The sequence below is a fragment of the Novacetimonas cocois genome (assembly GCF_003311635.1).
GTDB classification, from domain to species: domain Bacteria; phylum Pseudomonadota; class Alphaproteobacteria; order Acetobacterales; family Acetobacteraceae; genus Novacetimonas; species Novacetimonas cocois.
This window is the reverse complement of record NZ_QEXL01000019.1, coordinates 1-55,909: the sequence shown is the minus strand read 5'-3', so window position 1 is coordinate 55,909 and position 55,909 is coordinate 1. Positions and strand designations below refer to the sequence as shown.

General features: G+C 63.9%; 48 protein-coding genes, 1 tRNA gene and 2 pseudogenes (1 of these 51 cut by a window edge). 21 read left to right on the top strand and 30 right to left on the bottom strand.

Annotation, left to right across the window (positions count from 1 at the left end; translation table 11 throughout):
- Positions 1–1,200: the 3' portion of a carbohydrate porin gene (locus tag NJLHNGOC_RS13325; protein ID WP_113596817.1), read on the top strand. 195 nt of this gene lie to the left of the window's left edge; the window shows 1,200 of its 1,395 coding nt (coding positions 196–1,395); its start codon lies beyond the left edge, outside the window; its stop codon occupies positions 1,198–1,200.
- A gap of 168 nt (positions 1,201–1,368) precedes the next feature.
- Positions 1,369–2,598 (top strand): MFS transporter, encoded by a 1,230-nt coding sequence (locus NJLHNGOC_RS13320; RefSeq protein WP_408890931.1) that lies wholly within the window; start codon positions 1,369–1,371, stop codon positions 2,596–2,598.
- Between the two features lie 151 nt (positions 2,599–2,749).
- Here the strand turns inward: NJLHNGOC_RS13320 and NJLHNGOC_RS13315 are convergent, their stop codons facing one another.
- Positions 2,750–3,664: a DMT family transporter gene (locus tag NJLHNGOC_RS13315; protein WP_113596815.1), complete on the bottom strand. Its 915-nt coding sequence runs from the start codon at positions 3,662–3,664 to the stop codon at positions 2,750–2,752.
- A gap of 406 nt (positions 3,665–4,070) precedes the next feature.
- Between NJLHNGOC_RS13315 and NJLHNGOC_RS16695 the strand changes: the two are divergent.
- A pseudogene (locus tag NJLHNGOC_RS16695) lies at positions 4,071–4,441 on the top strand (general stress protein).
- A 143-nt stretch (positions 4,442–4,584) separates the two neighbouring features.
- Here NJLHNGOC_RS16695 and msrQ read toward each other — a convergent pair.
- The 5 genes from msrQ to NJLHNGOC_RS13280 form a co-directional block, all read right to left on the bottom strand.
- Positions 4,585–5,229, bottom strand: a complete 645-nt coding sequence (msrQ, locus tag NJLHNGOC_RS13305; protein ID WP_113596792.1) for a protein-methionine-sulfoxide reductase heme-binding subunit MsrQ — start codon at positions 5,227–5,229, stop codon at positions 4,585–4,587.
- A gap of 1 nt (position 5,230) precedes the next feature.
- Positions 5,231–6,184 carry a protein-methionine-sulfoxide reductase catalytic subunit MsrP gene (gene msrP / locus NJLHNGOC_RS13300; protein ID WP_113596791.1) on the bottom strand — a complete coding sequence of 318 codons (954 nt, stop codon included), beginning with the start codon at positions 6,182–6,184 and terminating at the stop codon, positions 5,231–5,233.
- Positions 6,185–6,502: 318 nt separating this feature from the next.
- Complete coding sequence (locus NJLHNGOC_RS13290; RefSeq protein ID WP_113596789.1) at positions 6,503–7,894, bottom strand: NAD-dependent succinate-semialdehyde dehydrogenase; 1,392 nt, start codon at positions 7,892–7,894, stop codon at positions 6,503–6,505.
- A gap of 352 nt (positions 7,895–8,246) precedes the next feature.
- Positions 8,247–9,302, bottom strand: coding sequence for an NAD(P)-dependent alcohol dehydrogenase (locus NJLHNGOC_RS13285; protein WP_113596814.1), 1,056 nt, complete (start codon positions 9,300–9,302; stop codon positions 8,247–8,249).
- A gap of 243 nt (positions 9,303–9,545) precedes the next feature.
- Positions 9,546–10,829 (bottom strand): B12-binding domain-containing radical SAM protein, encoded by a 1,284-nt coding sequence (locus NJLHNGOC_RS13280; protein ID WP_275399488.1) that lies wholly within the window; start codon positions 10,827–10,829, stop codon positions 9,546–9,548.
- 655 nt (positions 10,830–11,484) lie between these two features.
- On the opposite strand from NJLHNGOC_RS13280, the gene NJLHNGOC_RS13275 reads away from it, so the two are divergent.
- Positions 11,485–13,203, top strand: a complete 1,719-nt coding sequence (locus tag NJLHNGOC_RS13275; protein ID WP_113596813.1) for a SulP family inorganic anion transporter — start codon at positions 11,485–11,487, stop codon at positions 13,201–13,203.
- Positions 13,204–13,366: 163 nt separating this feature from the next.
- On the opposite strand, the gene NJLHNGOC_RS13270 is transcribed toward NJLHNGOC_RS13275, so the two are convergent.
- Positions 13,367–14,632, bottom strand: a complete 1,266-nt coding sequence (locus NJLHNGOC_RS13270) for a 3-phosphoshikimate 1-carboxyvinyltransferase (RefSeq protein ID WP_113596812.1) — start codon at positions 14,630–14,632, stop codon at positions 13,367–13,369.
- Positions 14,633–14,726: 94 nt separating this feature from the next.
- Positions 14,727–15,524: a deaminated glutathione amidase gene (locus NJLHNGOC_RS13265; RefSeq protein WP_113596787.1), complete on the bottom strand. Its 798-nt coding sequence runs from the start codon at positions 15,522–15,524 to the stop codon at positions 14,727–14,729.
- A 460-nt stretch (positions 15,525–15,984) separates the two neighbouring features.
- Here NJLHNGOC_RS13265 and NJLHNGOC_RS13260 point away from each other — a divergent pair, with 460 nt between their 5' ends.
- Positions 15,985–16,425: an Rrf2 family transcriptional regulator gene (locus tag NJLHNGOC_RS13260; protein ID WP_113596786.1), complete on the top strand. Its 441-nt coding sequence runs from the start codon at positions 15,985–15,987 to the stop codon at positions 16,423–16,425.
- A gap of 52 nt (positions 16,426–16,477) precedes the next feature.
- Positions 16,478–16,687 carry a hypothetical protein gene (locus NJLHNGOC_RS13255; protein ID WP_133258753.1) on the top strand — a complete coding sequence of 70 codons (210 nt, stop codon included), beginning with the start codon at positions 16,478–16,480 and terminating at the stop codon, positions 16,685–16,687.
- Between the two features lie 109 nt (positions 16,688–16,796).
- Here NJLHNGOC_RS13255 and NJLHNGOC_RS13250 read toward each other — a convergent pair whose 3' ends face one another.
- The 4 genes from NJLHNGOC_RS13250 to NJLHNGOC_RS13240 all read right to left on the bottom strand — a co-directional run bounded on the left by NJLHNGOC_RS13250 (position 16,797) and on the right by NJLHNGOC_RS13240 (position 21,066).
- A complete protein-coding gene (locus NJLHNGOC_RS13250) occupies positions 16,797–17,942 on the bottom strand; it encodes an SMP-30/gluconolactonase/LRE family protein (RefSeq protein ID WP_113596811.1) in 1,146 nt (381 codons plus the stop codon).
- Positions 17,943–18,166: 224 nt separating this feature from the next.
- Positions 18,167–18,700, bottom strand: coding sequence for a DUF1269 domain-containing protein (locus NJLHNGOC_RS13245; protein ID WP_110559130.1), 534 nt, complete (start codon positions 18,698–18,700; stop codon positions 18,167–18,169).
- Between the two features lie 353 nt (positions 18,701–19,053).
- On the bottom strand, positions 19,054–19,242 hold the full coding sequence (locus NJLHNGOC_RS15750) for a hypothetical protein (RefSeq protein ID WP_133258752.1): 189 nt from the start codon (positions 19,240–19,242) through the stop codon (positions 19,054–19,056).
- A 252-nt stretch (positions 19,243–19,494) separates the two neighbouring features.
- Entirely contained in the window at positions 19,495–21,066 is a 1,572-nt protein-coding gene (locus NJLHNGOC_RS13240) for a carbohydrate porin (RefSeq protein WP_239021534.1), read from the bottom strand.
- Between the two features lie 507 nt (positions 21,067–21,573).
- Here NJLHNGOC_RS13240 and NJLHNGOC_RS13235 point away from each other — a divergent pair.
- Positions 21,574–23,931 carry a TonB-dependent receptor gene (locus NJLHNGOC_RS13235; protein ID WP_113596784.1) on the top strand — a complete coding sequence of 786 codons (2,358 nt, stop codon included), beginning with the start codon at positions 21,574–21,576 and terminating at the stop codon, positions 23,929–23,931.
- Between the two features lie 103 nt (positions 23,932–24,034).
- Positions 24,035–25,483 (top strand): class II fumarate hydratase, encoded by a 1,449-nt coding sequence (gene fumC, locus NJLHNGOC_RS13230; RefSeq protein WP_110559125.1) that lies wholly within the window; start codon positions 24,035–24,037, stop codon positions 25,481–25,483.
- A gap of 173 nt (positions 25,484–25,656) precedes the next feature.
- Here fumC and NJLHNGOC_RS13225 read toward each other — a convergent pair whose 3' ends face one another.
- The 4 genes from NJLHNGOC_RS13225 to NJLHNGOC_RS13210 form a co-directional block, all read right to left on the bottom strand.
- Positions 25,657–26,874: an SMP-30/gluconolactonase/LRE family protein gene (locus NJLHNGOC_RS13225; protein WP_113596809.1), complete on the bottom strand. Its 1,218-nt coding sequence runs from the start codon at positions 26,872–26,874 to the stop codon at positions 25,657–25,659.
- A 115-nt stretch (positions 26,875–26,989) separates the two neighbouring features.
- A complete protein-coding gene (locus tag NJLHNGOC_RS13220; RefSeq protein ID WP_113596783.1) occupies positions 26,990–27,325 on the bottom strand; it encodes an antibiotic biosynthesis monooxygenase family protein in 336 nt (111 codons plus the stop codon).
- Positions 27,326–27,494: 169 nt separating this feature from the next.
- On the bottom strand, positions 27,495–28,256 hold the full coding sequence (locus NJLHNGOC_RS13215; RefSeq protein WP_113596808.1) for an SDR family NAD(P)-dependent oxidoreductase: 762 nt from the start codon (positions 28,254–28,256) through the stop codon (positions 27,495–27,497).
- Between the two features lie 117 nt (positions 28,257–28,373).
- Positions 28,374–28,730: a YidB family protein gene (locus NJLHNGOC_RS13210; protein WP_113596782.1), complete on the bottom strand. Its 357-nt coding sequence runs from the start codon at positions 28,728–28,730 to the stop codon at positions 28,374–28,376.
- 289 nt (positions 28,731–29,019) lie between these two features.
- Here NJLHNGOC_RS13210 and NJLHNGOC_RS16415 point away from each other — a divergent pair, with 289 nt between their 5' ends.
- Positions 29,020–29,355, top strand: coding sequence for a hypothetical protein (locus NJLHNGOC_RS16415; protein ID WP_408890922.1), 336 nt, complete (start codon positions 29,020–29,022; stop codon positions 29,353–29,355).
- 223 nt (positions 29,356–29,578) lie between these two features.
- Here NJLHNGOC_RS16415 and NJLHNGOC_RS13200 read toward each other — a convergent pair whose 3' ends face one another.
- Positions 29,579–29,926 carry a DUF3147 family protein gene (locus NJLHNGOC_RS13200; protein ID WP_110531247.1) on the bottom strand — a complete coding sequence of 116 codons (348 nt, stop codon included), beginning with the start codon at positions 29,924–29,926 and terminating at the stop codon, positions 29,579–29,581.
- A gap of 97 nt (positions 29,927–30,023) precedes the next feature.
- Here NJLHNGOC_RS13200 and NJLHNGOC_RS13195 point away from each other — a divergent pair, with 97 nt between their 5' ends.
- Positions 30,024–31,496: a cryptochrome/photolyase family protein gene (locus NJLHNGOC_RS13195; protein ID WP_113596781.1), complete on the top strand. Its 1,473-nt coding sequence runs from the start codon at positions 30,024–30,026 to the stop codon at positions 31,494–31,496.
- Positions 31,497–31,508: 12 nt separating this feature from the next.
- On the opposite strand, the gene NJLHNGOC_RS13190 is transcribed toward NJLHNGOC_RS13195, so the two are convergent.
- A complete protein-coding gene (locus NJLHNGOC_RS13190) occupies positions 31,509–32,426 on the bottom strand; it encodes an ion channel (protein WP_113596780.1) in 918 nt (305 codons plus the stop codon).
- Here NJLHNGOC_RS13190 and NJLHNGOC_RS16040 point away from each other — a divergent pair.
- The gene (locus tag NJLHNGOC_RS16040) at positions 32,425–32,796 is read left to right on the top strand and encodes a hypothetical protein (protein ID WP_165837939.1); all 372 of its coding nucleotides are present in this window, start codon (positions 32,425–32,427) and stop codon (positions 32,794–32,796) included. The genes NJLHNGOC_RS13190 and NJLHNGOC_RS16040 overlap by 2 nt on opposite strands.
- Here the strand turns inward: NJLHNGOC_RS16040 and NJLHNGOC_RS13180 are convergent.
- On the bottom strand, positions 32,768–33,184 hold the full coding sequence (locus NJLHNGOC_RS13180) for a DUF2501 domain-containing protein (protein ID WP_113596778.1): 417 nt from the start codon (positions 33,182–33,184) through the stop codon (positions 32,768–32,770). The genes NJLHNGOC_RS16040 and NJLHNGOC_RS13180 overlap by 29 nt on opposite strands.
- Before the next feature lie 319 nt (positions 33,185–33,503).
- Here NJLHNGOC_RS13180 and NJLHNGOC_RS13175 point away from each other — a divergent pair, with 319 nt between their 5' ends.
- On the top strand, positions 33,504–33,887 hold the full coding sequence (locus tag NJLHNGOC_RS13175) for an SPFH domain-containing protein (protein ID WP_206059798.1): 384 nt from the start codon (positions 33,504–33,506) through the stop codon (positions 33,885–33,887).
- Positions 33,888–34,159: 272 nt separating this feature from the next.
- Here NJLHNGOC_RS13175 and NJLHNGOC_RS13170 read toward each other — a convergent pair.
- Both NJLHNGOC_RS13170 and NJLHNGOC_RS13165 read right to left on the bottom strand, forming a co-directional pair.
- Positions 34,160–34,236 (bottom strand) — tRNA-Arg (locus NJLHNGOC_RS13170).
- A 57-nt stretch (positions 34,237–34,293) separates the two neighbouring features.
- Positions 34,294–35,379: an alpha/beta fold hydrolase gene (locus NJLHNGOC_RS13165; RefSeq protein ID WP_206059799.1), complete on the bottom strand. Its 1,086-nt coding sequence runs from the start codon at positions 35,377–35,379 to the stop codon at positions 34,294–34,296.
- A 71-nt stretch (positions 35,380–35,450) separates the two neighbouring features.
- On the opposite strand from NJLHNGOC_RS13165, the gene NJLHNGOC_RS13160 reads away from it, so the two are divergent.
- From NJLHNGOC_RS13160 to NJLHNGOC_RS13145, 4 genes are read left to right on the top strand one after another with little or no spacing between them, the layout of a single operon-like run.
- Positions 35,451–35,678 (top strand): zinc-finger domain-containing protein, encoded by a 228-nt coding sequence (locus NJLHNGOC_RS13160; protein ID WP_110531257.1) that lies wholly within the window; start codon positions 35,451–35,453, stop codon positions 35,676–35,678.
- 14 nt (positions 35,679–35,692) lie between these two features.
- Positions 35,693–38,479, top strand: a complete 2,787-nt coding sequence (gene polA, locus NJLHNGOC_RS13155; protein WP_113596777.1) for a DNA polymerase I — start codon at positions 35,693–35,695, stop codon at positions 38,477–38,479.
- On the top strand, positions 38,479–39,099 hold the full coding sequence (locus NJLHNGOC_RS13150; protein WP_110531260.1) for an SCO family protein: 621 nt from the start codon (positions 38,479–38,481) through the stop codon (positions 39,097–39,099). Before polA ends, NJLHNGOC_RS13150 begins: the two co-directional genes overlap by 1 nt.
- The gene (locus NJLHNGOC_RS13145; protein ID WP_408890928.1) at positions 39,099–40,802 is read left to right on the top strand and encodes an ABC transporter substrate-binding protein; all 1,704 of its coding nucleotides are present in this window, start codon (positions 39,099–39,101) and stop codon (positions 40,800–40,802) included. Before NJLHNGOC_RS13150 ends, NJLHNGOC_RS13145 begins: the two co-directional genes overlap by 1 nt.
- A 377-nt stretch (positions 40,803–41,179) precedes the next feature.
- Here NJLHNGOC_RS13145 and NJLHNGOC_RS13140 read toward each other — a convergent pair whose 3' ends face one another.
- The 6 genes and pseudogenes from NJLHNGOC_RS13140 to NJLHNGOC_RS16410 form a co-directional block, all read right to left on the bottom strand.
- Positions 41,180–41,629: a DUF2501 domain-containing protein gene (locus NJLHNGOC_RS13140; RefSeq protein WP_113596776.1), complete on the bottom strand. Its 450-nt coding sequence runs from the start codon at positions 41,627–41,629 to the stop codon at positions 41,180–41,182.
- A gap of 437 nt (positions 41,630–42,066) precedes the next feature.
- A pseudogene (locus tag NJLHNGOC_RS13130) lies at positions 42,067–44,335 on the bottom strand (EAL domain-containing protein).
- Positions 44,336–44,752: 417 nt separating this feature from the next.
- Complete coding sequence (locus tag NJLHNGOC_RS13125; RefSeq protein WP_113596773.1) at positions 44,753–45,670, bottom strand: metal ABC transporter solute-binding protein, Zn/Mn family; 918 nt, start codon at positions 45,668–45,670, stop codon at positions 44,753–44,755.
- A gap of 32 nt (positions 45,671–45,702) precedes the next feature.
- A complete protein-coding gene (locus NJLHNGOC_RS13120) occupies positions 45,703–46,566 on the bottom strand; it encodes a metal ABC transporter permease (protein WP_110531266.1) in 864 nt (287 codons plus the stop codon).
- Positions 46,563–47,378, bottom strand: a complete 816-nt coding sequence (locus NJLHNGOC_RS13115; protein WP_165837942.1) for a metal ABC transporter ATP-binding protein — start codon at positions 47,376–47,378, stop codon at positions 46,563–46,565. The genes NJLHNGOC_RS13120 and NJLHNGOC_RS13115 overlap by 4 nt, the downstream gene beginning before the upstream one ends.
- Positions 47,375–47,527, bottom strand: a complete 153-nt coding sequence (locus NJLHNGOC_RS16410; protein WP_165837941.1) for a hypothetical protein — start codon at positions 47,525–47,527, stop codon at positions 47,375–47,377. The genes NJLHNGOC_RS13115 and NJLHNGOC_RS16410 overlap by 4 nt, the downstream gene beginning before the upstream one ends.
- A gap of 177 nt (positions 47,528–47,704) precedes the next feature.
- On the opposite strand from NJLHNGOC_RS16410, the gene NJLHNGOC_RS13110 reads away from it, so the two are divergent.
- From NJLHNGOC_RS13110 to NJLHNGOC_RS13100, 3 genes are all read left to right on the top strand, one after another.
- A complete protein-coding gene (locus tag NJLHNGOC_RS13110) occupies positions 47,705–47,893 on the top strand; it encodes a YqaE/Pmp3 family membrane protein (protein WP_113596771.1) in 189 nt (62 codons plus the stop codon).
- Between the two features lie 173 nt (positions 47,894–48,066).
- The gene (gene grxB, locus NJLHNGOC_RS13105) at positions 48,067–48,711 is read left to right on the top strand and encodes a glutaredoxin 2 (protein ID WP_113596770.1); all 645 of its coding nucleotides are present in this window, start codon (positions 48,067–48,069) and stop codon (positions 48,709–48,711) included.
- 130 nt (positions 48,712–48,841) lie between these two features.
- Positions 48,842–49,180: a hypothetical protein gene (locus NJLHNGOC_RS13100; protein ID WP_113596769.1), complete on the top strand. Its 339-nt coding sequence runs from the start codon at positions 48,842–48,844 to the stop codon at positions 49,178–49,180.
- Between the two features lie 36 nt (positions 49,181–49,216).
- Here the strand turns inward: NJLHNGOC_RS13100 and NJLHNGOC_RS13095 are convergent, their stop codons facing one another.
- The gene (locus NJLHNGOC_RS13095; RefSeq protein ID WP_239021533.1) at positions 49,217–49,462 is read right to left on the bottom strand and encodes a hypothetical protein; all 246 of its coding nucleotides are present in this window, start codon (positions 49,460–49,462) and stop codon (positions 49,217–49,219) included.
- A 140-nt stretch (positions 49,463–49,602) separates the two neighbouring features.
- Between NJLHNGOC_RS13095 and NJLHNGOC_RS13090 the strand changes: the two genes are divergently transcribed.
- A complete protein-coding gene (locus tag NJLHNGOC_RS13090) occupies positions 49,603–50,442 on the top strand; it encodes an acid phosphatase (protein ID WP_113596768.1) in 840 nt (279 codons plus the stop codon).
- A 158-nt stretch (positions 50,443–50,600) separates the two neighbouring features.
- Here the strand turns inward: NJLHNGOC_RS13090 and NJLHNGOC_RS13085 are convergent, their stop codons facing one another.
- Positions 50,601–52,691 (bottom strand): AAA family ATPase, encoded by a 2,091-nt coding sequence (locus tag NJLHNGOC_RS13085; RefSeq protein WP_239021532.1) that lies wholly within the window; start codon positions 52,689–52,691, stop codon positions 50,601–50,603.
- Between the two features lie 1,161 nt (positions 52,692–53,852).
- Between NJLHNGOC_RS13085 and NJLHNGOC_RS13080 the strand changes: the two genes are divergently transcribed.
- Positions 53,853–54,551, top strand: a complete 699-nt coding sequence (locus tag NJLHNGOC_RS13080; protein ID WP_239021531.1) for a preprotein translocase subunit YajC — start codon at positions 53,853–53,855, stop codon at positions 54,549–54,551.
- 57 nt (positions 54,552–54,608) lie between these two features.
- Here the strand turns inward: NJLHNGOC_RS13080 and NJLHNGOC_RS13075 are convergent, their stop codons facing one another.
- Positions 54,609–55,811 carry an MFS transporter gene (locus tag NJLHNGOC_RS13075; RefSeq protein ID WP_165837940.1) on the bottom strand — a complete coding sequence of 401 codons (1,203 nt, stop codon included), beginning with the start codon at positions 55,809–55,811 and terminating at the stop codon, positions 54,609–54,611.
- Positions 55,812–55,909 lie beyond the last annotated feature (98 nt).

Genomic DNA, 55,909 nt, shown 5'->3' with positions numbered 1-55,909 from the left:
AGGCCGTGGCGCGAATGGCTGGGCAATCGTGGCTTTACCTTTGAGCTGACCTACAAGGGGGAAAGCATGGCCAATGTCGGCGGTGGCCTTTCCAGGGGCGTCGATTACGTCCACGACCTGCGGGTCAGCATGCTGTTCGATCTGGGAAAACTGTTTGGCCTCGATGGCTGGTTCGTGCATGGCATCGTCATGAACCGCGAGGGACGGCAGGTGGGCTGGGACCATGTGGGCGAACGCGATGTCCTGCTGACGGAGGTATGGAGCATCCACGGCCCAGCCGCCGCGCGCCTTGCTGATCTGTATGCGGAAAAGTCGTTCTTCCATCACCGCGTCAACATCAATATCGGCCGTATCGCGCTGACGCATACCTATGGCACGTCGGTCCTGCTGTGTACGTTCATGATGCAGTGTTCCGCGCCGATGGCCATTCGCGAACCGCCGGGATGGAGCGTCTATCCCAAGACCTCGTGGGGGGGGACCGTGCGCTTTCGCCCCACGCGCGACCTGACATTGCGGACCGGCATCTATAAAATCGGGCCAAAGGCGCAGGACAATACGGGTTGGGCATGGGGGAGCGAGACCACGACCGGCATCCAGACCCCGATTGAACTGACGTGGGAACCGTTTTTCGGCCCGCGCAAGCTTGCCGGTCATTACAAGCTTGGCTTCGGGCATGACACGTCGCCCTATCCCGACCTGATCGGCGACATTCCGCCGGCCTATCGCGCCATCGCGCATGCGCATCGGGAAAAACCGCGCGACACGTTCTATATCGAGGCGGACCAGATGGTGTATCGCAAGCATGGCGAACATCAGATGGCGGGCGGCTATCTTCTGGCGGGGTTCATCCACAATACGCCCGGCATCTCCACCTTTGCGGACGAATTCTATTTCGGCGCCTCGCTTCTGGGGCTGATCCCGCATCGCCCCTATGACCGTTTCGGCGTGATGTATTCCTATTACCAGATGAGCCCGCGCCTGACCTATGGACAGGCCCTGCGGCAGATGGCGGGCCTGCCGATGGGGGATTTCGTCACGGCGCCGCAGACCCATTCCGCCGTGCTGGAGGCATATTACGGCATTCCCGTAACACCCGGCTTGGTACTGACGCCGGAGTTTGAATACATGATGCGTCCTGGCGAAAACTCCGTCATACCCAATGCCATGCTGGTGGGGCTGAAGGTCATCGCGAACCTGTAATTTCCGCCGGGTATCTCACGCAATATTTTAAGGCATATCCGTTTCGTGATGGGTGGCCGGCATGGCCGCCATTTCCCCTTCATGCGACATTCCCCCAAAAACGGTCAGGAACGGGTGGTACAGGCCATGGACAATACGACGGATGCTTTCGCGGCGCGATCGCCGCAGATGACGCCGGATCATGACGTGGCCACCGCGCGTCATGTGGTTGCGGCGTCGCTGCTGGCATGGATGCTTGATGCCTGTGACTTTTTCATCGTGCTGTTCACGCTGGATGATGTCGCGCGCAGTTTTGGCGTTTCGCTTGAAAGCGTGCTTCTGGCGCCGACGCTGACGCTGCTGACGCGTCCCATCGGGGCGTTCATCTGCGGGCGCGCGGCGGACCGCTATGGCCGAAAGCCGGTGATGATCACCACGATCATCGTCTATTCCGTGATCGAGGTCCTGTCGGCCTTTGCCCCCACCCTTGCGACCTTCCTGTTCCTGCGGACGCTGTTCGGCATCGCGCTGGGCGGGGAATGGGGGGTCGGGACGTCGCTGATCATGGAAAGCGTGCCGGTATCATGGCGGGGCATGGCGTCGGGCATCCTGCAGGCGGGATATCCGGCGGGGTATCTTCTGGCGTCGCTGGTCTTTCTGCTGCTGCCGGTGCTGGGGTGGCGCGGCCTGTTCATCCTTGGCGGCAGCGCGCTGTTTTCGGCGCTGTATATCTGGATCCGTGTGCCCGAAAGCCCGGAATGGCTGGCGCGGCAACGCCATGGCGGGGCGACGGCCCCCGCGACTGCGGGCCTGTGGCCTGTCATCCGAGGCAATGTGGCGCTGTGTGTCTTTGCCGTGACCCTGATGGCGGCGTTCAATTTCATGAGCCACGGTTCCCAGGATCTGTATCCCAAGGTGTTCCTGGGGCTTGAACGCAGGCTGTCCCATCCGTCGATCACGCTGATCGTCGTGCTGTACAATATCGCGGCCATCGTGGGGGGCCTGTTCTTTGGCATGCTGTCGCAACGGATCGGCCGCCAGTACAGCATCGCGCTGGCAGCGTTGCTGACGCTGCCGCTGCTGCCGTTATGGACCCTGCCGCATTCCACCGTGTGGCTGACGGTGGGCGCTGTGTGCATCCAGTTCTGCATACAGGGCGCATGGGGCGTCGTCCCGGCGTATCTGAGCGAGCTTTCGCCGCCTTCGGTGCGGGCGACGTTTCCGGGGCTGGCGTATCAGTGCGGCAACCTGATCGCCGCCAGCAACGCCCTGCTGCAGGCGTCCGTGGCGTCGTTTCTGGGAACCGGGCTGGCGCCCGCGCTCATGCTGACGGTGGGGGGCGGGGCTGTCGTGGTCCTGACCCTGACGCTGCTGAATGCGCGACGGCATCGCGGGGCTGAAGCGTCCAGCGTGCCATAGGGATGTTTGAAAAAGCAGGCTTGACAATATAGTAAAATTACAAAAGTTTTTGGTGAAGATTTTTTCAAAAAGCTTCGCAGGAACATTGACTTTTTGAAAAAACTCGGCACCCGGAAACGTCGGCTATTTTCAGAAATTCCGCATGGCGGCGTTACTGTCCGCTCGCCGTATCCGCCACCTGACGTCGGGGACGCCATTCGCCAACGATGACGCCTGCGATGATGAACAGCGCGCCAGCCAGCGCCAGCGGGGGCAGGCGTTCGCCCGCGATGCGCCCGAGAATGCCCGCCCATACCGGCTCGCCCGCGTAAATGACGGTGGCGCGTGTTGGTGAAACCGCCTTCTGCGCCCAGTTCATCGTCAACTGGATCAGCGCGCTGGCAACGCCCAGCCCCCCGGCGGACGCCGCCCATATCCATGAAAAGCGCGGCAGGCTTTCCCCGTCCAGCGGCATGGCCGTCAGGGCCAGCACGCCTGCGACCACAAGCTGCACCACGGTCACGCGCCTGCTGTCCACCTGCGTGGCAAAGCGGCTGATGAGGATGATTTCGCTTGCGATCGCGACCGTCCCCAGCAGGGTCGCGATTTCGCCACCGTTGAACGCCCCCGTTCCGGCATCCGGTCCCGCCAGCAGGATCAGCCCCACGAAGGCAAGGCCGATGCCAAGCCAGCTCATCAGATGGGGCAGGCGGCGCAGCACGACCCATTGCAGCAGCGGCACCATCGGCACGTACATCGCGGTGATGAAGGCGGACTGGCTGCTGGTGATGCTTTGCAGGCCATAGGTCTGCAGGCTGTAGCCCAGGAAGATGCTGGCCCCGATGGCCGCCCCCGCCCCGCATTCGGTCAGGGTAAGGGCGCGCATGGCCCTGTGGAACACCAGCAGGCTGACGCCCCCGGCCGCGAGGAACCGCACCGCGACAAAGAACAGGGGCCCGCATGAGCGCATCGCAAGATGCACGATCAGGAAGGTGGCGCCCCAGATCATGGTAACGCCGACAAGTGCCATCTCCTGACGGGAAAGGCGCAGCGGGGAGGGTTCGGATGTGGATCTGACGTGCGACATGGGGACCTGTCTATACACGGACTGTTCCCCCGCGCCACCCATGCTGCGTCTTGTACATGAAGATTGTGTGAAACATTGCAGATGGCGGAAGGATGTTTCGGAATCGCAATGCAGGGGCAGGTTCCGGCGCGCCCGGCATGTATCGGGCGATGGAATTCGTACGGATGTTGTTGTGTTATTACTTATGAATTTCATTTTTCATACGATATATATTTAAGTGTCGAATCATGGAATGGAATTTTTATTTTTTGGATTCTTTGTGCATGTCAGGAACCACTATGGGGATGCGCCGTTGAATGGTCCACAGCGGCCCCGGCGGGATTGCTTCCTTTTCCCGGATTTCATGACGGGAACAGGGAAAAACAAGGATCCCTTATGGCCGCTGCGATCTCTGAAGGAGATGACTATGGTCTATCGTTCTTACAGTATCCGTAATACCGGCATTCCTGCCATGGCGCCCGCGGACAGTCACGGCGGTGGCGGCGCCCAGAACAATCCCGGTAATTTTGCCAATGATCCCAAGCGCGCGGCCGAAGCGGGCCACAAGNGGCGGACAGCACAGTTCGGGGAACTTTGCCAACGACCCGGAACGCGCGGCCGAGGCAGGTCACAAGGGCGGACAGCACAGTTCCGGCAACTTTGCCAATGATCCCAAACGCGCGGCCGAGGCGGGCCACAAGGGTGGGCAGCACAGTTCCGGCNAACTTTGCCAACGACCCGGAACGCGCGGCCGAAGCGGGACGCAAAGGCGGCCTGCACAGCCATGACAAGTCATGAGCTGACATGACGCCAAAAGGACGGGGCCCGGAAACGGGCCCCGTTTCTTTTTTTGATGATGCCTGAAAACAGAAAAAGTTCTTGGTGAAGCTTTTTGCAAAAAAGGCGACACCCGGAAACTTCTGTTATTTCAAAACGGTCTTTTAACGCGCCCCATCCTGACGGCCCCGTTTCCTGACACGCCACAGGGCATGCCAGCCGCGCCACAGGACCAGCCCGCACAGGGCGGCGGCGTATCCGACACTGGTGGGGGTATAGGTCTTGAACGCCATCAGGAAATGGACGGACGCCAGCACGGCGACGACATAAACCAGACGATGCAGCGTCTGCCATCGCCGGCCCAGCCTGCGTATCGCCCATGCGCCGGAGGTCAGCGCCAGCGGCACCAGCAGGCAGAACGTGCAGAACCCGATCATCAGGAAGGGACGCCGCGTCATGTCCCGCCACAGGACGGGCATGTCAAAACGCTGGTCCAGCCCGACATAAACCGCGACATGCATGCACGCGTACCAGAATGTCAGCAGCCCGAACGTGCGGCGATAGCGCAGCAGGTTGTAGCCCGTCATGACGCGCAGGGGCGTGATGCACAATGTCAGGACCAGAAAGCGCACGGCCCACAGGCCCAGCCAGCGTTCAAAGACATTGACCGGGTCGGCCCCCAGCTGGTCATGCGCGCCGTACCAGAAATAAAGCGCCGCCGGGACCAGCCCGATAAGGGTCAGGGCCCATGTCTCGAACCGCCACGGCACGACCGTCCGGTTGCGTCCGCTCCCGCTCAGGTAAGGCATGTCAGAAATAGGTCCGCAGGTCCATCTGGCTGTAAAGCCCGGCCACCTGTTCGCCATATCCGTTGAACATCAGCGTCCTTTTCCGGCCGCCGCCAAAAAATCCGCCCCCGCCGATCACGCGTTCCGTCGCCTGGCTCCATCGCGGGTGATCGACGTCCGGATTGACGTTGGCGAAAAAGCCGTATTCCAACGCGTTCATCCGGTTCCATGTCGTGGGCGGCATCTTTTCCACCAGCCGTATGCGCGTGATCGACTTGATCCCCTTGAACCCGTATTTCCATGGCACCACCAGCCGTACCGGCGCGCCATTCTGGTTCGGCAGCGTCTGTCCATACAGTCCCACCGCAAGGAAGGTCAGCGGGTGCATGGCCTCGTCAATGCGCAGCCCTTCCACATACGGCCACGGCAGGGAATCAAGGCCCGGTTGCTGTCCCGGCATCTGTTCGGGTCGCAGGACCGATTCAAACGCCACGTAACGTGCATTGCCCAGCGGTTCCGCCAGTTTCAGCAGGTTCGCCAGCGCGAAACCGTCCCATGGAAAGACCATCGACCAGGCCTCCACGCAGCGCATGCGATACAGCCTTTCCTCCAGCGTCATCGCGGCCATCAGCCGGTCGATGTCCCATACGCGCGGATGCGCCACCAGCCCCTCCACCGACAGTGTCCACGGGCGCGGCCTAAAAGCGCTGGCATAGGTGGACGGGTCGCTTTTCCCCAGCCCGAATTCATAGAAATTGTTGTAATGCGTCACGTCCGTCAGCGGCGTCGGCTTTTCTTCCGCCTGAAAGGGACCGGGCCGGGTCTGCAGCCCTTCCGCCATGGCGGGCCGGACGCCCTGTCCCATCATGCCCCCCATCGCGACGGACGACGCTGCCAGGAACCGGCGGCGCGACATCCATGCCCGATGGGACGTGATTTCCGTGGGGGAGGGACGGGGATAGGACCAGCGCGCCATGATACGGCCTCTTGGGTGGTGTGACATCCGGGGGGACTGCCGCCGTGTCTCCCGGACAGTGGGCGCTCCATTGCGTGGATGCAAGGCTGTCCTTTGGTGAAGCTGCCGCCTGGTCCCTGCGTCAGTGCGTGGATATGGGCAGGGGATAAAAATGACAGAAGTTCCGAGTGTCGCCTTTTTTCAAAAAGATGATGTCTTTCGAAGCTTTTTGCAAAAAGCTTCACCAAAAACTTTTTGAGATTATTGCATCGGCCTTCCCAAACGCATACGGACCTGCGGAGGTATCCCGCAGGCCCGTATCGTTCCGTCAGCCTTCCGTCAGGCGGCGGCGTCGATGGGCACCACGTCGATCAGCTTCTTGTTGACGAATTCCTGTATGCCAAGCGACGAAAGCTCCCGCCCGTAACCCGACCGCTTGATCCCGCCAAATGGCAGGTCGGCGCGGGTCCATGTCGGGTGGTTGACGAACACCATGCCGGTTTCGATCCGCCGCGCCACCTCGGTCCCGTGATCGGTATCGCGGGTGAAGACCGAACCGCCAAGGCCGAACGGGCTGTCATTGGCAATGCGGATGGCCTCGTCCTCGTCACGCGCGCGAAAGAACATGGCGACGGGACCGAACAGTTCCTGATGATAGACGGGGTTGTCCGGCGTCACGTCCGTCAGGATCGTCGTCTGGACGAATGCGCCGCGTTCGGGCGGGGGCGGGCCGACACGGATCGCCTTTGCCCCGTGTTCGACCGCGACGCGCACCTGTTCATTCAGCTGGTCCGCCGCCGCCTGCGACGACATTGGCGGCAGGCCCGTCGCCGCGTCCATGGGGTCCCCCGGCCTGAGCTGTCCCAGGGCCCCGGAAAAACGGGCAAGGAAGTCGTCGGCGATGTCGTCCATGACGATGATGCGCTTGGAGGCCACGCAGCACTGTCCCCCGTTGTTCATGCGGCCCCAGACCGCCCATCTGACCGCATGTTCCATGTCGGCGTCCGACAGCACGATGAACGCGTCGCTGCCGCCCAGTTCCATGGTCGTTTTCTTCAGGTTCTGGCCCGCCCGCGCGGCGATGCGCGCGCCCGCGCCCTCACTGCCCGTCAGGGCGACGCCGACGATGCGCGGATCATCGATCAGCTCCTCCAGCTGCTTGTGCGTGGCATACATGTTGGTATACAGCCCCTCCGGCGCGCCAGCGTCCTGGAACAGCCGCGCAAAGGCGGCCGCCGACTGCGGCACGTTGGATGCGTGCTTGACCATTACCACGTTGCCGGCCATGAACTGCGGCCCCACGACCCGGGCCAGCTGGTAATAGGGGAAATTCCACGGCTCGATCGCCAGGATCACCCCCATGGGCTGGCTGATGACCATGGCGCGGTCGCCGCGTCCCGCCTCGTCCGGGACGGGCTGCGGGGCAAGGAATTCCTCCGCCCGATCGGCGTAGTAATCGAGGATATCGGCGCACAGCGTGACTTCCTGCTGGCTTTCGCGAAACAGCTTGCCCATTTCCAGCGTCAGCAGTTCCGCGTAATGGTCCGTGCGGTCACGCAGTTGCGCCGCGGCCTTGTGAAGGATCGCGCGACGGTGGGCAAAATCGGTCTGCGACCATGTGGCATAGGTCGCCTGCGCCGTTGCGATGGCCTGTTCCAGCTCATCCTCGCGCAGGTCGGGGAATGTCGCGACCAGTTCGTTGGTGTAGGGATTTACGGTCTTGTAAGCCATGGGTGCCTCCCTTGAAAAGGGGAGCGAGCGTCCATGTACGTGAGGCTGGGTACGTGCCATTGATGGGCCGACGGGACCCCGCGACGCTCGTTCCTGGATATGGCGTGCCCCTATCCAACATGCCGGCCTGCGAAAGGTTCGACGCGGGATGATTTTTTATCGTGTCAGTCCTGCCGCCGCAGGGAATGCAAAACGCCGTCAGCGATGTTCCCGTGAAGACGGCAGGTGTCGCAGTTTCCTGAAATCATAAAGGTTTTTTGGTGAAGCTTTTTGCAAAAAGCTTCAAAAGAACGCCGCCTTTTTGAAAAAAGGCGGCACCCAAAAACTTTTGTTTTTTATCAGCAGGTTGTTTTCAGACGGATTCCGGCATCGTCGCCATGTCGATGACGAAGCGGTATTTCACGTCCGAACGCAGCATCCGGGCATAGGCGTCCTCGATCTGGTCCATGCGGATCATCTCGATATCGGCGGTGATGTCATGTTCGCCGCAGAAATCCAGCATTTCCTGCGTTTCGGGAATCCCCCCGATCAGTGATCCGCTGAAATTGCGGCGCTTCATCAGCAGGCTGAAGACCGAAACCGGCAGCGGCGTCTCCGGCGCGCCGACCTGCACCAGCGTGCCATCGCGCTTCAGCAGGTCGAGATAGGCATTGATGTCATGGTTGGCGGCGACCGCGTCGAGGATGAAGTCAAAGCGCCCGCGTTCCTTTGCCATGGCCCCGGCGTCCTTTGACAGGACGACCTCATGCGCGCCAAGGCGCAGCCCGTCGGAGACCTTGCTGGCGGATGTGGTGAACAGCACGACCTCCGCCCCGAAGGCGCGGGCGAATTTCACGCCCATATGGCCCAGACCGCCCAGTCCCACGATCCCGACCCGCTGCCCCGGTCCCACCTTCCAGTGGCGCAGCGGGGAATAGGTGGTGATCCCCGCGCACAGCAGCGGGGCGACAGCAGCGGGGTCGAGCTTTTCAGGGACCTTCAGCACGAATGCCTGATCGACGACAACGGCGCGTGAATACCCGCCAAAGGTAATGCCGCCGCCCTGGCGTTCCTCGCCATTATAGGTGGGGACGAAGCCCACTTCGCAATACTGCTCGAAGCCCTCGCGGCAGCTGGGACATTCGCGGCAGGAATCGACCATGCAGCCAACCCCCACCAGGTCGCCCGCGTGAAAGCGCGTGACGGAGGCGCCCACCTTTGCCACCCGTCCCACGATTTCATGGCCGGGGACGCAGGGGAAGATGGTGTTCTGCCATTCGTTGCGCGCCTGGTGAAGGTCGGAATGGCAGACGCCGCAGTACAGGATGTCGATCTGGACATCGTCAGGCCCGGGATCGCGACGATCCAGCTTGATGGGGCCAAGACGTGCATCGGCGGCCGTGGCCGCGTATCCTACGCATGAAAACATGATTGCCCTTCGGGGTCTGGTTGGATTTCGGATGACGGGGACAAGCATATCGCCTGCCCGCCCGCCATGCGACCCCGCGACGCGCGGACGACGCGTTTTCCCGAAACCGTGAAAACGCGCGCCATCACGACCTGTCCGGAAATCGCGGACGGCCGGGATGGGCGCGCCTGCCGGGGCATGGCGCATGATGCCCGGCCGCGCGGCGGTGGCGTCCGGGCAGGCAGGGGCCCGGCGCCGCCTTCGTCAGTAGATATCGAAGTCGTTGTTCCCGGTGGAGGAAAACGCCATCCGGCGTTCGGTCATGTTCAGGATCCACGACGCCATGTCGGAACGCGACTTGGGGAAAGGCAGGCGGTGGATGATCGAGCGCATGCTGTAGAATGATTTGTACATCCGCTGGATGCGCTGTTCCATCTGTCCGGGGGTGCAGTCGCGCGGCCAGATATGGCAGACCTGCCCCGGCCAGCGGTCGATATCCTCCGGATCGATGATCCGCCCGGCCTTGAGCATCTTGTTGAACAGGGCCGTCCCCTTGGTCGGGGTCAGGATGTTGAAATACGCCGCCGGCACCTTGTGTTCCTCAAGGAAACGCAGGGTGTTGCGATAGACGTCCGGGTCCTCGTCATCATAGCCGAAGATGAAGTTGAGGGAGTAGCTGATGTCGCGGCGGCGCATGTTCTCGAACATCTCGCCATAGCGGGTGGTCTTGTTCCAGCCCTTTTTCATGTCGGCCAGCGTCTCGGCATCGATGCTTTCGATGCCGATATTGACGTGCATGACGCCGCTTTTCTGCGCAAGGTCGAGGAAGTCGGTGTCAAGGCACAGGTTGGACGACCACAGCGTGGACCAGCGGATCTTGAGCGGAACCAGCCCTTCCATCAGTTCCATGGCGCGGCTTTTCTTGCCGCCGAAATTGCTTTCGCCGAAGAAGAAGTGCGATCCCTTGTTCTGGATCCGCCTGATTTCATCGACCATTTCATTGACCGGCCGCCAGCGGTACCGCCCGCCAAGGTAGAAGCGTTCGGAACAGAAATCGCATACGAACGGACATCCGCGCGACGACTGCACCGCGAATGTCCGGAACGGCCCGAATTTCTTCAGGTCCAGCAGGTCGTAGCGTGGTGGCGGAAGATGGTCGAGATCCTTGAGCGGCGTTGCGCGGTAAATCTTCTTCAGCCTGCCGGCCGCCGCGTCCTCCAGCATGGTTTTCCAGATGGGCTCCGCCTCTCCCACGCCGACGGCGTCGCAGTATTCGGCAGCTTCGTCGGCATAGAAAAAGACATGCGGGCCGCCCATGATGACGGTCACGCCGCGACGGCGGAATTCGGTCGCGATGTCATAGGCGCGCGGCGAATGCAGCGTCCACGCCGTCAGCGCGACCACATCGACCGGCGTATCGAAATCGATGTCTTCAAGCTGCTCGTCCAGCAGGGTGACAGACCATTCCCGCGGGGTCAGCGCCGCCAGGTACGGCAGCGCGAGGGGTACCATCTGTCGTCGTCGGGTCTTGAAAATCGTCCGATCCATCTTCGATCGGTAATGGGAGGGCTGGATAATAAGCAGTTTCGGGTGGCTGAGAGACATAACCGGAATCTATGGCTGATGGGGGAACGTTTTTTTCGTGATAATCCTATTGTCAGACAGGATAGGCAGCCCTTCCGTGCTGTCCATACTGAATATATCTATATGTTATATATCCGTATCATGGTTCAATACACATAGTATACGCACAGCGCATACCGGATCTGCTAAAATATATGCGTTCATATCAATATTAAATATAAATACGCGATAATTTAATGTTGTTAAATACTTTTATATTTCTATAAATATAAAAACCAAAAAAATAATTATGGTCATAAAACAAATTCGAAACGTTATTTGTTTTATTTTTGATTGTGTATTCAGGGGAATATTTATGATGCCTCGACCTATGCTACAAAATTGTATGCCTGATATTGCAATGGTGAATATGCACGCATGCGCATGATGGCGGCGATACGGGGCGTGGTCTGCGGCGCCGCGTGCCCGCGTTCCCATGTTCCGACGCCGTGACGGCGTGGGCCGGTGCTATTGTCATCTTCTTCATATTTTACGATATGATCGGCGATATCTGCCACCTTCGGGTGGTGTGGCCCGGATTTCTGGTCCGGCAGGCTGGATGATGGGCAGTATCGGGATCATGGCGACACAGACAGGCGGGACACGATCGTCCGGCGGCGCGCGGCCGGGTGGGGACGCGGGTTGGCGCGGGCGGGTGCGCGATATCCTTGCCGGGCTGTCGCTTGCGTCGATGAACATCCCGCAGGTGCTTGGCTATACCCGCATTGCCGCCATGCCTGCCGTGACGGGGCTGTACACCGTGCTGCTGCCGCTGGTGGCGTTCGCGTGTTTCGGGGCGTCGCGGCACCTGGTCGTGGCGGCGGATTCCGCGACCGCCGCCATATTTTCGAGCGCGCTGGAAAAGATGGCCCCGCCGGGAAGCCCGCATTACATGGCGCTGGTCAGCATGGTCGCGTTGCTGAGCGCGGGATTCCTGCTGGTCGCGCGTCTGTTCCGCCTTGGCTTCCTTGCGGATTTCCTGTCGCGCACCGTGCTGGTGGGGTTCATGGCCGGGGTGGGGATACAGGTGGCGCTTGCCATGATGCGCGACATGCTGGGCATTGCCACGACCGCGCATAATTCCGTGCTTCAGCTGACGCAGATGCTGTCGCGCCTGCCGCAGGCCAGCGTGCCGACCATCGTGCTGTCGGCCTGCGTCGTCGGGCTGATCCTGACGGGCGACCGGCTGGCGCCGCGCCTGCCGCTGGGGCTGGTGACGGTGGTGGGATCGATCATCGCCAGCATGGCGCTGGGGTTTTCGCGTTTCGGCATCGCGACGATCGGCCCGATCGAAAGCGGCCTGCCACGCCTGCGCCTGCCGGATGTGTCATGGAACGACATGCTGGCGCTGCTGCCGGTCGCCACGTCGTGCGTGTTCGTCATCATCGCGCAGAGTGCCGCGACCTCCCGCGCCTTTGCCGTGCGGTTTCATGATCCCGTCGATGACAATGCGGACATACTGGGCCTGTGCGCGGCCAATGCGGTGGCGGGGCTCAGCGGGACCTTCACCGTCAATGGCAGCCCGACCCAGACCGCGATGGCCGCGCGCGCGGGCGCACGCACCCAGCTGGCGCAGCTGACATTCGCGGCGGTGACGATGGTGGTGCTGGTGTTCCTGACGGGGCCGCTGCGCTACCTGCCGCGCTGCGTGCTGGCCTCCATCGTCTTTACGGTGGCGGTGGGGATGATCGACCTGCGCGCCATCCGGGCCATCCGGCGTGAAAGCCCCGGCGAATGCGGGCTGGCGCTGGTGACGGCCGCCGCGGTGGTCGGCATCGGGGTGGAACAGGGGATCTTCCTTGCCATCGCGCTGTCGCTGTTTCGCCATGTGCGCCACAGCTATGAACCGCATACGATGATCCTGCAGTACGACGGCCATTCCGGCCTGCTGGAACCGCATGATGTCGCCGCCGGGCGGCAGACCCTGCCGGGGCTGGTTGTCTATCGCTTCTGCGCGGACCTGTTCTATGCCAATTCTGCGCGGTTCGGGGCGGATGTCCGCCTGATGGTCGACAGGGCGCCGGTGCCGGTGGCCTGCATCGTCATCGATGCCAGCGCCATTACCGATATCGACTTTTCCGCCGCCAGCGACCTGCGCGACCTGTTCCGCGCGCTGCGGACGCGTAATGTCACCGTGATTTTCGGCCGGGTCAGTCCCTATCTGCGGGCCGACATGGACCGTCATCGCATTACCCCGGTGGTTGGGGCCGCCAACATCCATGCACAGCTTCATACCGCCATCGCGGCGGCGCGGGCGCTTCTGCCCCGGTCGGATGCGACGCAGCAACCAGCTGTTTGAAAACAGTCTGCTGACAAATAAAAGTTTTTGGTGAAGCTTTTTGCAAAAAGCTTTGAAAGACACCGCCTTTCTGAAAAAAGGCGGCACCCAAAAACCTTTATGATTTTGCAGGGTAATATTCGGGGTTAATTTTCAAAAATATTCAGGAAGCGCGCCTTTCCCCTCAGTCGCCGGGGTGGATCCGCACCCCCAGTGCCCGCAGCGTGTCCCAGTACGCCGGAAAGGTCTTGGCCACGCATCCGGGATTGAGGATCGACAGGCCCGGGATTTTCAGCGCGGCAAGGGCGAAGGACATGGCGATGCGGTGATCGTCATAGGTTTCGATCCGCACGTTTTTCGCGGTGGCGGAGGGATCGGGATCAGGAAAGACGAGGAGGTCATCGCCCTCTTCGCGCGCATATCCGGGGTTGATGCGCTGCATCTGGGTCGCCAGCGCGTGCGTGCGGTCGCATTCCTTGACCCGCAGGTTGGCAATCCCGACAAAGCGCACGGGCGTTGCGTTGAACATCGCCATGACCGCCAGCGTGGGGATGGCGTCCTGCATCTGCGAACCATCGATGACGGCGGGCATGTGGGGAAAGGACCGGATCACGCGCCATGCGGCGGCATCGGGTTGGGTGAAATCTGCGATGGGAAATCCGATATCGATATCGCCGCCCGACAGGGCCTGCGCCGCCCACAGATAGGTCGCGGCGGAGGCATCGGGTTCGATCCGGAAATCGGTGGCCGTGTACCCGCCGGGCGCGACGGTCCATGACGTGTCATCCGTGCTGGCGACACTGGCGCCAAAGGCCTTCATCGCCGCGATCGTCAGGCCGATATAGCCCTGTGCCCCGATATGGGGACCCGACAGGCTGATGCGCACGGGCCTGCGGCTGCATCCCGCCATCATCAGCAGGGCGGAGACGTACTGGCTCGACAGGCTGGCGTCGATTTCCACTTCCCCGCCATCCAGCAGGCCGGTACCGTGGATGGTGACGGGCGGGCAGCCGCTGGGCGCGGTGGCGTCGATTCCCAGCCGTTGCAGGGCGGCGACCAGCGGGGCGATGGGACGCCGTGCCATGTTGGCGTCGCCACCCACCACCACGGTGCCGCGCACCAGCGCGCTGGCGGCGGTCAGGAAACGGACCGCCGTTCCCGCATTGCCCAGGAACAGCGGCGCGTCGGGGGCCTGCAGCGCCCCGGTGGAACGCACGATGAAGCTGGTCGCGTCGGGCTGTTCCACGCTGACGCCCATCTGCCGCAGGGCCTGCGCCATGTACAGCGTATCATCGCTTTTCAGCGCGCCCGTCAGCCGCGACGTCCCCCGCGCCAGTCCCGCAAGCAGCAGCACGCGGTTGGTCACGGATTTGGAGCCTGGCAGGACCACCTTCCCCTTCAGCGGCGCGGTGATGGGTTCAATGCTTAGGGACTGGAGGGGGGCGTTCATGAAAGGCTGGTCTTCCGTCAGCAGGGGTAGGGCAATGGCGCCCCCGGCCACCGGGGGCGGGGACGTATGGCGGGACAGGGAACGGTGCGAACGTTCAGTCGGGCTGAAGTTCCGGCCGGGCAAAGCGGCGGTTGGCAAGGACCGGCAGCACCCTGCGCGCATGTTCGAGGCGGTCGCGCGACACGGTGGCAAAGACGAGGTTCGGTGCCTCCCCCGCCTGCACGATCGGCACGCCGAGGGGATCGACCACCATGCTGCACCCGATGTTGCGCGGCCCGCACTCGCTGACCGCAACCATGTAGCAGGTGTTTTCCAGTGCCCGCGCCGTGACCAGCACCCGCCAGTGATCTTCCTTGGCCGGTCCGCGCACCCATGCGGCGGGCATGACCAGGACCTCCGCCCCGTCAAGGACCAGCCTGCGCGCCAGTTCGGGAAAGCGCACGTCGTAACAGGTCATCAGCCCCACCCTGAACCCGCCGATGGCGATCACGGGCGGTACCTCGGCCCCCGGCGTGACGTTGCGCGATTCCTGTATGGAAAATGCGTCATACAGGTGCAGCTTGCGGTATCGGGCGATGATCGCGCCATTGCTGATGACCAGCAGCGTGTTGTGGTGGCGTCCCGCCCCGTCGGGCACATGCAGGCATCCCGCGATGGCCAGTCCCGGCTGCGCGCGGCTGGCCTCCAGCAGGGCGGAGACGAACGGCCCCGACAGGGGCTGCGCCGTGCGGGCGATGATGTCCGGGTCCGCGATGTCGTGCGCCAGCATGCCTTCGGGCAGGACCAGCAGGGCCGCCTGCTCATCCCCGGCCGCGCGCATCAGGTCCACGATACGTGACAGGTTGTCTTCCCATCGTGGGGCGACAGCAAACTGGCCCAGGGCGACTTTCATCGGGCAACTTTCATCGGGCGGCTTTCCATCTCTGATGGGGCAGGGGGCGACATTCGGGCGGCGATATTACCATCGCGCGCGGGCTTTGACCAATGATTGTGCCATTTTCACGCCCCCGTCCGCGGATTGCCGGCAGGGACGGCGAGACCGGAAGGGACATTTCCCGCCCTGCGGGGCATTGCCGGGATGGTGTCGCCGATGCGGCATGGCGGCGGGGGCATGTCACGCGTATTTTACCATTCTGCCGACATGAAACGCATCCGGTCTCATGGGGCGTCCGTGCTGCCTCAATCCTGCCCTGTTGTGACGTTACCCGTTGTTCATCCCTGGGCGCGACGGGGCGGCGCGGGCCATAAGAGACTGGTCTAATGTGTTGTCTGGTTGCAGATTTTATGTAAAAATGAAACCTCTGACGTTATGCGTCATGGGCTCAGTCATTGCGTGCGAGATGCAAAAGTAGATGCAGCTTTCCCTACACACCGATCAGGCCGTGAAATTCCTCATCTGCATGACGCAGCATTCCAGCGGCTGCGCCTCCGCGCGGGACATATCGGACATGTGCGGACTGACCGCCGACGAGGTTGCGGGCATTGTGCATGACCTCGACCGTTGTGGCCTGATCGAGCGTTCCTCCGACGGAAGCGACGGGCTGCGCCTGCGTCATGATCCCGCGTGGGTCAGGGTCGGCGATGTCATCCGCAGTATCGAGGCCGTGCGCGTGCATCCCGCGCCCGCCCATCAGCCTGCATTTACGGAAATGTTCGACCTTGCCCACGCCGCGTTCATGGCGGCGCTGAACGATTACTCCCTGTCCGATATCGCGGGGACCGCCGCCCGAAACGTCAGCGGTGGCGCGGCGTCTTACGGGGCGTCAGGCGTTGCGGTGATGGTGCCCTCATAGGGCGTTCCCATTTCCCCGTTCCGTTCAGGCGGGGATTCTTTGCGATATCCGGATGCTGGCAGTTGCCGCCGGTTGGATGGCGGGTTTCGGGCGCAGAAGGCCGTCTGAAAACAATCTGCTGAAAAATAAAAAGTTTTTGGTGAAGCTTTTTGAAAAAAGCTTTGAAAGACACCGCCTTTTTGAAAAAAGGCGGCACCCAAAAACTTTTGTTACTTTTTCATCAGAAAATTGGTTTCAGATATTATCCAAGGGTTTTGCCTGAATTCATCAGGTAAAAATAGGAATGATTAATCGGAAAGAGACCGGCATTTGTCTCAGGCGTCGTATCGCAACCGGATACGCCCGCTGCGCGCCTGCATTCATATCCGCACCTAGCGCACGGGTCTGAGGTGCAGGTCCATGCGATAGATCGCGACCGGCAGTTGCAGGTGTGATTTGCCGTCGCGTTCGAATGTCGCCGTCCGGTTCAGCTGGACCGCCGGGATCCACAATGACCCGTCATGGGCGATCCACATGGCATCGGCCCAGACCAGACGCCGGTCCGCCACCAGCGTCGTGGCCTGTCCGGCGGGCGTGATGCGCAGGATGCGCAGGCGGTTGGTATCGGACACATACAGGTTGCCATCCCCGTCGATGGCCGTGCCGCCGGTGGTCGGCGTGTCGTAAAAGAAGCGGACCTGCTTCTCCAGCGCGTCGGGCGACAGGCCCGCATCCTCCAGCGCGGCGGTGGGGGCAACCCACATCGGCCCGGAACTGGGCTGGAAATACAGCTTCGTGCCGTCGGGGGAGACCTCCAGCTGATCGGCATGGACGCGCGCGGGCCTGCCGTTGCTGATCAGCAGGTGCCCCTCCGCATACATCGGGCGTTCATCGGTGGTGGAGCGCGCATGTTCCAGCACGCGGCGCTGCTGCCCGGTCTTCATGTCCACCACCACCAGCCCCGGATCGCCTGCATCCGTCAGGAACAGGGTGGAACCGTGGAAGCGCAGATCATCGATATAGGTGTGGGGCGTGCTGGCGGCGGCAAGGCTGATGGTGCGCTCCACCTGTCCCGTTGCGATGTTGATGACCACCAGCTTGGCCTTTGCGCCTTCTGGCGGGTTGGGGCTGCCGCCCACATTGGCCTCGCCTGAATCCACGACCCACAGCCTGCCATCCGGGCCGAAACGGATGGCGTTGACGCGCACGAAGGCATGGTCGCTGTCATGCGTGCGGGCCCAGTCGTTCCATTTTTCATCCGGGTAGGGACGGGGCGAACCGTCATGGTCCAGTTCGGCCACCGCGGGACCCGGCGTGTCGCCCCCGCCCCAATAGGGGAACGAGACAAAGACGCGCCCGTCATCCGATACGCTGACCGCGTTCATCACGCGCTGCGACGTATAGGCGGTCTGCAGCGGGGGCGTCGCGGCCCCGGCCGTCGTCAGGCCAGACAGGAACAGGGACGCGCCCGCAAGCGCGGGAAGAAGGGTCCGGCCACCGATGGGGGGGAATCTGAACGGGGATCTGAACAGGCGCATGCGGTTTCCTCGGGCGGGATGCGGACGGTCTTGGACCACAAGACATCCTATCATCCCGTGCGCCGCGTCTTCATCAACGATGTGCGCGCAAAGGTCATCGGGCGCATGCAGGGCCATCACGTCACGGTGATACGGGCCCGGTATCGACGCCGGGGCGCGACAGATGCACCCTGGCGTCGTCAGGCGACCCCGCCGGGGCCGCCATCATGCAGGTCAGGGTGTGATCAGGCCGTGGCGGTCTTGGCCGCATCGCCAAGGGCGGCGCGCAGCTTTGCCTCGTCCTCGGGCGACAGGGAGGTCTGCAGCACGCGGGCATGGCCCTTGAACTGCTTCAGGTCGGCCAGCACCTTTTCCGGCTGCGACTTGCGCACCAGAACGAACAGGGCGGAGGTGTTGACCGGGATCGTAGCGCCCAGCGACTTGATGAACTTGTCATCAATGCCGTAATCCGTCATCGACCCCGCCAGCGCGCCCGCGCCCGCGCCGACGACGCTGCCCGCGACAAATCCCGCGAGCGGGTTGAGGAACAGAAGCCCCACCAGCGCACCCCAGAACCCGCCGGAAAACAGGCCATAGGACGCGCCAACCTTTTCCAGGTTCACGCTCTGCTGCAGATGGATCTTGCCTGCGGCGTCACGGACGACCACCACGGCGTCCTCGAGGTCGAGCAGGTATTCCTTTTCCAGCGCCTTGCATTCCGTCAGGGCGGCGGTGGCTTCGTCAATCGCGTCAAAGCCTATGACAATCAGGTCGGACATAAAGGTTTTTCCTTGTCATTGCATACGGACATCCAATGGATGCAATGTTGTAACACTACTGTATAACCTCAAGACCCCGTGACATTTTTTAGAATGGGAGCCCCCGTCTGGATGCAGGTCTTCCTTTCCGCATGTGACCGGCCACGCCACCCTCGGAACCCGTTTGAAAAATCGCCCCGGAATATCCGGCAATCATAAAGAAGTTTTTGGTGAAGCTTTTTGCAAAAAGCTTCGAAGAACGCTGCCTTGCTGAAAAAACGTCAGCACCCGGAAACGTTGGTTATTTCCATCAGTACTTGATTCCCGACCAATCTTTTAAAGGTCCCCCACGGACCGACAGGCGGGATACGACGTCAGTTCGGCATGCCCTGATCGTATCCGCCGTCGCTCAGGCCGCCCTGCCGGGTGGATTGCTGTCCCGTGTTGGACAGGGGGGATGCGGACGGATTTGCCCTGTCGGGCGGAATACGGGGGTCAGGCTGCGTGCATGCGGCCAGCATGGCAAGGCATGGCAGACAGAGCATGAGGTGACGGGCAGGCATGGCTGTTCCTTGGTTGCGTGGCGGCGGCATCCGCGCCCCTTGGCCGGGGGATGGCGGCCTGTCGGTTCTTTGCCGCATGGGCCGGGACGCGTGATGGGCGGGGCGCGACTGGCGCGGGGCGATTGCAGGCGCGCGATTCCGGCACGCGGTCTGTTCCGGCATGGGTCTGTCGCCCAAACGTGCGGACACGCGCGGGGTTGCGACCCGCGTCATCCGGCCCCGGCGTCATCGGGCCACGGCAGGGGTGGCTTTTCAGAAAACGAGCGCGGTTTCGAAATCGAGGATGAAGGCGTTGCGGTAACGGTTGGTGCCCCCCGGATGCCACAGGTACTGCAGGCCCGGACGGATGGTGGCCCACGGCGTCGCCCGCCAGCCATAGTTGAGTTCGAAGGCATTTTCCTGCGACGGCTTGTAGGCGTCCTGCCCCTGCGACTGAAGCTCGCGGGCATAGTCCGTCAGCTTGGGGTTGACCACCAGGAACTTGCCGCCGACGCTGACGGTATCGTTGGGACGGTTGGCGAACGTGCCCTTGCGGATGATGCCCCATGTCGCGAAATACGGCGCGAACGCCGTGCGCGGGTCGCCCCAGATGAAGCTGCCGAAGATGACGGTGCCGCACGAACTGCCGGGCGCGTCGCGCTGGACCATCTGGTCGGCCTCGACCCAGCCACCGTAACGGCCACGGATGGAATTCTGCGGCAGGTCCGTCAGGACCACGTTGGCGGGTTCGAACGTGGCAATGTGCGAGGCGATGACGTTCTTGACCTCCGACGTGTCCCAGTATCCGCCGATCTGTATGTTGCCCGGCAGGATGCCATGTTCGTCGGTGCCGCCGTTATGCCAGCCCAGCTGCCACGGCAGATAGGTGCCGGTGCTGTCATCCAGGCCCAGCTTGAACCCGTTATGGGTGTTGGAAATGGTGTTGTCGACGTTATACACCCCCGCCGACACCAGCAGCCGTTCATCCCCCAGCGGATACAGCTTCAGATACGCCCCCGGATGCGCCGTGGGATACCAGCCATAGCCGGAGTTCATCGCCAGCGACTGCGGCATGCCGCAGATGGCGTTGGTCTGGAACTGGCAGTAGATGGACATGCCCCAGTGCTTGGTGGACTGGGCAAAGTCGTTTTCGGTGTTCACCCAGCCCGCTTCCATATCGACATACCGGGTGAAATGCCGTTCCAGCGACAGGCGCGTCAGGCGCACCGTCTCGCCCGAACCGAAAATCTGCTGCACCGAATCCAGCGCCGGCAGGATGGAGGAACTGAGGCCAAGGCCCGCGCGCTCGGTAATCAGCCCGTGCAGGATGCCGATGTCGTGGCCCGTCAGCTTCTTGAAATTGATGTCGACGCCGATGCCGAATTCATGCGCGTACCTGACACCCTGTGCCTTGCCGCCCACCGGGTTGCCTGACGAATCCTCAAGGTAATGGCCCGAGATATCGACGCCCTTGGCCGCAAGGCGGCTGCGTATCCCGCCCCAGTCGCCCGTCATGGTGTCCTGATGGATCCATGACTGGTAGCTGGTGGGAAAATACCGGCGCAGCCCCCACCAGGCATCGGGATCATACCCGCCCGGGGTCCCGGACGCCGTTGCGTCGGCGGATGGGGCGGCGGCGGTGGTCATGGTGGGCGTGGCGGTGGTGGCTGGCGCGCGCACCTGGGCGGCGGGGGGGACGTCCCACACGCTGCCTGCCGTGCCGGCCCGCGCCTTTGCCGATGGCCACGGTATGGCGATCGCGCCCGCGCATATCAGGCCCAGCGCGGCGACATCGCGCCTGGACCCCGTCCCCTTTGCGATGGGGGCGGATATGTTGCGAAACATGTCACGGAAAAATGGAAATGGCTTTGGCGTGGCATGCATATGAAATGATGACCCCCGGTATCATCGAACGGTCATGCGTCAGGATGACCGGGCAAATGGAAATGGAACTGCAGGTGTAAAACAGAACGCCTTTTGGGGCTTATAACGACATGAATGGGCCGCCTGCGGGCACTTTTGACTGTTTGGCGGGGTGTTCGTCAACCATGAAGGCGGCTTTGTACTATGTGGAAGCAAAATCGCCTCTGTGCGCGAAGTTGTGATTGAACGGGCGATCGGAAAACCGTGTGTCTTTACTGCAACGGTTTGTGGTTCCGGAACCGATGGAAGGTAATACCGAACAATAGAAAGAAACGTTTGATACGGCTGATGAAATTCAATTTCCCACTGCAGGATGGATCATCCGTCCCCGTGCAGAAAAGTGACATGTATATACAAACGGACATAGACATCTCGCAATCGCGATTATATACGGCAGAACATCTTTCAATCATAATTTAAGGTAGCGGCATGTGCCCGGTTAAAAGGACGGCGATTTATGTTGTTTCGGCGGGGTTGGGCCTGTCGCCGCTGGGCGTGCCGGCCATGGCCGCCGCCCCCGCGTCGGGAACTTCCGACGTGTCGTCCAAGGGAAATACGTCCGCCACCACGACGAAGGCGGCGCACGACAATGCCCCCGCGCAGCCCACCGCGACGCAGAACGCCGTTGCCTCCACCAACGCGGAGGACATGACGGTGATCGGCCACCGGCGCATGGCGTCGGGTGCCGCGGCCAATTATAACAAGAAGATGGCGAACCTCGGCCCGCTGGGCACGCGGCGCACGCTTGACACGCCAATGTCGATCATGACCGTCCCGCACGACGTGATCGTCAACCAGCAGGCGCGCAACGTCAACGACCTGATGCAGTACATGCCGTCGGTCCAGCTTGAAACCCGCGCCGATCCCGGCACCAGCCGCCCGCAGTCACGCGGGTTCGAGGCCGACGTCATTTCCAACAGCCGCATCGACGGGCTGAACGCCTTTACCGTCACCCCCTATGCCGCGGAACAGTTCGACAACGTGCAGGTCCTCAACGGGCTGGCGGGCGCGCTGTATGGACCGCAGAACCCGGCGGGCACGTTCGAATACGGGCTGAAGCGCCCGACCGACGAACGGATCAACCGTCTGGCGGTGGGCGTGGATTCCATCGGCACGCTGATGGAAAATGTCGATTCGTCGGGACGCATCGGCAAGCATGGCTGGTTCGGCTACCGCATCAACCTGCTGCATGGCGACGGCACGTCGTACGTGCAGGACAGCTGGATCCGCCGTAACCTCGTCAGCGCGGATTTCGACATCCATATCGACCGTGACACGGTTCTGGAAATCGATGCCAGCCATTACACGTTCGACGAACGCGGCATGCCCGCGGGCATCAACCTTGCCGGCCACGCACTGCCGACGGCCCCCGACCTGGGCAAGCCGCACATGGGGCAGGACAATGCGGGCTTCAATTCCGAAAACAACGTGTTCCTTGCCAAGCTGAAACACCGGATCAACGATAACTGGAGCTTCGTCATCGGCGGGCTGTACCAGGATTCCGGCCGTCAGGTGTTCGAGGCGGCAGATACCCTGATCGACAACAAGGGCGATTACAAGCAGGCCATGTCGGCCGCCACCACGGTCAACGATTTCAAGGTCGGCAGTAACATGGCCTATATCAACGGGCATGTGCATACCGGCTTCATCGCGCATGACCTCGTGATCGGCACCAACGGCTACATGGAAGGCGGCTACAACCCGCTGAGCGGGCAGAGCTATACGGACATCACGTCGGCCTCGCTCTACAACCCGGTGGGCCGCAACGTGCCGCAGCCCTATTACCATGGCAAGTATGAGTCGCAGTACGTACGTTACCAGTCGATGATCCTTGGCGATACGGTGCATTTCAACAAACACTGGTCGGCAAGCGGCACGCTGGCGTGGAGCTGGCTGGACGAGGATACGACCGGGACGATCGCGGGCAAGCCGACCACTTCGGACATTGATGGCTATACCGTCACGACCACGCACCTGACCAAGGGCGCGACCAAGCATGCGCCCGACGTGGACGCGGCGTTCAGCCCGACCGCCAGCCTTGTGTACAAGCCGACGGAAAACCAGACGGCCTATTTCACCTATGGCCGTTCGCTGCAGGCGGGCACGTCGGTGTCGGCGGGCGCGCTGAACGACAACCAGTTCACCTCCCCCGTCCGCAGCGAGGAGTTCGAGGTCGGCTACAAGTACATGTATCGCAACGTCCAGTTCAACGTGGCGGGCTTCCGCGCGACGCGCAGCTATTCCTTCATCGATCCCAAGACGGATATCTATGGCAACTATGGCACCCAGCGTAACTATGGTGTCGAATTCCAGGTCATGGGCCATATCACGCCCCGCCTGTCCGTCATCGGCGGCATGACGTGGATCGATGCGGAGGTGCTGAATACCGGGACGGCCGCGACCTCCAACAAGGAAGCCGTGGGCGTCGCCCCGCTGCAGGCCAACATGCTGATGGATTACCGCATTCCCTTCGCGCAGGGCTTCGCGCTGAACGGGCTGGCGGTCAACGCGAACGTCCATTACACGGGCCGCCGCGCGGCGGACGTCTACAATTCCACCTATGCCGGGTCCTATGTGACGCTGGACATGGGCGTGCGTTATCCGTTCCGTGCCGCGAAACATCCGTGGATGGCCCGTTTCGGCGTGACCAACGTGGCGAATGAACGGTACTGGTCGTCGGTCTATAACGGCACGGCCGAAGGCACGGCCGTGACGGCGGCGGGCACCAGCGCCGCCTATGCCGGCATGCCGCGTGCCTATCACTTCACGCTGGAAGCAGATTTCTGATCCGCTGTTTTTCCCCGCGCACCGGCTTGTGATGGCGCGCGGGGGCGCATACGGCATGGGGCGTTCCCATATTTCCTGAAAACCACAGGAAGGAACGCCACCCATGACCCAGCCGCCGAAACTGACCGACTGTCCCATCGGCATCAAGGCCACCGGCCTGCGTCGCGAACGCGATTCGATGGGCGACATCGACGTCCCCGCCGATCATTACTGGGGCGCGCAGACGCAGCGCAGCCTGGTGCATTTTTCCATCGGCCGCGACCACATGCCCATCGAGGTCTGCCATGCCTATGGCATCGTCAAGAAGGCGGCGGCCCAGGTGAACGCCGCCGATGGACGCCTGCCGCAATGGAAGGCCGATGCCATCTGCCGCGCGGCGGACGAGGTCGCCAGCGGCGCGCTGGATTCCGAATTTCCCCTGTTCGTATGGCAGACGGGTTCGGGCACGCAGACCAACATGAACGTCAACGAGGTGATCGCCAACCGCGCGATCCAGCTTCTGGGGGGTGTGCTGGGGTCCAAGACGCCGGTCCATCCCAATGATGACGTGAACATGGGACAGTCGAGCAACGATTCCTTTCCCACCGCGATGCATGTCGCGACCCTGCTGGAAATCGACGACCGGCTGATGCCGCGCGTGGAGGAACTGATCGCCGCCCTGCGTGCCAAGGCAGAGGAATGGCATGACGTGGTCAAGATCGGGCGCACCCACCTGCAGGACGCGGTGCCGCTGACGGTGGGGCAGGAATGGTCCGGCTGGGCCTGTCAGCTGGAGGATGCGCTGGATGCGGTCAAGGCCGCGCGTGGCGGCGTGCTGCAGCTGGCGGCGGGCGGGACGGCAGTCGGCACGGGCCTGAACGCGCCGCCGGGATTCAGCCGCGCCATCGCCGAACGCATCGCCGCCCTGACGGGACGGAAATTCGTCACCGCACCCAACAAGTTCGCAGCCCTTGGCGGGCTGGACGCCATGGTGCGCGTGTCCGCCGCCCTGCGCGGAGTGGCGGTCGCGCTGATGAAGATCGCCAATGACATGCGCTGGCTCGGCTCCGGGCCGCGCTGCGGGCTGGGTGAGCTTCACCTGCCGGAAAACGAACCCGGTTCCTCCATCATGCCCGGCAAGGTCAACCCGACCCAGTGCGAGGCAATGGTCATGATCTGCACGCAGGTGATGGGCAATGACGCCACCGTCGCCTTCGCCGGCAGCCAGGGGCAGCTTGACCTCAACGTGATGCGCCCGGTGATCGTCGCCAACGTGATCCACGCGATCCGCATCCTTGCCGATGGCTGCCACAATTTCCGTGTCTTCTCGGTTGAGGGGACGCGCCTGAACCTCAAGCGCATCCGCCAGTATGTCGAAGGCTCCGTCATGCTGGTCACCGCGCTCAGCCCCGAAATCGGCTATGACAATGCCTCCGCCATCGCGCATCGGGCGATGGAACAGGACATCACACTGCGCGAGGCCGCGCTGGCGTCGGGACTGGTGGACGGGCCGACATTTGACCGACTGGTCAACCCGATGGCGATGGTGGGACATGGCGTCGGGGGCGCATAGGCAGAAGGTCAGGGCGCTGCCCTGAAACCCGGCAAAGGGCATTGCCCTTTGCAAACCATCTGTTGAAAACAATAAAAGTTTTTGGGTGCCGCCTTTTTTCAAAAAGGCGGTATTCTTTTGAAGCTTTTAAAAAAGCTTCACCAAAAATTTCCTTACGGTTTCAGGGCGCGGGGTCAGGACAGGCCCGCGCCCTGCGTATTGACCACCAGCGTGAACAGCGCGTCTGCAGCGCACATGAACAGCGTATCGCGCTTTGGCCCGCCAAAGGTCAGGTTCGACACCGCGCGCGGCAGGCGCAGCCGCCCGATCATGCGTCCCGCGGGGCTGTAGACCACGACCCCGCACAGGCCCAGCGGGCCGCCCGCGCCACACCACAGGTTGCCAAAGATGTCGGCGCGCATGCCGTCCGGCCCCATCTGGTGTCCATCCAGCATCATGTCCGCGAATACCCGTCCGTTGCGCAGTTCCCCGTCATGCAGGTCAAAGGCATGGATGCGCTGGTCCCCGCCGGGACCGTCCTGTCCCGGTCCCGGCCCGCTGGAGATGACGTAAAGGATCGTCCCGTCGGGTGAAAAACACAGCCCGTTCGGGCCCGCCAGCTGCTGTTGCGTCAGGACGGCGCGGAGTTCGCCGCTGTGCGGGTCAATGCGGAAAACATGGTCGTCCTGTCGTGCGTGGCCTGCGTACTGGGCCACGATTTCCCCATCTTCCGTCCAGCGTTCGCGGCCCATGCGGTTGGCCCGCCCGCCGGGCGCGTCGGGATGTCCCTCCACAATGGTGTCGCCATAGCCGGGATCGGTGAACCAGATGCTGCCATCGGGATGGACCACCACGTCATTGGGGGAATTGAGCGGCGCGTCATGGTACCGGTCGGCCAGCACGGAACATGACCCGTCATGTTCCCACCGCACGACCCGGCGCATGCCATGTTCGCAACTGATGAGGCGACCTTCGGCGTCGAAGGTATTGCCGTTGCTGTTATAGGAATAGGGACGGAAGACCGAAACCGTGCCCGTTTCCCACAGATAGCGGTACTGCCGCGCGCGGATCGTGTCACTCAGCAGTAAAAAGCGTCCCTCCGTGCTCCATGCCGGTCCCTCCAGCCAGTCGCCGCCGCGCCATGCAAGCCGCAGGTTGGCGTTGCCATAGACAAGATTGCTGAAGCACGGATCGATCGCGATGATGTCCGGATCCGGCAGGTAGGGGGGCGGCGCATCCGGTCCCCACTGGCGCGCCGGGATGCTGACGACGCTGGGTGGCTGCGCCAGCGGGGCGGCGGCGCGGGCGCGTGTGCCAGTTGTGGCCATGCCGACCCCCGCCATGACGCCGCCCATGATGATTTCGCGACGGGAAAGGGGGGCTGGGGGCATGGCAGCGGACTCCGGCATCATATGAAAGGTGGAGCCCGTGGCCCCGCGAACGGGGCGATCATAAAATATGTCATCCGGCATGGAAACGTAACAATCCGTCCAGCCTGCGCAAACGTGACGGGCCGGACGGTTGGGATCAGACCTCGCCCTCGGGCATGCGGGCGACAATGTTCTGCACCACGTCGAACCCTTCAAAGACGGGCGGGCCAAGCATCAGCGGCTTTTTCGTGCCTGCGCTGGCATGGGCTGCGCGGAATTCGTCCGACCGGGTCCAGTTTTCGAACGCGGCCCGGGACTGCCACACCGTGTGGGAGGCATAAAGAATGTGATCGTCGTGCCGCGGACCGGCCAGCAGCTGGAAACTGATGAAGCCGGGCACCGTATGCAGATGGACCTCGCGTCCCAGCCAGCGTTCGCGGAACGCTTCCTCGTTTTCGGGGGGAATGCGGAAACGGTTCATGGCGATATACATGCGACGCTGATCTCCTGTTGCAGGTAATCCAAATAACATACTGAAATCATAAAAGTTTTTTGTGAAGCTTTTTGCAAAAAGCTTCAAAGAGCGTCACCTTTGCCGAAAAAAGGCGGCCCCCGGAAACCTTTGTTGTTCCTTATCAAGGTATTGCCTTCAGGCAGCGCTGTCAGCGCCCGCCCGAAACCGTCATGACGCTGCCGGTCATGTAGGACGATGCGGGCGAAAGCAGGAACAGCACCGCCTGCGCGATTTCGTCGGGGCGGCCCGTGCGGCCCATCGGCACGACCCTGTCCACCAGGGCCTCGGTTTCGGGGGGGACCATGTCGGTGGCCGTCAGGCCGGGGGCGACGGCGTTGACGCGCACGCCCTCGCGCGCGACCTCGTTGGCAAGGCCACGGGTAAATGTCTCGATCGCCGCCTTGGTCGCGGCATAGGGCACCAGCCCCGGCAGTCCGCCCAGACGCGCCGCGACGGAGGACAGGTTGACGATGCTGCCGCCGTGCCCGCCATGACGGGTGGACATGCGGCGCACCGCCTCGCCCGCCACCAGCATGCTGCCGCGCACGTTGATGTCGAACAGCGCGTCGAGGGTTTCGGCAGTCTGTTCATCCACCCGGACCTTGGTGCCGGTGACGCCCGCATTGTTGACCACCCCCGTTATGGGGCCGAGTTCCGCCACCGCGCGGTCGAACAGGGGGGTGATCTGCGCGGGGTCGGCGACGTTTGCCGCGATGGCCACCGCATGGCCGCCACTTGCGCGGATCTGGCGGGCCAAGTCCTCCGCCGGGGCGGCGCTGTGACTGTAATTGATTGCCACGCGGTACCCCTCGCGCGCCAGAAGCTGGCATATGGCGTGGCCGATGCCACGGCTGCCGCCCGTGACGATGACGCTGCCTGTGGCGTTGGCGGGGGTCTCCTCGGGGGTCATGATCGCGTCCTTTGTGCGTCGGGGTTTCGGATGACGCATACGGTCGCGTCAATCCATCGCCCGCGCAAGGGGGCGGCGCGCATCCCACCTTCCCCCATGCAGTTCGCCGCGCGGCGTTCAGCCATCAAGGCGCGACATGTGCGGCAGCAGATCGCCAAGTCCCGCGATGGTCGCCGTGCGCGACAGCCCCGTCTGGCGGGAGAAATGGTCGATGACGTCGGCCGGCAGCAGCCGCGTCACCACGTCTTCGCCGACAGGGGCGGGGGATGTTCCGTCCTCCCACTTCTGCACCATCGGTTCCAGCCCCGCGTCGCGGGCGCGTTCATGCACGGTGCGGCGGCCGGGGCTGCGCGGGGCGCCCATATATTCGATCATCGCGCTCATCAGGCCCGACGTATCGGTTTTCGCGCCCGTCAGGACGTCCGCAACCTTGCCTGCCGCATCGCCCATCCGCGTTGTGGTATCGTTTGCCATGAGACTTCTCCTTTTCGGTGTCGTGTCAGGGTGTCCGTCCTCAACGCAGGCAGGCGGCGATCCGTATCATCACAGATAAATGATGATTTTTCCTAGGGTTTTCCGTAATAATGGCGCAACTTGTCAATGCGTGGCGCGTTACGGCGACAGCCCTTATCCCCGGACTTCCGCCTGTCGGGGGAGTTTTCAGGGCGCGCGATTCCACGCGCCACTGATGGCCACTGACGATGGGTCGTGTCCAGATGTCGTCTGGCACCCATGCCCATCCAGCATGATGGAGGATCGAGAAATGTTGCGTCATTACCGGACCGGACCACACGCCCTGCGCATAATGGCATGCGCGGCCGTCGCGATGGTCGGGGGAATGACGCAGTTGCCTCTGGCCCATGCCGCCGGGCGGGAGGACCAGACCTCGGCCTGCAAGAAGGACGTCTTCCGGCTGTGTTTCATGGACATTCCCAATGAACAGCTGATGGAGGAATGTCTTGAAAGCAAGCTCGACAAGCTGTCCCCGAAATGCCGCGCCATGTTCGAAGAACCCGACAATGCCGCCGACCGGACGCCCGCGCCACAGGAAACGCGCAGCACCACGTCCGATCCCGCGCCCAGCCCGCCAGCGCGGTAACTGCCGGACGTTCTGGCAGGGTCTTTTGTCTGAAAAGATGTGAAGAGGCCGTTTGAAAATAATCCGTTGATAAAAAATAATAAGAGTTTTTGGTGAAGCTTTTTGCAAAAAGCTTCATGAAGACGTCACCTTTCCGAAAAAAAGGCGACACCCCAAAACTTTTATCGGCATTTATAAATAACTTATTTTCATACCGTCTTTACATACGATCGGGCGGATGCGGTCACAGGTTGATGCCCATGCGTGCCGCGCACCATGTCATGAGCAGGTAAAGCGCTGCCGTCAGCACGCATCCCGCCAGCAGGGCCGGGTAAAAGCCGACGCCGTGGCGCATCAGGTACGGGATCAGCAGGAACATCGGCAGGGAAGGGATCACGTACCAGAACGTGGCCTCCACATGGGTTTCCATGCGTACCGGATCCTTCGTTTCCGCCCACAGCCACAGCATCCCGAACACCGAAATCAGCGGGAGGGAGGCCACAAGCGCCCCGAACGCCGGATAGCGCCGGGCGATGGTTGAGACGAGGGCGATGATAAGTCCAGACAGGACGGTCTTGATGATAAAGAACATTCAGGTGTGACGTTCATTCAGTGAGGGGAAGGTTTCGCTTGCAACGGTTCATGGCGGTATAGCACATCAGGGGGCCCGCCATCAGTCTGGAACAGATATGCCCCCATCGTCTTCGTCCCCCGCTTCGGTTTCTGCCTCCGCGTCCGGTGCCGCGCCGGTCATCGTCTGGTTTCGCGATGACCTGCGGCTGGCCGATCATCCGGCCCTGTCGCATGCCGTGGCGTCGTCGGGGGCGCCGGTCCTGTGCCTGTTCGTGCATGATCCGCGCACGGCCCCGTCCGGCGCGGCGCAATGGTGGCTTCATGGGGGGTTGTGCGCCCTGCGCGATGACCTGTCGCGCATGGGGGCGACGCTGCATGTCGTGCGCGGGGATGCGACGGTCCTTGTCCCGCGCCTTGCGCAACAGGCACATGCGGCGCAGGTGGTATGGAACCGGCGTTACGATCCGCAGGGGCGTGAAACCGACACCACGATCAAGGCGGCCCTGAAACAGGATGGCGTTGCCGCGCGCAGCTTTGCCGCCAGCGTCATGCATGAACCCTGGACGGTCCGCACCCGCGCGGGCGATGCGTTCCGGGTCTATACCGCATGGTGGCGCGCCGCGCGTGCGATGGGGGACCCGCCACCGCCCCTGCCGGCGCCAGGGCAGATCGCGGGCGCCGGCACGCCCGATGGCTGGCGGGCGGAATGCGTGGGGATCGATGCGCTCGGCCTTTTGCCGGTCGCGCCGGACTGGGCCGCGGGCCTGCGCGCGACATGGCACCCGGGCGAGGCTGCGGCGCGTGCGCGGCTGCATGAATTCGTGCATGACGACATGGCGGGATACGCCACCGCGCGCGACAGGCCGGACCTGCCGGCGACATCGCTGCTGTCGCCCGCCCTGCATTTTGGCCATGTCTCGCCCCGGCAGGTGTGGCATGCGGCGGTGTGTGATGGCGACGGCGCGGCGGGGACGGAGGATCACGCGAAATTCCTTGCCGAACTGGGTTGGCGGGATTTCGCGGTGTCGCTGCTTTATGAGCAGCCGGAACTGGTGCGCAGCAATTTTCGGACGGAATTCGACGCCATGCCGTGGCGCGACGATGCGCGCGACCTGCGTGCGTGGCAGCAGGGACGCACGGGGTATCCCATCGTGGATGCGGGCATGCGGCAGCTGTGGCAGACGGGGTGGATGCATAACCGCGTCCGCATGATCGTGGCGTCTTTCCTGACGAAGCACCTGCTGATGGACTGGCGCGTGGGGGAAGGCTGGTTTCGCGATACGCTGGTGGATGCCGACATCGCCAGCAATGTCGTCAACTGGCAGTGGGTCGCCGGATGCGGTGTGGATGCCGCGCCCTATTTCCGCGTGTTCAATCCTGTCCTGCAGGGGAAGAAATTCGATCCCGATGGCACGTATGTGCGGCGATGGGTGCCGGAACTGGCGCATCTGCCCGCATCGCGCATCCATTGTCCGTGGACCTGCGGCCCGGCGGAGGCACCGCGCGGATATCCGGCCCCGATTGTCGGGCTGGACGAAGGCCGGGCGCGTGCCCTTTCGGCATGGCGCGGCCTGTCCGGTGCGACGTAAGGGCCGGGTGGCTCAGGGCTGTTTTTCCATCTGGTCGAACCGCGTGTAATCGACCGTGATGCTGCCGTCTGGATTGGTGTTGATGATATCGACGAAATGATGGTCGTACAGCATGCGGTCGAACCCGTAGGCCGTGCGGGCAAAGACCGTCTGTCCCGATGCTTCGTCCGTGCCGGTGATCGTGACGATGATTTCCGCCTCCTCCGATTTCAGCATGTCCAGCGTGACGCCATGCAGGGGGCTGTTTTCGTCGATGACATGCACCGGCAGGCACGCGAAACGCAGCACCGGCATGTGCGACTGACGCAGTGGAAGGGAGTCGAACTGCCGTGTGACATGCCCGTCAGGCTGCGGGATCAGGCGGGCGAGGGAGAATTCGATATCCGCGCTCAGGATCGGGCTGCGCCGGCAGTTGGCGATGCGGACGTCCAGGTGGGGCTGCGCCTGGTTCTTTACGATGACGGCGCGCTTGCTGAACATGATGCGGGCGCGGGGACGCGAAAACCGCGCAAAGACCAGGCCCGTCGCGACGGCGTTGATCATCATGCCGCCCAGAACCTCTGTCGTCGCCAGCAGGTTCGCCACCCGCCCCACGGGGGCCATGACGCCATATCCCACGGTGGACAGGGTCTGCACGCTGAAGAAGAAGTAATCGAGGAAATCACCCGCCCGCGCGCCCGATACCTGCGTCCCCACCGCCATGTAGGCCAGCGCGAAGACAACATTGATGATGATGTAGAACGCGATCGACCAGTAAAAGAAGACCCCCCACGGCGCGATCAGGGCATGGTGGTAGAAATCGGACCAGATGCGGTCCGCCTGCCCCACGCGCACGACGGCATCGTGGCCCTTGTCCTCCAGCACATGGGGATGGCGCAGGACCGGGGCGGCAGGTGCCTCGGCGGGGACGGGACGGGAGGGCTGGGGCATGGGATGGGTTACCGCGACAGAAACATTACGTAATGTGTCATGTCTGCCGGCATCACACCAGCCAGCGCCGATGCCGGGGTCCCATGCAAATATTGCGGTACGGATTGCTTCTGCCACATTCCCGGGGAATGTTGAAGACAACCGGAAGTTTCTGGGTGCCGCCTTTTTTCAAAAAGACGGCGTTCTTTCGAAGCCTTTTGGAAAAAGCTTCACCAGAAACTTCTTTGACGGGATGTCTCAAGGCAGTTCTTTCGGGCGTCTGCTAAAAAGACCGTGCGGTTGTGGTCTGTCGCATATCCTGCCCGATGTCCGTGATGTTCATGGATCTTGCATGGAGGGGATCATGTGGCGGATGCGGCCTTTTTCCTGACCTGCTGGCACAGTTCACGCCGCTGCGGGATGTCGAGGTCCGTCAGACGCGGGCTGTTCCGGTTTTCGGGATGGAGAAGTCCCACCGTGCCATAAACGTAATCCATGTCGCCCGTATGGTCCTTTGACACAGCCTTTGTCTGGGCGATGAGATGGTCGAGCACGGGGGTCGCGTCCTCATACGACAGCAGATGATTGCTGATGCAGAAATTCAGGTATCCGGCAAGACGCGCGCCCGGTGCGCCCTCGATGGCGCCTGCCGTCGCCGACATCGCGGGCGGAGGCGGGGCGGCATGTGCCTGCGACGTGCCCGTCAGCAGGAAACCAGCCAGAAGGGGAAATACTGTCAGAATCAGCGGCGGAACCAGCCGTAGCGAAGGGGAGCGCATTGTTCTTCATCCTTCCGGGAGGTGTCAGCAGTGTCGTGCCGGATTTTCGCGGCCATCCGGGGGATATTTTTCCCGCTTTCCCAAGTGCATGCGCGAGGGGAAGTTGCATGGATGCGGACGTGAAATTTCAGTGGCGGTGCCGCTGCCGGCGCGACGAACGCAACAGGCCCCGCCCACGAAGCATCCCGCAAGGACGTTTCCGGGGGCTTTCGCTGTCCTGATCCCGGGCAACCAGGTCCCGCACCTGCCCGTCGATACGGGTTGCGCACATTATGTTTCGGTTCCAACATGATTGTGCCGTCATCATGGAGTTCAGGCAGTGAAGACCAGTTTCTCGACGAAAGAACTTCTGGCGATCGGGATTGTCGCTGTCGCCGTTATCGGGGCGGCGGCCTATGCCCTTCCGCAATATCAGGTCTATTCCGCCAAAATGCATGGTGAGGCCGAACTGGCGCGTGCCACGCAGAACCGGCAGGTGCTTGTGCAGACCGCGCAGGCCGAGCGCGATGCGGAAATCCTGCGCGCCGAAGGCACCGCCAAGGCCAACAAGATCATCGGTGAAAGCCTGAAGGAAAACTCGGAATACCTGCGTTGGCTCTGGATCAGCAGGCTGGATAACCAGACCAACAAGACGGTGGTTTACGTGCCGACCGACGGCATGGTTCCCCAACTTGAAACAGGCCGCATCGGGGAGGGAAAATGACCGGTTCCTTTTCTGGCATCCGCGCCTTTGGGGACCGTGGTCAGGTGCACATGCCGTATGACGATTGGCTGAGGCGGGATGCACAACGCATCGGATCGCCGTCATCACTGAACACGGCACATTGTCCGGGACCAAGCGTTATACGCATGTCGTTGAGCAGGTGAAATTGGCTGGCGGTGCCATGCGGAGATTGGAGCAGATTGGCAAACTTCGGGAAGAAATTGTCAAACTTCCAAATAACCGACTGATATTGCGCGATTTCATATGGGAAATGGCGGACTCGAAAGGATTCGAACCTTCGACCTTCGCCTTCGGAGGGCGACGCTCTATCCAGCTGAGCTACGAGTCCACAGCCGCCTGCATACCCTGTCACGGGCGCAAACGCTACCCCTGAAATGATGCAATCTTACTTGCGCACCAGGCTGTCCATCTGCGCGGGCAGGAAGAAGGGCACCTTCATCTGCCCCGCCGGCGCGTCCCTCCACGTGGCTGCGGCGATATCCCCGCCGGAGGGGAGGAAGGCATCAGGCCGTTCGATCCACGAGATGATGTCGCGCGTGACCTTCTCCGCCTCACGTCCGCGCAGCAGCAGATGGTATCCGGCGGGAATGAAGTCGCGTCGCGCGTCCTGCGGCAGGTGACGCCATGCCCGCGTCATGGCGCGCGCGGGCACCAGCTGGTCCCTGCCGCCATAGACCGCCAGCACCGGGCCGTGCATGCGCCCGACCTCGTGCGCCGCGCGGTGCATCAGCTCCGCCAGTCCCGCCAGCGCCGGCATGCGCGTGGCGCGCAGCGTCAGCGGGTCGTAATACAGCCGCGCCAGCGCCAGCATGTCATCGGACGCCGTGACATGCACCGGCAGTTCGCGGCCCGTCACCCGCCACCGGGGCGCGATGGCGGCCATGGCGTTAAGGGTCGTATCCGTGCCCGCCCCCAGATCCCAGACGGCGGGCGCCAGCAGGATATAGCCCGCGACATCGGGCATGCCGCCTTCCGCCGACATGCAGACAGCCAGCGCGCCGCCCATGCTTTCGCCCATGACGTATAGCGGGACGCCCGGATTTTCATCGTGGATCATCGTGGCCTCCGCCCGCGCGGCGGCGACCATGCCGTCCGTCCCGCGCCAGCCGCCCCTGTCGGGCATCGCGCCGAATCCCGGCTGGTCCGGGGCGTAAACGGTAATGCCGCGCGCCGCCAGCACGGGGCCGGGACGTTCCCACGCGTCGCGGCTGTCGTTGAAGCCATGCAGCGCAAGCACGACTGCCTTCTGCCCGCCCGCCGGCGCGTGCCATATGCGCATGGGCACCGGGCCGGTGCCGGGCACGTCCATCACCCGGTCGGGCGGGACGACGCGGCCAAGTTCGGCATGGCGTGGCGGCGGGACGGGGGTGGGGGCGTCATGTGTCGCGCATCCGGCCAGAAGCATGAGGAACGCCGGATAAAGCAGGCGTGACAGGCGAAGGTTTGAAAGCACGGCAATCCTGCGTATCATCATCATTCGACGCCGCGGGTCCGCCGGGGCATCGCAATCCATGCCGGACAACAAGCCCGAGGTTCACCGAAATGCAAGCCCTGACCAAAAACCCGACAAATCCGACGCCCCATCCCGTCCTTGGCCTGGTCGAGACGATCGTCGTCGATTCGCGCGTCCTGTCATGCGACGGCGGGCTGGGCGCGCTGGGCCATCCGCGCGTTTTCCTGCGCATCCGCGACCACCAGACATTCTGCCCCTACTGCTCGCGGCTGTTCGTGCTCAACCCCGAGGCCTCATCACACGGTGACGCGCACTGAAACCCTAAATCCCGATGCACACCGACGCGCAGGTCCGCCTGATCCTCGTGGATGGGTCCGGTTTCATTTTCCGTGCCTTCCACGCCCTGCCCCCCATGACCAGCCCGGACGGAACGCCCGTCAATGCGGTATTCGGATTTACCAACATGCTTGCGCGGCTGCTGCGCGAACATGCGGGAACCCATCTGGCGGTCATCTTCGACGCGGGACGCCACACGTTCCGCAACGATCTGTATGACCAGTACAAGGCCCACCGTCCCGAACCGCCGGAGGACCTGCGCCCGCAGTTCGCGCTGGTGCGCGACGCGACCGCGGCCTTCAGCGTGCCCGCGATCGAGGAGGCCGGGTGGGAGGCCGATGACCTGATCGCCGCCTATGCCCGGCAGGCGACGGACGCGGGTGGGACATGCACCATCATTTCCTCCGACAAGGATCTGATGCAGCTGGTCCGTCCAGGGGTGCAGATGATGGACCCGATCAAGCAGAAACCTATTGGCGAGGCGGAGGTCAGGGCCAAGTTCGGCGTCGATCCCGTCCATGTGGCCGAGGTGCAGGCCCTGATCGGCGATCCGGTGGACAACGTGCCCGGCGTGCCGGGAATCGGGCCAAAGACGGCGGCGGCCCTGATGGCGGAATACGGCTCGCTCGACGCGATCCTTGACGCGGCGGAGGGGATGAAGCCGTCAAAGCGGCGTGACAACCTGATCGCCCATGCCGACATGGCCCGCCTGTCGCACACGCTTGTCACCCTGCGGGAGGACGCGCCGTGTCCCGTGCCGCTGGCGGAACTGGCCTGCTGCGACGTGGATGAGGCGCGACTCGGCCCCTGGCTGGAGGAGATGGGCTTCCGTTCCCTGCTGCAGCGCATCGGCATGAAGGCCGCCGCGACCCCACGCCGCCCGACGCCGCCCCTTCCTGGCGCGGGCACGGCCGCAGCGCCGGCGGAACAGACCCCGGCCATGGCCGTCCCCGACGCCGCCTATGGCCCCTATGAAACCGTCAGCGACGTCGATGCGCTGCGGCGTTGGGTGGCGGAGGCCCGGGCCGCGGGCGTGTGCGCGGTGGACACGGAAACCGATGGCCTCGACTCGCTGCGCGCGGGGCTGGTGGGGATTTCGCTGGCGACCGCGCCGGGCCGCGCCTGCTACATCCCGCTGGCGCATGAGGGCGACCTGATGGACAGCGCGTCGGTGGCGCAGATGGATGTTGGCGTGGCGCTGGAATGCCTGTCGGACCTGCTGGTGGATCCGTCGGTGCTCAAGGTGTTCCAGAACGCCAAGTTCGATCTAGAGGTACTGGTGCGCGCGGGCGCGCCACAGCCCACGCCCATCGACGACACGATGCTGATTTCCTATGCCCAGTTCGCGGGCAAGCATACGCAGGGCATGGATGAACTCTCGCGCCTGTATCTGGACCATACCCCCATCCCCTATGACGAGGTGACGGGCACCGGGCGCAACCGCGTCCCCTTCGCGCGGGTCGATATCGCGCGCGCCACCGCCTATGCGGCCGAGGACGCGGACGTGACCCTGCGGCTGTGGCAGGTACTGCGCCCGCAGCTGCGCCCCAACCATGCGCTGGCGCTGTATGAGGAGCTGGAGCGTCCGCTGGTGGACATACTGGCGGACATGGAGCGCGAGGGCATCGCCGTCGACGCGGACGACCTGCGGGCGATATCGGTGGAATTCGCCGGGCGCATGTCCACGATCGAGGCACGCATCCACGCCCTTGCGGGGCGGGAGTTCAATGTCGGCTCCCCCAAGCAGCTGGGCGAGATCCTGTTCGATGAAATGGGCATCGCCGGGGGCAAGCGCATGAAATCCGGCGCGTGGGGGACGGATTCGTCCGTGCTGCAGGACCTTGCGGACAAGGGGCACGACCTTCCGGCCGAAGTGCTGGCGTGGCGGCAGCTCGCCAAGCTCAAGAGCACCTATGCCGATGCCCTGGTCAATCAGGTCGATCCCGCGACGGGACGGGTACACACCTCGTTCCAGATGGCGGTGACGACCACGGGCCGCCTGTCGTCTAACGACCCCAACCTGCAGAACATCCCCGTCCGGACGGAAGAGGGCGGGCGCATCCGCCGCGCGTTCATCGCGCCGCCGGGCCGGCTGCTGCTGTCGGCGGACTATTCCCAGATCGAGCTGCGGCTGCTGGCGCACGTGGCGGACATCCCCGCGCTGAAGGAGGCATTCGCGCTGGGGCAGGACATCCACGCCCGCACGGCGTCCGAAGTGTTCGGCATCCCGATCGAGGGCATGGATCCCCTGACGCGCCGCCGGGCCAAGGCGATCAATTTCGGCATCATCTATGGCATCAGCGCCTTCGGGCTGGGACGCCAGCTTGGCATCCCGCCGGGGGAGGCGCGGGGCTATATCGATGCCTATTTCGCGCGGTATCCCGGCATCCGCGATTACATGGAGCGGATGCGCGAACAGGCCCGCAGGCACGGATATGTCGTCACGCCGTTCGGGCGGCGGTGCTGGGTGCCCGAAATCGGCGGGCGCAACGCCGCGCGGCGCAATTACGCGGAACGCCAGGCCATCAACGCCCCCCTTCAGGGGGGGGCGGCCGACATCATCAAGCGCGCGATGGTGCGGATTCCTCACGAAATGCGTGAGGCAGGGCTTGACGGACGCATGCTGCTTCAGGTCCATGACGAACTTCTGTTCGAGGTGCGGCATGAGGAGGCGGATCGTCTCGCCGCCCTTGTAAAGCAGGTCATGGAATCCGCAGCGACCCTTTCCGTGCCGCTGGTCGTGGAGACCGGGACCGGAACGAATTGGGCGGACGCACACTGATGCTGAGTAAACGCGACAGGTTCATCCTTATCGTCACGCTGGTGATCGTGGTGATTTCATCGTTGGTGGGATATGTGGGGTACCGGATTTTCGACCGGATGGCCCCGCCGCTGACCACCTATGGCAACGAGGTCGGCGGGTCCTTCCGGCTGGTCAACGGCGCGGACGGGTCGGTGCTCGACAGCGATTTCCGGGGACGGTGGATGCTGGTCTATTTCGGATCGACCCATTGCCCCGACACGCTGTGCGGCGCGACGATGGAATCGATGGCCAAGGCGATGGATATCCTTGGCCGGGCCAAGGCGCGCTATGTCGCGCCCATCTTCATCTCGGTCGATCCGATGCGCGATACGTCCGATGTCCTGCGCACCTATACCCTGCGTTTCGGGCCGCGGCTGTTCAGCATGACGGGTTCGCCCAAGATGGTGGAGGCCGTGGCGCATGAATATCATGCCCCCTATGTCCGCAAGCCGCTGGAGAACGGGGATTACATGATGGAACCCGCGTCGCAGATCGTCATCATGTCGCCGACCGAACGTTATGTCGGCACCATCCCGGCCTCTGCCTCGGCGCAGGAAATCGCCGATCGCATCGAACAGCTGATGGCGGAACAAAAATGATGCCACGTGCGTCGTGGCTTGCACTTGTCGCGGTGGGGATAACATGCCTGCCTGGCATGCGGCACGACGCGCGCGCGGCGGATCCGATTGCAGATCCGATTGCGGACCATGCGGCGAATCATCGCGGGGGGACATTGCGGCTGACGGCCCATGTCTCCGCAGGGACGCTCGATCCGCAGATCGACTATACCACCATGTACATGCAGCTTTTCAGCGTGGTCTATGACGGGCTGCTGAACTTTCGCAAGGCCGAGGGGGCGGCGGGCAACGAACTGGTGCCCGACCTTGCCGAATCCCTGCCGCAGACGCCCGACGGGGGGCGGACGTGGATATTCACCCTGCGGCGCGGCGTCCGGTTTTCCAACGGCGCGGAGGTGGGGCTGGAGGATGTCGTGGCGTCGCTGCGGCGGATTTTCATCGTCGGCAGCCCCACCGCCGGGTCGTTCTATGGCGGGATCCTGGGCGCGGATGAATGCCTGCGCGATGCGGCGCACTGCACGCTGTCCGACGGGGTGCAGGTCGATCCCGCGACGCGGCGCATCACCATCCGGCTGAAGGAACCGGACGCCGAATTCCCGCAGAAAATCGCCTTTCCCCATGCCTCCATCCTGCCGGCGGATACGCCCGCGCATGACGTGGGCAACACTCCCATTGCCGCGACCGGCCCCTATCGCATCGTGTCGTACGATCCGCAGCGTCACATGCGGCTGGAACGCAATCCCTATTTCCATGTCTGGAATGCCGAGGCACAGCCCGACGGCTATGTCGATGCCATTTCCTATGATTTCGGCCTGTCGGACGAGGATGCGGTGACGGCGGTCGAAAACGGGCAGTACGACTGGGCGTTCGGGAACAAGCCGCTGGACCGGCTGGGGGAACTGGGCGCGCGCTATACGGCGCAGGTGCATGTGCAGCCGCTGTATGGCCTGTATTTCCTGCCGATGAACGTCAATATTGCCCCGTTCAGCAACCTGCAGGCGCGACAGGCGGTCAATTACGCGCTTGACCGTCGCGCCATGATGATCCTTGCCGGGGGCAGCGCGCTGGCCTCGCCGTTATGCAGCATGGTACCGCCCGGCCTGCTGCCCGATGACGGGCGGTGTGCCTATACCCGCGACGCGACGCCGGACCATCCCGCGCCCGCATGGCGTGGCGCGGATCTGGATCGCGCGCGCCAGCTTGTGCGCGACAGCGGCACGGCGGGGCAGGACGTGACGCTGGTGGTTGCGGCCAATGCCGTGGACATCAGCATGGGCACCTATGTGCGCGGCATATTGCAGTCCATCGGGTACCAGGCCCACCTGCGCACCGTGTCGCAGACCATCCATCCCGGATATATCGAAAATACCGACAACCATGTGCAGATCAGCATGCGTGAATGGTATGCCGATTATCCGTCGCCCTCGAACTTCCTCGACACCCTGTTCGGGTGCGAGAATTTTCGTCCGCATTCCGACAGTTCGATCAATATCTCGGGCTTCTGCGACGCCAGCATCCAGCAGGTGATGGACCGCGCGCGCCAGGATGTCGATCCGCAGTCCGCCCGCACGCTGTGGGCGCAGGCCAACGACATGATCACCCGGCAGTCCCCTGCCGTGCCGATGATCCACATGAGCTATGTCGATGTGGTATCAAAGCGGCTGGGACATTATTTCTATACCAGCCTGTATCACATGATTTTCTCACAGGTCTGGGTGCGGTAGCAGGCCCTGATCCCTTGAGATATCCTTTAAATCATGAAGAAGTTTTTGGTGAAGCTTTTTTCAAAAAGCTTCAGGGAACGTCGCCTTTTTGAAAAAAGGCGACACCCAAAAAACTTTTGTCAGTTTTATCGCCGGGCTGTTTACAGGCAATTTTTCACGCATGAAGACCACATGGTAGTGCTGCGTTACTGGCTGGTGACAGTATTTCAGCCATGTCCCTCGCTGCCGGGAAATCCGCGCCTGCTGGCGTGCCGCCTTTATCCCATGAAAAAACCCCGGCCAGGGCCGGGGTCTGGTCCTGCTTCCGCCGCGATATCAGGCCACGGAAGCAATAATTCCCCACGCATGGGCGGACCCATGCACGGGAATGGACGCGATCAGAGCAGCGACTTGGCGCGGGCCTCGACCTTCGCGCAGGCGGCGCGGCGGATGTCGGTGGACGCGTCTTCCAGCGAGATCGGCGCCTTGCCACCCACCTTCAGCAGGCCGGTCGAGCCGTCGGCATAGGACATGTTGCCCTTGCTGTTGGACGGGACGTCGTTGGTCTTCTTGTTCAGGGCCGCGAGCACGGGCCATGCCTCGGACGCGGTCAGGTAGTTGGACTGGATGCAGTAATTGAGGATGCCGCCCAGATCAGCGGGCTTGGCCGAGGCCACGGCCGACATCACCGTCTTTTCCGACAGCGATCCCATCTTGATCTGTTCGACCTGATTCGCAACGCCCGCGCCCGTCGGGGGGGAGGTTTCGGCATGCGCCAGCACGGGTGCGGCAGCCAGCAGGGTGGTAACGGTACCGACGGAAAGGATGCGACCGAGACACGAGATCATTTTGTTCACCTTTATTCAATTATTGCGCGACCAGACGCAACGGCGTGCCTGGCTTGCGTATTTCAGTTTGTGTCATGCTATCATGGCTTGTCCGCCCCGGCTCATTGCAGGGCATATGCCAGACATTCGTCTTTTGGATATATGGCAGTAATGCCGCAGACGCAGGTCACACGGCCCGGCCCCGGGGTGCGGGAAAATTCCTTTCGGGGTCAGGACTTTTCCCATGGCGGGTCACTCAGGCCCCGCGCCGCGCTGCCGTGAGGCCGGGAATGGCGGCGGCAAGTTCAACATTATGTGACGAGCGCGGGCCATCGACGGACCACGGCCCCGGCAGTCCCCGAAAGTATATTTTCAGTAAACATCGGCGACCGGGCGGTTCCGACGGCCATTTCCGCAGGCAGGGACGATGGCCCGGTGCGGGACCGGACGGGGCGTTGTCAGGCGCGCGCGCGGATCCATTTCTCCAGTTCGTCCGCGGGCAGCGGCCTGGCGAACAGGTATCCCTGCATCACGTCGCACTTCAGGTCTTCCAGCAGCTGGCGCTGCTGTTCGGTCTCCACCCCTTCGGTCACGACCGTCATGCCCAGCCGGTTGCCGATGCCGATAACCGCCGTCGTCACCGCCTGTNGCGTTGGTGTCATGTTCGAAATCGTTGATGAAGCTGCGGNTCGATCTTGATTTCCGTCAGCGGCAGGCGCGTCAGCCGCGACAGCGAGGAATAACCCGTGCCGAAATCATCCATCGACAGGCCAACGCCAAGGTTGCGGATGGCCTGCAGCACGTCATGCGTGGTCTGGCCGCTTTCCATCATGACGTTTTCCGTGATTTCCACCGTCAGGCGATCCGGCGTCAGGTCGTATGTCCGCAACAGCCCCGCGATGTATTCGGGCACGCTGTGATCGCCGAAATGCGCGGCCGACAGGTTGACCGCCACGGTGGGAACGCGGATGCCGTCGCGGTCCCACTGTCCCATCTGGCGGCATGCCTCGCGCAGGGACCACCGGCCGATGGCCGCGATCTGCCCGGTTTCCTCCGCCACCGCGATGAAGCGGGAGGGGAAGATGTTGCCCAGATGCGGATGGTGCCACCGCGCCAGTGCCTCCACCCCGTATAGCGCGCCCGTCATCGTGTCGATCTGGGGCTGGTAATTCAGGTGCAGCTGCCCCTTGGACACGGTTTCATGCAGCGCGCTGCCCAGCAGCAGGCGGTCCTGCGCCAGGCGGTTCTTGTTCGAATCCGCGAATTTGTAGGTGCCGCGCCCTTCGCTCTTAGCCTGCTGCAGGGCGACGTCGGCATGGCCCAGCAGGGATTCCCCGTCTGGCCCGTCATCGGGATAGCACGCGATCCCGATCGACACCGACAGCGTGATGGTGCTGTCGTCGACTTCGATGGGATCGGCAACGGCGCGGATGATCCGCGTGGCCTGGTTCATCGCCAGCGCGCGCGGACAGTCGGGGATAAGGACGATGAACTCGTCGCCGCTGCTGCGGCTGATGATGAAATGCCCCCCCGACAGCGCCTCCAGGCGTTTCGCCACCACGCGCAGGAAGTTGTCGGCGTGGATATGGCCCAGCGCGTTGTTGATGTCGCGGAAGCTGTCGATATTGAGGACCATGACTGTGAACGCGGCGTCCTGGCGGTCCGATGTCATGCCCTCGATATACCGGTTGAGCGAGGAGCGGTTCAGCAGCCCCGTCAGGGTGTCGCGCTCCGACAGTTCGGAAATGCGCTGCCGCGCCGCGTCGCGGCCCAGCGCCAGCGTGCAGAACGGAAGGGCGGCCTTCACCACCGCGCGGGCCCATTCCACCTGGCTGGCGTCGCGCAGGTAGATCGCAAGGATGCCCGCCGGGGTGCCGTCATGGGTGGCGACGGGCGCTGCCTCGCACCCGATGAAGCCGAACGCGTGCGCCAGCGTGGCATGGCGCGTCCATGCAAGGTCCAGCGCCATGGCCGGATTGTCCTTCATGGCGGCGATTTCGGCGGGGCCGGGGACGCCGGCCGCCAGCGCGTTGCGCATGCGCCGTGGCAGCGTGGTGGTGGCGGTGATATCCATCCGCCCGTCATGCCCGCCCGGATGCAGCAGCACGGCGCAGCAGTCGGTAATGGTGTTTTCGATCCGGCGGCACAGGAACTGCCCGCTCTGGTCAAGGGGCAGCTTTTCGGACACCAGGCTGCGCATCAGGTCATTGCGAAGCTGCAGGATGCTTTCGGACAGGTAATCCTGCGTCACATCGGTCATGATGCCCATGTAACAGGTGCCCGCCTGCCCCGGACGCACCACCTGCGACAGCGACAGCCGCCCGCGCCGCGTCTCCCCGCCCGCGGTGACGAACTCCACGTCGCGGGTGGTGCCGACGGTGTGGTCCTTCCCGGACTGCCGGTGGCGGGCGATGAAACCGTCATGGTCGGCGCGATAGGGCGGCGGCACAAGGCAGCGGACGTTGCGGCCCATGACCTCCGCCCGCGGGATGCCCCAGAGCTTCTGCGCCGCGTCATTATAGAAAACGATGTCGTTGCGGTCGTTGATCAGGACCACCGCCTCGGGGATGTGCTGGAGGACGAGGTCGGAATGCTGCAGGACCGGAGAATGCGTATTGGCTGTCATATCATCGTTTTCTTCTGCAATCCGCTACCGGCGCGGGAACGTCCGGGCCAGAAACGGCAGTGACCGCCCTGTCCCGCAATGGCGCACGCGGCAGGCGCCAATGTGCATTCGCGTCACACAGGGTCATTCAACCGGTTTCCTGTCTTCCGTTTATCCCGTTGGCGGTATTCATACAAGAACGCAACAACCATCGCGTGTCCTGAAACAGGCGGCATCCTGCATGATCGACGATGCAGGGGCGGCCCGTCGCGGCGGTCCCGTCCCTAGGATATATCAGGGCAGACGCGGATGCTGCGCGTTTTTCACGCCCGCGTGAACCGGTGGTCTCGGCCTGCCTTTTCCCATCGGGAGATCCGGATTCCGACGTGCCGTGTTCCTCAGGCCATGCCGCCCGGGCCATGTCCCTTCGGCCATGCGGGGATCATCCGTCCCCATTATCCGGCACAGGGCGCTGCGGGGATGGCCTCCGGGGCATGTTTTTGTCTCCGCCCAGCCCCTCCCGTGCGGAGACGTCTCGCCTATGGCGGTGGCTCATGCGATGTCATCATCGCCGGGACCATCAGGTCCACGTCATGGCGGATCATCGACAGGTAATCGGGTGCCGGCCCCCCGGGAGGGGAGAGGGATTCCACATACATCGTGCCGCCCGCACGGGTGCCCGTCGCGCGGGCGACCTGCTGTACCAGTCGCGGGTCCGCCGTGTTTTCCACGAAATAGGTGCTGACGCCCGATGCGCGGATCTGGCGGATCAGGGCGGCGATGTCGGCGGCGGCGGGTTCGGTTTCGGTCGACAGGCCCTGCGGCGCGATGAACGTCACGCCATATTCACGCCCGAAATAGCCAAAGCCGGTATGCCCCGTCAGTACCCTGCGGCGGTCGGGCGGGACGGTGGTGATCCGTTCGCGCACGTAATGGTCCAGCGCCTGCAGGCGCCCCAGATAGGCGGCGGCGCTGGCGCGGAAGGCATCGGCGTCGTCCGGGTCCGCGCGGATCAGCGCGTCGCGGATGTTGCGTGTCCAGATTTCCACGTTGGGCACGCTGTTCCACACATGCGGGTCGGTCACGTCGCGCCCGTTCTCGCGCATGTCGCGCGTCACGATCCCGTCGGATGTGATGACGGGCGTGCCATGATATCCCGCCGCGCGGGCCAGACGGACGAACCATGTCTCCAGCCCGTCGCCGCTGAGGAAGATGAGGTCCGCGTCCTGCAGCCTGCGCGCGTCGGCGGGGGCGGGTTCGAATTCGTGCGGGTCGCCATCGGGCGGCACCAGCGATGTCACGTCCACGTGCGCGCCGCCCACCTGCCGCACCACGTCGGCCAGCACGCTGAAACTGGCGACGGCGCGCAGCGTGCGGGCCGCGGCGGCAGGGACGTGGCCCATGACGGCAAGGCACGCGCAGCAGCACGCGACAAGGGACAGCAGACGGGATTTCATCGCGTGGCGGAGCCTTTGCCGGAAAAAAGGCGTCATGGCCGCGAGGCCAGCAGGCGCCGTGCCACCCCGGCCGGGCCCAGCAGCAGCGACAGGATGTAGAACAGGCTGCACGTCAGGATGATCGTCGGCCCCGACGCCATGCGGTAATGGAACGACACCAGCAGCCCGCCCAGTCCCGACAGCGTCGCCACGGCCGACGCCATGCCCATCATCGTCCACAGCCGCCGCGTCCACAGGCGCGCCGTGGCGGCGGGCAGCATCATCATCCCCACCGCCATCAGCGTGCCCAGCGCCTCGAACCCGGAGACGAGGTTGATGACCACCAGAAACAGGAACAGCATATGGCACGCCGCGCCATGCCCCCCCACCAGCCGCATGTAGCCCGGATCGACGCATTCCATCACCAGCGGCCGCCACACGACTGCAAGCACGCACAGCGTCAGCGTCGTCACCCCGCCCATCAGGCACAGGGTCGGCGTGTCGATCGCAAGGATGGTGCCGAACAGTACATGCAGAAGGTCGATGTTCGACCCGTGGGAGGAGACGATCAGCACCCCCAGCGCGAGGGAGGTGAGGTAGAAGCTGGCGAAGCTGGCATCTTCCGACAGGCGGGTATGGCGGCTGACCAGGCCCGACAGCAGCGCCACGCCCAGCCCCGCGACAATGCCGCCCAGCCCCATCGCCATCATCGACAGGCCACCGGCCAGCAGGAAGCCGATGGCAGCCCCCGGCAGGATCGCGTGGCTCATCGCGTCGCCCACAAGGCTCATGCGGCGCAGCTGCAGCAGCACGCCGACCGGCCCCGCCCCCAGCCCCAGCGCGGCGGACGCCACGAGCGCGCGGCGCATGAACCCGAAATCCGCGAACGGGGCGATGAACAGGTCGTACGGGTTCATGACCACGCGTCCGCTGCAGCACCGTCGGGCCGCGCCCCGTCGTCCGGGCCCATGGGGCAGGCGAACATCGCATTCGCGCCATAGGCCTGTTCCAGCAGGGGCGGCGTCAGGATGTCACGCGTCGGCCCCCAGTGCGCGGCCCCCCGCGCCAGCAGGACGACGCTGGGGAAATGCTGCGTGATCTGGCGCAGGTCATGCAGCACCGCGATGACGGTCCGTCCCTCGTCACGCCAGTGATCGACAAGGTGCAGCAGGTCGCGCGTCGTGGGCGCGTCCAGCGCGGTAAAGGGTTCGTCCAGGATGATGACCCGCGCGTCCTGCATCAGCAGCCGCGCGAACAGCAGGCGCTGGAACTGCCCGGCCGACAGGTCGCCGATCGCACGTTCCTCCATCCCCGACAGGCGCACATGTTTCAGGCACCGCGCCGCGCGTTCGCGCAGGGCGACGTCCACCGCCCCGAACGCCCCGGTCACGCGCCACGCGCCCGACAGCACAAGGTCCGCCACGCACATGGGAAATCCGCGATCGATGTCGCGCGCCTGCGGCAGGTAGCCGAAGTCACGGGGCCGCTGGCCGCCGTAATCGATATGCCCCTCGCGCAGCGGCACCTCCCCCAGCAGGGCGCGCACCAGCGTGGACTTGCCCGCCCCGTTCGCCCCGGCGATCGCCGTCAGGCTGCCGGGGGCGAAGCTGCCGCTGACATGCCGCCACACCGCCGCGCGGCCATAGCCCGCGGCGATGTCATGCAGCCGGATCGGCCCGGCCCGGCCTGCCGCGCATGTGGTGCCGGATGTGGCATCAGGGCCGGTCATGGCAGGCGCGCCGCCCAGAGGATCGCCAGCCACAGCAGGCCGACGGGCACCCCCATCCACGTCAGGCGCCATGCCCATGACCGGGCCATCCAGGTCTGCAACGCGGGCGCCGGTGGGGACGGGGGCCGTGCCCCGGACTGTCGTGTCATGGCCTGTTTCATTCCGCGCGGGGGTGCGCGATCCGTAATGTTGTTATATTATAACGTTTCCTCATTATACCCCCTGTCTTCCCCCGGTCAAGGCGCCCGCGCCCCTGCGAAGTCCTGTGGCATGCGCGACGCGGCCGCGCTAGGATCATGTTTCCCACAGTCACAGGAGGCGTGAAAATGCGCCTTGTCCTTGCATTGCTGCTGCCATGGCTGCAGTTCTTTACCATCGGGCGTCCCTTTGCGGGGATCACCTGCCTCGTGCTCCAGCTGACGGTGATCGGGTGGCTTCCCGCCGCGATATGGTCGGTCTATGCGCTGGGGCAGTACAAGACGGACCGCAAGATCGCGCGCATGGCCGGCCGATGAAACGCAACAGGCCGCGCAGTCTGCAAAGCGTTTCATAATAACGCACTGAAGGAAATGACAGAAGTTTCCGGACGCCGTCTTTTTCAGAAGATAGGGCGGCGTTCCCTGAAACTTCGCCACGACGCGCAGGACGCCGCGTGGGGAAGGTTTGAAACAGCCATCAAAGGGTAAGGATGCGACTCTACAGCTACGACCACTGTCCCTTCTGCGTGAAGGCGCGGATGATTTTCGGACTGAAGGACATTCCGGTGGAGGTTGTCACGCTGCTCAATGACGACGTGGCGACGCCCACGCGCATGATCGGCGCCAAGATGGTGCCCATCCTGGAACAGGACGGGCGGTTCATGGGCGAAAGCATGGATATCGTTGACCATGTGGACGGCATGGATGGCCATCGCATCCTGACCGGCGCGGCCAGCCCGGCGGTTGGCGCATGGATCGGCAATGCCGGTGCGGTGGCCTTCCGGCTGATCCTGCCGCGCGTCGCGGCCGCCCCGCTGGAGGAATTCGCCACGACCGGGGCGCGGGCCTATTTCATCCGCAACAAGGAAAAGATGGTCGGCCCCTTTGGCGCGCTTCTCGACGACAGCGCCGTGATGATCGCGCAGATCGATGCGCTGCTGCGTGAACTCGCGCCGCTGGTCCGCAGCCCGCACGCTGTCAATGGCGAACTCTCCAGCGACGATATCCACCTGTTCGCCCTGCTGCGCAGCCTGAGCATCGTGGCGGGCATCGACTGGCCTGCCCCGGTGGACGCTTATTGCCGGACGATGGCGCGGGCGTCGGGGGTGCCGCTGCTTGATGGCGTCAGCGCATAGGCGCCCTGCGCTGCAAAGTGACCCATGTCATTGAACCGTCACGCGTGGCGGGGGTTTGTGGGTATGTCACGACCCCCGCCGCGCATGGCCGCGCGTCCGGGGGCAGTCACCGAGTAAGCAGGAGGCCACGATGTCGCGTTTCATGAATGATGACGACCGTCCCGACGACGCGGGGGAGGGCAGGCATGCCACCGCCCGCAGCCTGGCGGAGGCGGGAATCCGCGCCGAACAGGCCGGTGATCAGGCACGTGCCGACGCGCTGTTCGATCAGGCCGAACGCACGGACCCCGAGGCACTAGAAAACGTACTGATGGAAAATCCCGTCCCGCGCAGGCGCGTGTCGGGCCGGGGATTCGGCGATGATGCCGCCGTCGCCCGCGCCACGCGGGAGGTGGAGCCGGGATCCGACGCCCCGTCGCGCGCGGGCATTACCGATAATGGCAGCGGGGCCGATTCCGAACGCCGCTGACCGCCACGACAGGCGCGGAACGACGGACCCCGGGGGCTAAAGCGATGGCCCCCACATGCCCAGCAGGAACAGGATCGCGCCCAGCGCCATCATGACGATGTGGAACATCACGTCGCCGGGCATCGCCGTCAGCGGGTTCATGTGCAGCGACCGCACGAACTGCGCCACCACCAGGATCGCGCCACCGACGCACAGGGCGATTCGAAGGGGGCTGATATTCCCCGGCAGCAGCGATGGTTTGCGGTTCATGTCGTATCCATTGGGAAATGTCAGTTCCACCATGCCATAGAAAATCCCGTCTTTGAACCGGTTGCAACGACATGGCCGCATGCGCGCGCGTGACGGGGCGGATTTCATGCGACCTGTTATTGAGAATGTGAAATAAAGTCCGCTCGTCGATTCTGAAGGAATGATGGAACAGCATGGGCAGGGGATTTCCGCATGGGCGCGCGTGGCGCGGCGGTACGCGCGGCATCGTGGGCGCGTGTGTTCTGATGGGGGGAATCATGGCGGGTGCGTCGCCGGGATGGGCGCATCGCGAGGCACCACCCCCACCCGGTCCCGCCCTGCCGGACGGCCGCATTTTCCTGCCGCCCCCGCCGCCTGCCGAAACCGCCGGCAGCGCCGCCGACGCCAGCATCTTTGCCGATACGCGCGTGCTGGAAAACAGCGAACGGTGGAAACTGGCGCAGCGTGATGCCCGCCACGGGGTGGGCCACATGCTCACGGCCTTTTCCTGCGCCGCCGGATTTACGCTGACGCCTGCCCACCTGCCCCATCTGGAGGCATTGCTGAGCCGCATGGAAGCACGGGTCGAGCCCGTGATCGAACAGGAAAAGGCGCAGTGGAAGCGCCCGCGTCCCTATTCCGCGATCGAACTGCCCCTGTGCGTGGCCGAACGGGGGGAGGTGGCGCGAACGCCGTCCTACCCCTCCGCCTATGCCACGCTGGGCTGGATCACGGGATCGGTGCTGTCGGACATCCTGCCCGCGCGGACGGCGCAGATCATGCAGCGCGCCCGTGTCTATGGCGAAAGCCGGGTGATCTGTGGCGTCCACTGGCGCAGCGATGTCACGGCGGGATGGATGAACGGGGCGGTGCTGTACACCGCGATGCGGCAGGAAGCGGATTTCGCCCGCGAACTCGACGCCGCGCGGACGGAGGTCGCGAACCTGCGCGATCACCCGCCCGCCCATGTCACGCCGCCCGATCCGGGGGAATGCGCGCAGGAAGAGGACGCCGCCGCCCACACGCCCCAGTAACGGCAGCCTTTAACTTATAAAAGTTTTTGGTGAAGCTTTTTTCAAAAAGCTTCGAAGAACACCGCCTTTTTGAAAAAAGGCGGCACCCAAAAACTTTTCACTATTATTGTGGCGTGTCCTGCGAACGATTCCAGGACCCGACCGCCCGGAGCGGGGACTTACATGGAAAAGCCGATGGTCTGGCTGCCTTCGCGCCCCTGACATTCCGCCGCCAGCAGATCAAGCATCGCCTGCGGGGTGGCAGGCGTGTCCAGCAGCGCGCGCCTGCGCACCACAAGGGCAAAGTCCGAAGGCGTCAGCGTGCGCAGCCGGTTCAGCCCCTCGGGCGCGGGCAGGTCGAAAAACCGTTCGAACGCATGCCGTGCCTGCGGGGCCGTCAGGTAATCGAAACGCGCGCGCAGCAGGAAGCGCCGCATGCTGGCGGGGTCAAGACGCGCGGCCAGGTTGGTGGTGCACACGAACGGCAGCGGGTGGCTTTCCATCCATGTCAGCATCTCGTTCACCTGGCTGACCTCCCAGTTGCGTTCGGCCGCGCGGCGATCGCCCAGCAGGCTGTCCACCTCGTCAAAAATCAGGAAGGAGCCGGTATCGCGTGCCTCGGCAAAGGCGGCGGCGATCTGCTGCTCGCTCTGTCCGACATATTTGTCCAGCAGGTCGGAGGCGCGTTTCTGCAGCACGGGCAGTTCCATCATGTCCGCAAGATAGCGGGCATAGGCGCTTTTGCCCGTGCCCGGCGGCCCCGACAGCAGCAGCGACACGGCCTGTGGCGCGCCCGGACGTGACAGGCGCGTCGCCAGCGCCGCAAGGTCGCAGTCGGCATTGACCAGCCCCGCGTCATAACGCGTATCGCCGCCCGCGGGCGGCACGACGACCCGGCCGGCCGACGCCGCCTGCGTGATGCCGGTGGCGATGGTGCAGACCATCGACGAATCGCCCCCCGCCAGCCGCGCCGAACGCAGCGCGTTGCGCAGGATCGCGGGCGGCGCCGGGATGGCGCGCGCCAGCGTCGCCGCCGCGTCTGGGGTCAGGGGTACCTTTTCCTCGCGCGCCATGTCCTGCCACAGGCGCGTGCGCACCGCGACGCCGGGCTGGCGCATCTCGATGCACAGGGCCATGCGGCGCGCGATGGCCGGGCCCAGCATGTCGAGGTCGTTGGCCGTCCAGATCACCGGCGTCCCCCCCTGTTCAAGCAGGCGGTGGAAGAAGACGCGGCTGTAGGATTGCGGGGCCTCGAACAGGCCGGTGGTGAACAGGTCCTCCGCCTCGTCAAACAGCAGGACGGAGGATGTGTTGCGCAGGAGGCGCGTGCTGCACCGCAGGTCCGCCAGCCGTTCATGGCGCGACGGTTCGTCGCCGCTGCTGTCCGCCTCCCCCACGGGATAGAGCGTCGCGCCGACATGTGCTGCAAGGGTCGCGGCGAATTCGGTCTTGCCCGTGCCCGGCGGCCCGTACAGCAGGATGTTGATGCCGCTGGCATGGTCGCGCACGGCGGCGGTCAGGATTTTCGCCGCGATTTCCGCCTGTTCGCCCATATGGGCAAAGGCATCCCACGGCAGGGTCGCCGCGCGCGGCTGCCCCAGCAGGAGGGAGCGGATGTCCCCCACCACGCGCGCGCGCCGGTTCATCAGCGCCATCAGGCGCGGCAGCAGCGTGATGTCGCCATCCTCGTCCACGCTCATCAGCCCACTCATGCGCAGCTGCCCTTCGGGGGCGAGGGCGGCCGCGATCTCCACCTCAGGCCGTCCCAGCAGCATGTGCAGCAGCGAGATGTCCTCGCACAGGAATGGCCCGCGGGACCTGTTTTCGCACAGGTCGTCCCACAGCTGTTCGAAATGGCCATTGAGGCGATAGCACATCGCAAGGCCGAGGATGTCGGTCGCCACGTCATCCAGCCCCGTCGCGCGCCGCAGTTCCGACAGCCACGCGTCGAGATAGCCGCCACCCTGTCCCGCCTGCGTGTCGCGCGCCTCCTCCAGCGCGTGGCCGAGGCGTTTCCATTCGGTGGCGGTGGGCGGGGTGTCGCCGTCGCGGCGGCTGAGCGCCGGCAGCGCCTTGTCCGGCAGGCCAAGGTCGGGCTGCGCCTGCACCGCGCAGCGCACCAGCGATCCCGCGTCGCGGGCGCCACGGTGGATGGATCCATGCAGCGCGCACAGCATGTCCAGCAGCCGGCGCATGTCCCCCTTGACCCGTGACGGGCGCGGGGCGGGCACGCGGTGATGGGCCGGACGTCTGCTTCGGGCAAGCGGCATCGGGTCGGGTCTCCTGCTGTTGGGGGAAGAATATACGGATCGTGGCGGAAAATGTCGTGGGAAAAGGTGGCGCCCCCATCCCCGATGGTGCGGCCCGTCGTGGCGGGGCGGGGTGCGGCCGATGGGGAATTCCGTGGGCCGGCAGGGTGTTGGCCTGCCGTTTCCCTGCGTATGCGTGATTTTGCGCAAGATACGTTGAACTCACCAAACCATTTTCCCAACGCATATTCCCTGTCCCCCCGATCCGTGTTCCATAGGCATGTGTTCCGGCGGGGATGCTTCCCCCTGGTCGCCGCAGGGCGGTGAAAGGGGGGCAGGGACGGGCACGACCGGCCGGATGGGGCCGGCGCATCCATGTCCGATATGGGGATGGCGTGGGGGCAGGGGAAGAGTTAGCGGACAGGAAACCGGGGATTCGTCCGCAGGCGGGGCTGGGGACTTTCGTACGTTCCGGCGGCCGTGGCGCTGGCGCTTCTGGCATTTTGCGCCTTTTCGCGGTGGTCATCCTCGGTACTTCTCGGATTTTCAATGACTGAAGGGGTTTTGCCCGTCCGCCGGTGGGCGGATGCTGCGTGGTGATATTTCTTTCACACGGTTCAGCAGGCTGATGGACCATCCCCTTTCCCGGATATTTTCATGCAGCGATGAAAGCGCACGTGACCGGCATGGTCCCTGCGGCGGATGGAAGGGATATTGCGGGTCACTTCAGTTGCATCATCACGCATGACCCGCCGGATGACGGGGAAAACGTCCGGACGAAAAAGAGACTGTCGCAAAATCATGGCGGATGACGACACGCACGGAATCCGCATCAGCAAAGGCAGGGAAAGCCCTGTCATAAGAAAACTGTCGGTCCCGCGCGTGAACCGACTGGTATTTGCATCCCGCCGGCCGGGTCCCGTCCGGTACGGGCCGTGGCGGATGCCGTGGTCGGGGCATCCTGTACTGTCGTGGATGGCGGATATGACCGGCCATGACGGACCGCATGACGAACCTTCCGCCATGCGTGGCGTTTTTGACGCAGGAGGAGGAAAAAACCGCGCCCGACACTGTTTGTCTCGATCATCGCGCCCGGACGATACGATACTGGCGCAGGTCCTTCCCCGAAAGGGAAAGGCGGCATGTACCAATCTGAATACTACTGGACGGAAAAGACCCGATATGAAAATCAAGACCCTGGCGGTACTGCGTTTTGTGCCGTCCGTCTTTGTTCCCGGCCTTGCGGCATTATCGCTTGGCGTAATGACGATGGGCGCGCCGCACGCCGCCCGTGCCGACACGTCGGTCATCGTGGGCAACCAGGTTTCCTCGGCCACGGTCGAAACCGTCGATCATGAGGCCGGCACGGTCCTGCTGCGCGATCATACCGGCGACCTCGTGACCGTGCGGATCCCGCCAGAGGCCCGCAACGTGCCCCGCCTGCAGGCGGGCGACAAGATCAACATCCGTTTTTTCAAGACGATGGACGCAACGATCGTACCCCCCGGTACGCAGGCACCCGTCTCGACCGTAACGTCGGCCAGGGGATATGCCGGGCTGCATCCGCACGGCATGCTGGTGTCGAACCGCCGCGAACGCGTGCATGTGCTGGCGGTCGATCCGGCGCACAATGTCATTACCTTTGACGACCCGGACGAAATCACGCGCACGGAGGTCATTCATGACAAGGCGATGCAGCCCCTGCTGGGCACCGTAAAGGTGGGGGATTACGTGGATGTCACGATCACGGACGCCGTGTCGTTCGAGGTGACGAACCGCGTCATCGCCCCGTCCGCCACCGTGCAGCAGGCCCCCGGCCAGAAAGGGGATGTCCAGAAAGGGGATGCCGCCCCACCGGCGAGCGCCCCGTCCGCCCCGTAAGGCAGCGTCTGGCGGAATGGCCCACCGGGCGGGCATGCGTCATTGCCCCGTCCGGGATCATTCCGCCGTGCTGGCGGCGTCGCGCATGTCGCGCCGGCACAGCAGCAGCACGGTAAACAGCCAAACGCATCCCGCCCCCAGCCACAACGTGCCCGAAACGCCGAGCATCAGCGCCAGCGGGCCGGATATCGCATAGCCAAGCGGCAGCAGGCAGAATGAACCGAACGCGTCATAGGCCGAAACGCGCGACAGGCGGTCCGGCGGGATGGCACGTTGCAGCGCCCCCTCCCACACGACATTGACATTCGCCATCTGCATCCCGCCCAGCAGGAAACACACCCCCTGCATCCAGTAGGGCAGGGACACGGCAATGCTGACCGGCCCCAGCGGATAGACCAGAAACCATAACAGCACGGCGCGGATCGGCCGGGCCGGCCGCACCCGCAGGGCAATGCCGCCGCCAATCAGCGCCCCCAGCCCCATCAGCGCCAGCAGCCCGCCCCAGTGTGGCGCACCGCCCGGCCGGTGGGCGAAGACAAGCGCGCCCAGCACCTCCGTCGGGCCCCATGACAGCATGTGTATCAGCCCGAACAGACAGACCATGAGCCACACCCACGGCCTGCGCACGAACTCGCCCCACCCCTCGCGCATCGCGCGCGGCAGGGGCAGGTCGGCATCCGTCCGCGCTTGCGACTCCTGTTGCGCGACAGGCCGCAGGCACAGCAGCAGCGCGGCGCTGATGAGATAGCTGAGCGCGTCAAGCGCGATGGCCCAGCCCGCGCCCATGCCCGCCACCAGCACGCCGCCCACGGCCGGGCCCAGCAGCACCGCGAGGGAGGTCGCGATCATCACGACGCTGTTGGCCGCCGCCAGCCGGTCGGGCGCGACGATCTGGGTCAGCAGCCGGTTGCGTCCGGGCGTGTCGAACGCCGTGCCCGTCCCGACCAGCGCCGCCAGGACAAGGAGTGCGACGAAAGAGGGATTGCCGGCAATCAGCAGCGTGGCCAGCACGCCCTGCGCCCCCGCGCGAAGCAGGTCGGCCGCCATCATGATGCGCCGTGGCGCAAGGCGATCCGCCACGACCCCGCCCACCAGCATGAAAAGCGCCATCGGCAGGGCCTCTGCCGTCAGCACCGCGCTGACCCGCCCCGCCCCGGCGCCCTTGGCGAACAGGGCGAAGGAGAGTGCCACCGGCACCATCATGCTTCCGAGGACGGAGATGAAATTCCTTGTCGCATACAGGGCAAGGTCCCGTTGCATGCGCGGGCCGGTCCCGACCTGCGCAGTGCGTTGCGTGCGTTCCATCGTAACCGGCCGCTCTGGGCCGCCTTGATTATGCGGCCTGTCTGTGCAGTGTA

What these genes read in the sequence shown, in the direction of transcription:
- NJLHNGOC_RS13320 (WP_408890931.1), top strand. Translation starts at nt 1,369, where the DNA reads ATGACGCCGGATCATGACGTGGCCACCGCGCGTCATGTGGTTGCGGCG.
- NJLHNGOC_RS13315 (WP_113596815.1), bottom strand. Translation starts at nt 3,664, where the DNA reads ATGTCGCACGTCAGATCCACATCCGAACCCTCCCCGCTGCGCCTTTCC.
- msrQ (WP_113596792.1), bottom strand. Translation starts at nt 5,229, where the DNA reads ATGCCTTACCTGAGCGGGAGCGGACGCAACCGGACGGTCGTGCCGTGG.
- msrP (WP_113596791.1), bottom strand. Translation starts at nt 6,184, where the DNA reads ATGGCGCGCTGGTCCTATCCCCGTCCCTCCCCCACGGAAATCACGTCC.
- NJLHNGOC_RS13290 (WP_113596789.1), bottom strand. Translation starts at nt 7,894, where the DNA reads ATGGCTTACAAGACCGTAAATCCCTACACCAACGAACTGGTCGCGACA.
- NJLHNGOC_RS13285 (WP_113596814.1), bottom strand. Translation starts at nt 9,302, where the DNA reads ATGTTTTCATGCGTAGGATACGCGGCCACGGCCGCCGATGCACGTCTT.
- NJLHNGOC_RS13280 (WP_275399488.1), bottom strand. Translation starts at nt 10,829, where the DNA reads ATGGATCGGACGATTTTCAAGACCCGACGACGACAGATGGTACCCCTC.
- NJLHNGOC_RS13275 (WP_113596813.1), top strand. Translation starts at nt 11,485, where the DNA reads ATGGCGACACAGACAGGCGGGACACGATCGTCCGGCGGCGCGCGGCCG.
- NJLHNGOC_RS13270 (WP_113596812.1), bottom strand. Translation starts at nt 14,632, where the DNA reads ATGAACGCCCCCCTCCAGTCCCTAAGCATTGAACCCATCACCGCGCCG.
- NJLHNGOC_RS13265 (WP_113596787.1), bottom strand. Translation starts at nt 15,524, where the DNA reads ATGAAAGTCGCCCTGGGCCAGTTTGCTGTCGCCCCACGATGGGAAGAC.
- NJLHNGOC_RS13260 (WP_113596786.1), top strand. Translation starts at nt 15,985, where the DNA reads ATGCAGCTTTCCCTACACACCGATCAGGCCGTGAAATTCCTCATCTGC.
- NJLHNGOC_RS13255 (WP_133258753.1), top strand. Translation starts at nt 16,478, where the DNA reads ATGCTGGCAGTTGCCGCCGGTTGGATGGCGGGTTTCGGGCGCAGAAGG.
- NJLHNGOC_RS13250 (WP_113596811.1), bottom strand. Translation starts at nt 17,942, where the DNA reads ATGCGCCTGTTCAGATCCCCGTTCAGATTCCCCCCCATCGGTGGCCGG.
- NJLHNGOC_RS13245 (WP_110559130.1), bottom strand. Translation starts at nt 18,700, where the DNA reads ATGTCCGACCTGATTGTCATAGGCTTTGACGCGATTGACGAAGCCACC.
- NJLHNGOC_RS15750 (WP_133258752.1), bottom strand. Translation starts at nt 19,242, where the DNA reads ATGCCTGCCCGTCACCTCATGCTCTGTCTGCCATGCCTTGCCATGCTG.
- NJLHNGOC_RS13240 (WP_239021534.1), bottom strand. Translation starts at nt 21,066, where the DNA reads ATGTTTCGCAACATATCCGCCCCCATCGCAAAGGGGACGGGGTCCAGG.
- NJLHNGOC_RS13235 (WP_113596784.1), top strand. Translation starts at nt 21,574, where the DNA reads ATGTGCCCGGTTAAAAGGACGGCGATTTATGTTGTTTCGGCGGGGTTG.
- fumC (WP_110559125.1), top strand. Translation starts at nt 24,035, where the DNA reads ATGACCCAGCCGCCGAAACTGACCGACTGTCCCATCGGCATCAAGGCC.
- NJLHNGOC_RS13225 (WP_113596809.1), bottom strand. Translation starts at nt 26,874, where the DNA reads ATGATGCCGGAGTCCGCTGCCATGCCCCCAGCCCCCCTTTCCCGTCGC.
- NJLHNGOC_RS13220 (WP_113596783.1), bottom strand. Translation starts at nt 27,325, where the DNA reads ATGTATATCGCCATGAACCGTTTCCGCATTCCCCCCGAAAACGAGGAA.
- NJLHNGOC_RS13215 (WP_113596808.1), bottom strand. Translation starts at nt 28,256, where the DNA reads ATGACCCCCGAGGAGACCCCCGCCAACGCCACAGGCAGCGTCATCGTC.
- NJLHNGOC_RS13210 (WP_113596782.1), bottom strand. Translation starts at nt 28,730, where the DNA reads ATGGCAAACGATACCACAACGCGGATGGGCGATGCGGCAGGCAAGGTT.
- NJLHNGOC_RS16415 (WP_408890922.1), top strand. Translation starts at nt 29,020, where the DNA reads ATGTTGCGTCATTACCGGACCGGACCACACGCCCTGCGCATAATGGCA.
- NJLHNGOC_RS13200 (WP_110531247.1), bottom strand. Translation starts at nt 29,926, where the DNA reads ATGTTCTTTATCATCAAGACCGTCCTGTCTGGACTTATCATCGCCCTC.
- NJLHNGOC_RS13195 (WP_113596781.1), top strand. Translation starts at nt 30,024, where the DNA reads ATGCCCCCATCGTCTTCGTCCCCCGCTTCGGTTTCTGCCTCCGCGTCC.
- NJLHNGOC_RS16040 (WP_165837939.1), top strand. Translation starts at nt 32,425, where the DNA reads ATGGGATGGGTTACCGCGACAGAAACATTACGTAATGTGTCATGTCTG.
- NJLHNGOC_RS13190 (WP_113596780.1), bottom strand. Translation starts at nt 32,426, where the DNA reads ATGCCCCAGCCCTCCCGTCCCGTCCCCGCCGAGGCACCTGCCGCCCCG.
- NJLHNGOC_RS13180 (WP_113596778.1), bottom strand. Translation starts at nt 33,184, where the DNA reads ATGCGCTCCCCTTCGCTACGGCTGGTTCCGCCGCTGATTCTGACAGTA.
- NJLHNGOC_RS13165 (WP_206059799.1), bottom strand. Translation starts at nt 35,379, where the DNA reads ATGATACGCAGGATTGCCGTGCTTTCAAACCTTCGCCTGTCACGCCTG.
- NJLHNGOC_RS13160 (WP_110531257.1), top strand. Translation starts at nt 35,451, where the DNA reads ATGCAAGCCCTGACCAAAAACCCGACAAATCCGACGCCCCATCCCGTC.
- polA (WP_113596777.1), top strand. Translation starts at nt 35,693, where the DNA reads ATGCACACCGACGCGCAGGTCCGCCTGATCCTCGTGGATGGGTCCGGT.
- NJLHNGOC_RS13150 (WP_110531260.1), top strand. Translation starts at nt 38,479, where the DNA reads ATGCTGAGTAAACGCGACAGGTTCATCCTTATCGTCACGCTGGTGATC.
- NJLHNGOC_RS13145 (WP_408890928.1), top strand. Translation starts at nt 39,099, where the DNA reads ATGCCACGTGCGTCGTGGCTTGCACTTGTCGCGGTGGGGATAACATGC.
- NJLHNGOC_RS13140 (WP_113596776.1), bottom strand. Translation starts at nt 41,629, where the DNA reads ATGATCTCGTGTCTCGGTCGCATCCTTTCCGTCGGTACCGTTACCACC.
- NJLHNGOC_RS13125 (WP_113596773.1), bottom strand. Translation starts at nt 45,670, where the DNA reads ATGAAATCCCGTCTGCTGTCCCTTGTCGCGTGCTGCTGCGCGTGCCTT.
- NJLHNGOC_RS13120 (WP_110531266.1), bottom strand. Translation starts at nt 46,566, where the DNA reads ATGAACCCGTACGACCTGTTCATCGCCCCGTTCGCGGATTTCGGGTTC.
- NJLHNGOC_RS13115 (WP_165837942.1), bottom strand. Translation starts at nt 47,378, where the DNA reads ATGACCGGCCCTGATGCCACATCCGGCACCACATGCGCGGCAGGCCGG.
- NJLHNGOC_RS16410 (WP_165837941.1), bottom strand. Translation starts at nt 47,527, where the DNA reads ATGACACGACAGTCCGGGGCACGGCCCCCGTCCCCACCGGCGCCCGCG.
- NJLHNGOC_RS13110 (WP_113596771.1), top strand. Translation starts at nt 47,705, where the DNA reads ATGCGCCTTGTCCTTGCATTGCTGCTGCCATGGCTGCAGTTCTTTACC.
- grxB (WP_113596770.1), top strand. Translation starts at nt 48,067, where the DNA reads ATGCGACTCTACAGCTACGACCACTGTCCCTTCTGCGTGAAGGCGCGG.
- NJLHNGOC_RS13100 (WP_113596769.1), top strand. Translation starts at nt 48,842, where the DNA reads ATGTCGCGTTTCATGAATGATGACGACCGTCCCGACGACGCGGGGGAG.
- NJLHNGOC_RS13095 (WP_239021533.1), bottom strand. Translation starts at nt 49,462, where the DNA reads ATGGTGGAACTGACATTTCCCAATGGATACGACATGAACCGCAAACCA.
- NJLHNGOC_RS13090 (WP_113596768.1), top strand. Translation starts at nt 49,603, where the DNA reads ATGGGCAGGGGATTTCCGCATGGGCGCGCGTGGCGCGGCGGTACGCGC.
- NJLHNGOC_RS13085 (WP_239021532.1), bottom strand. Translation starts at nt 52,691, where the DNA reads ATGCCGCTTGCCCGAAGCAGACGTCCGGCCCATCACCGCGTGCCCGCC.
- NJLHNGOC_RS13080 (WP_239021531.1), top strand. Translation starts at nt 53,853, where the DNA reads ATGAAAATCAAGACCCTGGCGGTACTGCGTTTTGTGCCGTCCGTCTTT.
- NJLHNGOC_RS13075 (WP_165837940.1), bottom strand. Translation starts at nt 55,811, where the DNA reads ATGCAACGGGACCTTGCCCTGTATGCGACAAGGAATTTCATCTCCGTC.